The organism is Streptomyces sp. CRN 30, from assembly GCF_034105845.1.
The window spans coordinates 1-54,658 of sequence record NZ_JAVRHI010000033.1; the positions used below are offsets into that span (position 1 = coordinate 1).

52 protein-coding genes and 2 pseudogenes are annotated in these 54,658 nt (G+C 73.7%); 25 read left to right on the top strand and 29 right to left on the bottom strand.

The features are described 5' to 3' along the window. From UW392_RS03505 to UW392_RS03515, 3 genes are all read right to left on the bottom strand, one after another. Positions 1–826, bottom strand: an 826-nt coding sequence (locus tag UW392_RS03505; protein ID WP_320773356.1) for an aminotransferase class I/II-fold pyridoxal phosphate-dependent enzyme, incomplete at its 3' end; no start/stop codon positions are given. 162 nt (positions 827–988) lie between these two features. Beyond that, a complete protein-coding gene (locus UW392_RS03510) occupies positions 989–1,636 on the bottom strand; it encodes a hypothetical protein (RefSeq protein WP_320773357.1) in 648 nt (215 codons plus the stop codon). A 186-nt stretch (positions 1,637–1,822) separates the two neighbouring features. After that, the gene (locus tag UW392_RS03515; protein ID WP_320773358.1) at positions 1,823–2,539 is read right to left on the bottom strand and encodes a GAF and ANTAR domain-containing protein; all 717 of its coding nucleotides are present in this window, start codon (positions 2,537–2,539) and stop codon (positions 1,823–1,825) included. Between the two features lie 131 nt (positions 2,540–2,670). Between UW392_RS03515 and UW392_RS03520 the strand changes: the two genes are divergently transcribed. Then, positions 2,671–3,801: a PAS domain-containing protein gene (locus tag UW392_RS03520; protein ID WP_320773359.1), complete on the top strand. Its 1,131-nt coding sequence runs from the start codon at positions 2,671–2,673 to the stop codon at positions 3,799–3,801. 40 nt (positions 3,802–3,841) lie between these two features. Here the strand turns inward: UW392_RS03520 and UW392_RS03525 are convergent, their stop codons facing one another. Beyond that, positions 3,842–4,633, bottom strand: coding sequence for an RNA polymerase sigma factor SigF (locus UW392_RS03525; protein WP_320773360.1), 792 nt, complete (start codon positions 4,631–4,633; stop codon positions 3,842–3,844). Positions 4,634–4,821: 188 nt separating this feature from the next. On the opposite strand from UW392_RS03525, the pseudogene UW392_RS66905 reads away from it, so the two are divergent. The 4 genes and pseudogenes from UW392_RS66905 to UW392_RS03545 form a co-directional block, all read left to right on the top strand. After that, a pseudogene (locus tag UW392_RS66905) lies at positions 4,822–5,073 on the top strand (thiamine pyrophosphate-dependent enzyme); the annotation flags it as partial. Between the two features lie 235 nt (positions 5,074–5,308). After that, on the top strand, positions 5,309–5,704 hold the full coding sequence (locus tag UW392_RS03535) for a DUF2795 domain-containing protein (RefSeq protein WP_320773361.1): 396 nt from the start codon (positions 5,309–5,311) through the stop codon (positions 5,702–5,704). 177 nt (positions 5,705–5,881) lie between these two features. Continuing rightward, positions 5,882–6,322: a CBS domain-containing protein gene (locus tag UW392_RS03540; RefSeq protein WP_320773362.1), complete on the top strand. Its 441-nt coding sequence runs from the start codon at positions 5,882–5,884 to the stop codon at positions 6,320–6,322. A gap of 91 nt (positions 6,323–6,413) precedes the next feature. Beyond that, positions 6,414–6,968 carry a type 1 glutamine amidotransferase domain-containing protein gene (locus UW392_RS03545; protein WP_320773363.1) on the top strand — a complete coding sequence of 185 codons (555 nt, stop codon included), beginning with the start codon at positions 6,414–6,416 and terminating at the stop codon, positions 6,966–6,968. A gap of 76 nt (positions 6,969–7,044) precedes the next feature. Here UW392_RS03545 and UW392_RS03550 read toward each other — a convergent pair whose 3' ends face one another. Further along, positions 7,045–7,305 (bottom strand): DUF6158 family protein, encoded by a 261-nt coding sequence (locus UW392_RS03550; RefSeq protein ID WP_320773364.1) that lies wholly within the window; start codon positions 7,303–7,305, stop codon positions 7,045–7,047. A gap of 58 nt (positions 7,306–7,363) precedes the next feature. Between UW392_RS03550 and UW392_RS03555 the strand changes: the two genes are divergently transcribed. After that, the gene (locus UW392_RS03555; RefSeq protein ID WP_320773365.1) at positions 7,364–8,476 is read left to right on the top strand and encodes a Vms1/Ankzf1 family peptidyl-tRNA hydrolase; all 1,113 of its coding nucleotides are present in this window, start codon (positions 7,364–7,366) and stop codon (positions 8,474–8,476) included. A gap of 122 nt (positions 8,477–8,598) precedes the next feature. On the opposite strand, the gene UW392_RS03560 is transcribed toward UW392_RS03555, so the two are convergent. Further along, on the bottom strand, positions 8,599–10,218 hold the full coding sequence (locus UW392_RS03560; RefSeq protein WP_320773366.1) for an ABC-F family ATP-binding cassette domain-containing protein: 1,620 nt from the start codon (positions 10,216–10,218) through the stop codon (positions 8,599–8,601). A 124-nt stretch (positions 10,219–10,342) separates the two neighbouring features. On the opposite strand from UW392_RS03560, the gene UW392_RS03565 reads away from it, so the two are divergent. The 3 genes from UW392_RS03565 to UW392_RS03575 all read left to right on the top strand — a co-directional run bounded on the left by UW392_RS03565 (position 10,343) and on the right by UW392_RS03575 (position 12,901). Further along, on the top strand, positions 10,343–11,833 hold the full coding sequence (locus tag UW392_RS03565; protein ID WP_320773367.1) for a bifunctional phosphatase PAP2/diacylglycerol kinase family protein: 1,491 nt from the start codon (positions 10,343–10,345) through the stop codon (positions 11,831–11,833). A 20-nt stretch (positions 11,834–11,853) separates the two neighbouring features. Continuing rightward, the gene (locus UW392_RS03570; protein WP_320773368.1) at positions 11,854–12,669 is read left to right on the top strand and encodes a class I SAM-dependent methyltransferase; all 816 of its coding nucleotides are present in this window, start codon (positions 11,854–11,856) and stop codon (positions 12,667–12,669) included. Positions 12,670–12,730: 61 nt separating this feature from the next. Continuing rightward, a complete protein-coding gene (locus UW392_RS03575) occupies positions 12,731–12,901 on the top strand; it encodes a hydrophobic protein (RefSeq protein ID WP_320773369.1) in 171 nt (56 codons plus the stop codon). Between the two features lie 147 nt (positions 12,902–13,048). Here the strand turns inward: UW392_RS03575 and UW392_RS03580 are convergent, their stop codons facing one another. From UW392_RS03580 to UW392_RS03630, 11 genes and pseudogenes are all read right to left on the bottom strand, one after another. Further along, positions 13,049–13,822 carry a GvpL/GvpF family gas vesicle protein gene (locus tag UW392_RS03580; protein ID WP_320773370.1) on the bottom strand — a complete coding sequence of 258 codons (774 nt, stop codon included), beginning with the start codon at positions 13,820–13,822 and terminating at the stop codon, positions 13,049–13,051. Beyond that, positions 13,819–14,079, bottom strand: a pseudogene (locus UW392_RS03585) (hypothetical protein); the annotation flags it as partial. The gene UW392_RS03580 and the pseudogene UW392_RS03585, both read right to left, overlap by 4 nt. A 17-nt stretch (positions 14,080–14,096) precedes the next feature. After that, positions 14,097–15,320, bottom strand: coding sequence for an SRPBCC family protein (locus tag UW392_RS03590; protein ID WP_320773371.1), 1,224 nt, complete (start codon positions 15,318–15,320; stop codon positions 14,097–14,099). Continuing rightward, entirely contained in the window at positions 15,317–16,027 is a 711-nt protein-coding gene (locus tag UW392_RS03595) for a DNA primase (RefSeq protein WP_320773372.1), read from the bottom strand. The genes UW392_RS03590 and UW392_RS03595 overlap by 4 nt, the downstream gene beginning before the upstream one ends. Next, positions 16,024–16,287 carry a gas vesicle protein GvpG gene (locus tag UW392_RS03600; RefSeq protein WP_320773373.1) on the bottom strand — a complete coding sequence of 88 codons (264 nt, stop codon included), beginning with the start codon at positions 16,285–16,287 and terminating at the stop codon, positions 16,024–16,026. The genes UW392_RS03595 and UW392_RS03600 overlap by 4 nt, the downstream gene beginning before the upstream one ends. Positions 16,288–16,382: 95 nt before the next feature. After that, the gene (locus tag UW392_RS03605; protein ID WP_320773374.1) at positions 16,383–17,132 is read right to left on the bottom strand and encodes a GvpL/GvpF family gas vesicle protein; all 750 of its coding nucleotides are present in this window, start codon (positions 17,130–17,132) and stop codon (positions 16,383–16,385) included. Beyond that, positions 17,129–17,551, bottom strand: a complete 423-nt coding sequence (locus tag UW392_RS03610; RefSeq protein WP_320773375.1) for a gas vesicle structural protein GvpA — start codon at positions 17,549–17,551, stop codon at positions 17,129–17,131. Before UW392_RS03610 ends, UW392_RS03605 begins: the two co-directional genes overlap by 4 nt. 60 nt (positions 17,552–17,611) lie before the next feature. After that, positions 17,612–17,980 (bottom strand): gas vesicle protein, encoded by a 369-nt coding sequence (locus UW392_RS03615; protein ID WP_320773376.1) that lies wholly within the window; start codon positions 17,978–17,980, stop codon positions 17,612–17,614. A 125-nt stretch (positions 17,981–18,105) separates the two neighbouring features. After that, complete coding sequence (ligD, locus tag UW392_RS03620; RefSeq protein WP_320773377.1) at positions 18,106–19,035, bottom strand: non-homologous end-joining DNA ligase; 930 nt, start codon at positions 19,033–19,035, stop codon at positions 18,106–18,108. A 44-nt stretch (positions 19,036–19,079) separates the two neighbouring features. Then, positions 19,080–20,960, bottom strand: a complete 1,881-nt coding sequence (locus UW392_RS03625; protein ID WP_414495514.1) for a transketolase — start codon at positions 20,958–20,960, stop codon at positions 19,080–19,082. A 34-nt stretch (positions 20,961–20,994) separates the two neighbouring features. Beyond that, the gene (locus UW392_RS03630) at positions 20,995–22,401 is read right to left on the bottom strand and encodes an NAD(P)/FAD-dependent oxidoreductase (RefSeq protein ID WP_320773378.1); all 1,407 of its coding nucleotides are present in this window, start codon (positions 22,399–22,401) and stop codon (positions 20,995–20,997) included. Between the two features lie 255 nt (positions 22,402–22,656). Between UW392_RS03630 and UW392_RS03635 the strand changes: the two genes are divergently transcribed. Continuing rightward, the gene (locus UW392_RS03635; protein WP_320773379.1) at positions 22,657–23,619 is read left to right on the top strand and encodes a TIGR03557 family F420-dependent LLM class oxidoreductase; all 963 of its coding nucleotides are present in this window, start codon (positions 22,657–22,659) and stop codon (positions 23,617–23,619) included. Between the two features lie 38 nt (positions 23,620–23,657). On the opposite strand, the gene UW392_RS03640 is transcribed toward UW392_RS03635, so the two are convergent. Next, a complete protein-coding gene (locus tag UW392_RS03640; protein WP_320773380.1) occupies positions 23,658–24,266 on the bottom strand; it encodes a phage holin family protein in 609 nt (202 codons plus the stop codon). Positions 24,267–24,392: 126 nt separating this feature from the next. Here UW392_RS03640 and UW392_RS03645 point away from each other — a divergent pair, with 126 nt between their 5' ends. After that, on the top strand, positions 24,393–24,941 hold the full coding sequence (locus UW392_RS03645) for a hemerythrin domain-containing protein (protein WP_320773381.1): 549 nt from the start codon (positions 24,393–24,395) through the stop codon (positions 24,939–24,941). Between the two features lie 102 nt (positions 24,942–25,043). Then, positions 25,044–25,397, top strand: coding sequence for a VOC family protein (locus UW392_RS03650; RefSeq protein ID WP_320773382.1), 354 nt, complete (start codon positions 25,044–25,046; stop codon positions 25,395–25,397). Between the two features lie 29 nt (positions 25,398–25,426). Here the strand turns inward: UW392_RS03650 and UW392_RS03655 are convergent, their stop codons facing one another. The 10 genes from UW392_RS03655 to UW392_RS03700 form a co-directional block, all read right to left on the bottom strand. After that, entirely contained in the window at positions 25,427–25,849 is a 423-nt protein-coding gene (locus UW392_RS03655) for a DUF5709 domain-containing protein (protein WP_320773383.1), read from the bottom strand. A gap of 134 nt (positions 25,850–25,983) precedes the next feature. Then, positions 25,984–26,523: a GNAT family protein gene (locus UW392_RS03660; RefSeq protein ID WP_320773384.1), complete on the bottom strand. Its 540-nt coding sequence runs from the start codon at positions 26,521–26,523 to the stop codon at positions 25,984–25,986. A 62-nt stretch (positions 26,524–26,585) separates the two neighbouring features. Next, entirely contained in the window at positions 26,586–27,521 is a 936-nt protein-coding gene (locus tag UW392_RS03665; RefSeq protein WP_320773385.1) for an LD-carboxypeptidase, read from the bottom strand. Then, the gene (locus tag UW392_RS03670) at positions 27,518–29,497 is read right to left on the bottom strand and encodes an LpqB family beta-propeller domain-containing protein (RefSeq protein WP_320773386.1); all 1,980 of its coding nucleotides are present in this window, start codon (positions 29,495–29,497) and stop codon (positions 27,518–27,520) included. The genes UW392_RS03665 and UW392_RS03670 overlap by 4 nt, the downstream gene beginning before the upstream one ends. Positions 29,498–29,499: 2 nt before the next feature. Further along, on the bottom strand, positions 29,500–30,837 hold the full coding sequence (locus UW392_RS03675; RefSeq protein WP_320773387.1) for a M20/M25/M40 family metallo-hydrolase: 1,338 nt from the start codon (positions 30,835–30,837) through the stop codon (positions 29,500–29,502). Beyond that, a complete protein-coding gene (locus UW392_RS03680; protein WP_320773388.1) occupies positions 30,830–31,663 on the bottom strand; it encodes a M55 family metallopeptidase in 834 nt (277 codons plus the stop codon). The genes UW392_RS03675 and UW392_RS03680 overlap by 8 nt, the downstream gene beginning before the upstream one ends. A gap of 128 nt (positions 31,664–31,791) precedes the next feature. Continuing rightward, on the bottom strand, positions 31,792–32,517 hold the full coding sequence (locus UW392_RS03685) for a class I SAM-dependent methyltransferase (RefSeq protein ID WP_320773389.1): 726 nt from the start codon (positions 32,515–32,517) through the stop codon (positions 31,792–31,794). A gap of 155 nt (positions 32,518–32,672) precedes the next feature. After that, complete coding sequence (locus UW392_RS03690; protein WP_320773390.1) at positions 32,673–35,138, bottom strand: SpoIIE family protein phosphatase; 2,466 nt, start codon at positions 35,136–35,138, stop codon at positions 32,673–32,675. A gap of 169 nt (positions 35,139–35,307) precedes the next feature. Continuing rightward, positions 35,308–37,725 (bottom strand): MFS transporter, encoded by a 2,418-nt coding sequence (locus UW392_RS03695; RefSeq protein ID WP_320773391.1) that lies wholly within the window; start codon positions 37,723–37,725, stop codon positions 35,308–35,310. Positions 37,726–37,870: 145 nt separating this feature from the next. Continuing rightward, on the bottom strand, positions 37,871–38,314 hold the full coding sequence (locus UW392_RS03700; protein WP_320773392.1) for an SRPBCC family protein: 444 nt from the start codon (positions 38,312–38,314) through the stop codon (positions 37,871–37,873). A 210-nt stretch (positions 38,315–38,524) separates the two neighbouring features. On the opposite strand from UW392_RS03700, the gene UW392_RS03705 reads away from it, so the two are divergent. From UW392_RS03705 to UW392_RS03715, 3 genes are all read left to right on the top strand, one after another. Beyond that, complete coding sequence (locus UW392_RS03705; RefSeq protein WP_320773393.1) at positions 38,525–39,571, top strand: Rv2578c family radical SAM protein; 1,047 nt, start codon at positions 38,525–38,527, stop codon at positions 39,569–39,571. A gap of 186 nt (positions 39,572–39,757) precedes the next feature. After that, positions 39,758–41,395, top strand: coding sequence for an alpha/beta hydrolase (locus tag UW392_RS03710; RefSeq protein WP_320773394.1), 1,638 nt, complete (start codon positions 39,758–39,760; stop codon positions 41,393–41,395). Between the two features lie 162 nt (positions 41,396–41,557). Next, positions 41,558–41,944: a GNAT family N-acetyltransferase gene (locus UW392_RS03715; RefSeq protein ID WP_414495519.1), complete on the top strand. Its 387-nt coding sequence runs from the start codon at positions 41,558–41,560 to the stop codon at positions 41,942–41,944. Between the two features lie 30 nt (positions 41,945–41,974). Here the strand turns inward: UW392_RS03715 and UW392_RS03720 are convergent, their stop codons facing one another. After that, entirely contained in the window at positions 41,975–42,550 is a 576-nt protein-coding gene (locus UW392_RS03720; protein WP_320773395.1) for an adenylosuccinate lyase, read from the bottom strand. A 100-nt stretch (positions 42,551–42,650) separates the two neighbouring features. On the opposite strand from UW392_RS03720, the gene UW392_RS03725 reads away from it, so the two are divergent. The 10 genes from UW392_RS03725 (at position 42,651) to pssA (ending at position 54,606) form a co-directional block, all read left to right on the top strand. After that, on the top strand, positions 42,651–43,400 hold the full coding sequence (locus UW392_RS03725; RefSeq protein WP_320773396.1) for a nucleotidyltransferase domain-containing protein: 750 nt from the start codon (positions 42,651–42,653) through the stop codon (positions 43,398–43,400). Positions 43,401–43,764: 364 nt separating this feature from the next. Next, a complete protein-coding gene (locus UW392_RS03730; protein ID WP_320773397.1) occupies positions 43,765–45,570 on the top strand; it encodes a 3-hydroxyacyl-CoA dehydrogenase family protein in 1,806 nt (601 codons plus the stop codon). A 118-nt stretch (positions 45,571–45,688) separates the two neighbouring features. Then, on the top strand, positions 45,689–46,525 hold the full coding sequence (locus UW392_RS03735) for a TetR family transcriptional regulator (protein ID WP_320773398.1): 837 nt from the start codon (positions 45,689–45,691) through the stop codon (positions 46,523–46,525). 337 nt (positions 46,526–46,862) lie between these two features. Beyond that, positions 46,863–48,200, top strand: a complete 1,338-nt coding sequence (gene ccrA, locus UW392_RS03740) for a crotonyl-CoA carboxylase/reductase (protein ID WP_320773399.1) — start codon at positions 46,863–46,865, stop codon at positions 48,198–48,200. A gap of 8 nt (positions 48,201–48,208) precedes the next feature. After that, positions 48,209–50,230 carry a protein meaA gene (locus tag UW392_RS03745; protein WP_320773400.1) on the top strand — a complete coding sequence of 674 codons (2,022 nt, stop codon included), beginning with the start codon at positions 48,209–48,211 and terminating at the stop codon, positions 50,228–50,230. After that, positions 50,227–51,201 (top strand): CoA ester lyase, encoded by a 975-nt coding sequence (locus UW392_RS03750; protein ID WP_320773401.1) that lies wholly within the window; start codon positions 50,227–50,229, stop codon positions 51,199–51,201. The genes UW392_RS03745 and UW392_RS03750 overlap by 4 nt, the downstream gene beginning before the upstream one ends. 5 nt (positions 51,202–51,206) lie before the next feature. Further along, positions 51,207–51,719, top strand: a complete 513-nt coding sequence (locus UW392_RS03755) for a MaoC family dehydratase (RefSeq protein ID WP_320773402.1) — start codon at positions 51,207–51,209, stop codon at positions 51,717–51,719. Positions 51,720–51,721: 2 nt separating this feature from the next. Further along, positions 51,722–52,927: an acyl-CoA dehydrogenase family protein gene (locus UW392_RS03760; protein ID WP_320773403.1), complete on the top strand. Its 1,206-nt coding sequence runs from the start codon at positions 51,722–51,724 to the stop codon at positions 52,925–52,927. A 181-nt stretch (positions 52,928–53,108) separates the two neighbouring features. Then, positions 53,109–53,765: a phosphatidylserine decarboxylase gene (locus UW392_RS03765; RefSeq protein ID WP_320773404.1), complete on the top strand. Its 657-nt coding sequence runs from the start codon at positions 53,109–53,111 to the stop codon at positions 53,763–53,765. A gap of 58 nt (positions 53,766–53,823) precedes the next feature. Beyond that, a complete protein-coding gene (gene pssA / locus UW392_RS03770) occupies positions 53,824–54,606 on the top strand; it encodes a CDP-diacylglycerol--serine O-phosphatidyltransferase (RefSeq protein ID WP_320773406.1) in 783 nt (260 codons plus the stop codon). Positions 54,607–54,658 lie beyond the last annotated feature (52 nt).

The window sequence follows — 54,658 nt, forward strand, 5'->3', positions numbered from 1 at the left end:
CGGTCACCTCGGCCGGCTCGCCCAGCGCGTACGCGGCGGCCGCGGCGACCGGGGTGGCGACGTGTGCGCCGAGCGCGGTGAGCACGTCCAGGACACGCGCGCGCAGCGCGCCGCCCGTGTCGGTGTCCGGGAACCGGGCGACGGCGGCGGGCCAGCCGGGCGGCAGGTAGGAGCCGACCAGATCGGTGACCACGGTGACGTGGTCCGGCAGCATCTCGGCCGGCCCCGGCAGCACGGTGCCCCGCGGCTCGTGCACGGTGTCGCGCCAGGTCTCGTCGCTGACCACGTGCAACCCCTCGCCCACGGCGGCCTCGACGGCCTCGTGCACCAGTTCGGGCGGCGCGACGGTGGCGGTGGGGTCGTCCGCGACACAGAGCACCAGCAGCCGCGGATCACCGCCCTCCGCGCGCACCCGGCGCACGGTCTCCAGCAGGGCGTACGGGTCCGGGACGCCCCCGCACTCGGCCGGCGTCGGCACGGGGAACGGCGACCTGCCCGACGTCCGGGTCCCCGGCGCCCACCAGGCGGCGCACGGGCGCGGCACCAGGACGTCCCCGCCGACCGCCGTGGTCAGTGCGAGGAGCAGCGCGGGCGCCCCGGGAGCGGCGGCCACCAGGCCGGGCCCGCCGGGCAGGCCCCGGCGTTCGGAGTACCCGCCGGCGGCGTCGAGGAGGTCGGGCCCGCCGCCGACGGGTTCCGCGTCGGGGTGCTCGGCGGCGGCACAGAGCCGGGCGATGAGTCCGGGGAGGACGGGGAACCCCTGATCGGGGAGCGGCGGGCCGTAACGGACGGGGCCGTGCCCTTCCGGATGCGTCCGCCGCCGCATGAGTGCCTCCGCGCGAGTCCCGGTGCGGGTGACGCACCCGCAGCATGCCAACCCGTCCCGTATGGTGCCGGACGCTTCCTGGGCCACTGAGTACCCAGGGATGTGCGTCGTCATGGGCGGCGGCCGAGTTGCGCCCGTCACAGCGTCAGTGGCGGCACGGTGTCAGCGGTGCGCGGAGCGTCCCTTGCGGCGCGGGCGCAGGCGCTGGACGGCGGCACCGAGGGCGCCCGCGACGAGCAGGCCGCCGGCGGCCAGGGCCGGCACGGAGTCGGTGAAGGCACCGCCGCCGCCCGCCTCCACACCGTGGTCCGTCACCGGCGGGCGGGTACCGGACGGGCGCGGGTCGCCGACGCCGTCGCCGTCGCCGTCGCCGTCGCCGTCGCCGTCGTGCGGATGGTCGTCACGGCCGTGGGGTTCCCCTCTGCCATGGGAGTCCCCTCTGCCGGAGGAGTCCCCGGGGGGATCCTCCCTGCCGTCGGGCTGATCCTCTCCGGGGGCGTCCTCGTCGCGCACGTCCTCGCCGTGACCTCCGTCAGGGTCGTCGCCGGGTGGGTTCTCACCCTGCTCGCCCTGCTCGCCCTGCTCGCCCTGCTCGAACAATTCGTCGAGCCCCTCCTCGCCAGGCTCCTCGCCCGGCTCCTCCCCGTACGGATCCGGATCCACGACGGCGTGCGGGGCGGCCCCGGCGGCCGGGACACCCGCGGCGCGCCCGGGTCCCGGTCCGGGGAGGGCGCCGGCGGACAGGGCGGTGACGGACAGGGCGGTCGCCGACAGGACGGCGACGGACAGGACTCGGGCGCTGCGGCGCATGGGCGGAACTCCTTCGGCAGGCTCCGGCTGACTGGGCCCGGGCGCACGGCGGCCGCCGTGCCCCGCGCTCCATCAGAGCCCGCCCGTCGGCGCGCCGCGCGCGGCCGGGCACCATTCGCGCGACGTACGCCCGCCGAGCGGGTGACGGACCACCGCCGGCCCCGTCCTTCGGGACGGGCCTCCCCGTCACCCGGCCAGCAGGACCAGCTCCTCCTCCAGCCCCCGGCCCCGCTTGTCGACGACGGCCGAGGCGACGTCCGTCAGCTTGCGCTGGGTGTGCTGCGAGACGCGGCGCAGCACCGCGAAGGCGGCGTCCGCGTCGCAGCCCAGCACGTGCATGACGATGCCGCAGGCGCGGTCGACCACGGGCCGGGAGCGCAGCGCGGCGCCCAGCTGGTCCAGCTCGGTGAGGGCGGCCCGGTAGGAGCGGTCGCGCAGCAGACAGGCCGCGGCGAGGTCGCCGAGGGTGCGGACGGGCCCGTGCGGGGCGTCCCGCAGGGTGCCGGGCCGGAAGCTGTAGAGGCTGAGCGTGACCGTCAGGTCCGAGCGCCGGAACGGGATGGTGACGCTGGAGCGCAGCCCCGCGTCCAGGGCGAGAGCGCGGTAGTCGGGCCAGCGGTCCTCCCGCAGCAGGTCGGCCGAGCCGACGGGCTCGCCGCGGTCGAGCGCGGCCGGTACGGGTCCGTCGCCGGAGCGGAGCTGGACGGCGAGCAGGGGGGCCAGATCGGGGTGGGTGACCGCCGCGGGCCGGTCCGCTCCGCTTCCGCTCGCGGTGCTGCTCGCCCCGCAGCAGGCGCTGGTGCAGCGGGCGGCCTGTTCGGTGAGTTCGGAGAGCCTCCGTACCGGGAGGGCGGACTCCGGGGGTTCCGGACCCAGACGGCCGACGTACGCGCTTTCCGTCATGTGCACGCCTCCTCTTCGGGCGCGTGCCCGCTCCTTCGCGGCGGAAAACAACGGAGGACGAGCTGGGTCGGACAGGGCCGGATCCCGTCCCTGCCGCCCCGGGTGCGGGCCGTCCGGGTTACGTTCGGGACATGGCGCAGACGGACCGGACGGACGCGTTCGGCGAGGAACTCGCGGACTTCGTACACCGCGTGGCGGAGCTGAAGGCCGCCCGGTCGGTCCCGAGCAGGGAGCTGCCGACCGTGCTGGACGCGGCGATCTTCGAGCTCGACCATGTGGCCGACCGGCTGTGGCCCTGGTACGAACGGCTCTCCGCGTCCCGTACGCCCACCGGGAGCACCGGGGACCGCCAGGAGCTGCGGCTGCTGAAGGAGATCCTCCAACGGCTGCCGCTGCCCGTGGCGCTGGTGGACCGCGAGACGGTGGTGCGCCGGACGAACCCGGCGGCGGGTGCCCTGACCGGGGTGCGGGCGGGGTACGCCACGGGCCGGCCGCTGACCGGGTTCCTGGCGCGCGCCGACCGGGCGGCGTTCCGTACCCAGGCCGCGGCGGTGGCCCGCGGCGAGGGCGACCGCAGCCTCACCGTCCACCTCCAGCAGCGGCCCGCGGCACCGGTGCGGGCGACCCTGACCGCGCTGCGGCCCGCCGACGAACCGCGCCCCGTGGTCCTCGTGGTGCTGCAGCCCGCGGCGCCCCGGTTGCCCGCCGCGGACGTCGAGCGTCCCCCGTCCCCGGTGCCCGACCTCACCGGGGCGGCCCGGCACGCGGCGCTGCTGGACCTGGTGGACGCCATGACCACGGCCCTGCTCGGCGGGCCCGCGGACGGCGCCCTGGAGCGGGCCGCGCTCGTGCTGCACGGGCGGTTCGCGGACTGGGTGGTGGGCGACGTCGGGGAGGGCCAGCTGCGCCGCGCGGTCGTGCTCGGGCCGTCCCTGGAGGAGGCCGCGGCCGTCGCCGCGCAGGATCCGGCGGCGTGTCCGCTCGTCGTCGAGGTGGCCCGAGGCGGCTCCCCGGAGCTGCGGGTGCGGCCGGCCGACCCGGAGGCCTTCGGCCGTGACGCCGCGGGCGCGCCGGTCCTCGTCCGGGCCGACGTCACCTCGCTGCTGTGCGTGGCGCTGACCGCGCCGGACGGCCGGGGGCGGGGCGTGCTCAGCCTGTTCCGTGCGGGCGCCCGGCCGGCGTTCTCCCTGGCCGAGGCCCATGCCGTGGACATGATGTCCCGTCACGTCGCGCTGGCCGTGGGCGCCGTCCCGCGCGCGTGAGGTGCGTGAGGTGCGGGTGCCCCCGCGCGCGGGCACCCGTTCACACCGGGTCCCGCAGCACCTGCTCGCGCAGCCGGTCGCAGCAGCGGCTGATCAGCCGGGAGACGTGCATCTGGGAGATGCCCAGCTGCTCGGCGATCCGGCTCTGCGTCATGTCGTTGAAGAAGCGCATGTAGAGGATGGCGCGCTCGCGCTCCGGCAGGGCCGCGAGCCGGGGCCTGACCGCCTCCCGGTCGACGACGGTGTCGAGCGCCGGGTCGGGCGAGCCCAGGGCGTCGCCGAGCGAGTAGCCGTCCTCGCTGCCGGGCAGTTCGGCGTCGAGGGAGAGCGCGGTGAAGCTCTCCAGCGCTTCCAGGCCGGCCTGTACGTCGTCCTCGGTCAAACCCGCGTGCTCGGCGATCTCGGAGACGGTGGGCCGCCGGCCGGGGGTGGTCTGGGACAGGTCCTGGCAGGCGAAGCGCACCCGGTTGCGCAGGTCCTGGACGCGCCGCGGCACGTGCAGGGTCCACATGTGGTCACGGAAGTGGCGCTTTATCTCGCCGGTGACAGTGGGGACGGCGTAGCTCTCGAAGGCGTTGCCGCGGTCGGGGTCGTACCGGTCGACGGCCTTGACGAGGCCGAGGGCCGCGACCTGACGCAGGTCCTCGTAGCTCTCGCCCCGGCTGCGGAACCGTCCCGCGAGCCTCTCGGCCATGGGCAGCCACGCCTTCACGAGGCGCTCGCGGAGGTCGTCGCGCTCCCGGCCCGGGGGCAGCGTGGCGAGCCGGCGGAAGGCCGCCGCGGTGTCGGGTGCGTCGTCGTGGGGGTGCCTGGCGTGTGCGTGAGTACGCATGGTGCGTCGCAACTCCCTCGAGGGGTGCTCTGGGGTGGACGGTCACCGCGGAAGCGCGCCCGTGAGCGGCGGGGCACACCCGTGGCGGCGGTGTGCCGCTCCCACGGACGTGCCTCCGGTCCGAAGCACTGGGAGTGCGCCTGCCCCGGGGTGTGCCGGGCAAACGCCCCGGCGGGTTTTCCGGCGGGCGGGCCGGGCTGTCGGCCGACCCGATCCACCCGGAGTACGTCGCCCACGTCCTCGACCCGCTGCTGCCCGGCGACGCGATCGTGACCGCGGACTCCGGTTCGACGGCCGACTGGTACGCACGCCACGTGACCCTGCGGAACCGGATGCGGGGCTCCCTGTCGGGGACGCCGGCGTCGATGGGCTGCGCGGTGCCGTACGCGATCGGCGCGGAGTTCGCGCACCCGGACCGTCCGGTGGTCGCGCCGGCCGGGGGCTGGAGTTCACCGCCGCGTCCCTCCTGAAGGGCGACGCGGACCGGGGGCCGGTGGTGCGGTCGGGCTTCAAGGTGCAGGAGTCACTACCGGGGCGGGAGAAGGGCAGGAAGAGGAGCTGTGAGAACACCGCCTGAGGGCGCGTGCCGCATCCCCGGCCGGCGGATCCGGTGTCGGCACGGACCTCACGGGTACGCGGTCGCCACCTGAGATTGTCTGGAGCCTGGAGCGAGAGATGCAGCGAGGCAGTGACCGGCTGAACGTCCACCGCGACGACGAGATGAAGCACGAACTGCAGGGCCTGCTCCGGTCCGGCCACCCCACGCGCACCGAGGAGTGGCACGACCCGGAGCCGACCGCCGAGGACGACCCCCAGGTCTGGCAGAACCCGGTCGCCCCGGGCCGCAGCCCGTCCGCCCCGATGGAGGCGGTGCGCCTGGAACTGGCCCGCGCGCTGGGCCGTACCTCCTTCCCCGCGGACCCCCGTGAGCTGGTCGGCGTCCTGCGCGACAAGCGTGCCCCGGACGCCCTCGTCGAGGCCGTGGAGCGGCTCCCGGAGGACGAGCGGTACGCCACCGTGCACGCACTCGCGGAGGCCGTGGTGGGGATGACCGAAGGCGCCGGTTCCTAGGGTCCGGCCGGACGGCTCCCCGGGGTCCGAGCGGACGACGGGCGACCGTGAGGCATGACGGCCCCGCTCCCGGGTACTGCGGCGACGTCACTTACGACTGCCGAGCACGTGCGCGACGCCGATGCGTCGGGCGTGCGGACACCCAGCGCGGGCACGCGAGAAGGAGAGGCCACGACCATGGCTGACTACGTCAGGGAGGTCATGACGCCCGGGGTCGTCACGGTCCGCCCGGACGCCTCGCTCGTCGAAGCGGCGCAGCTGATGCGGGCCCAGGACATCGGTGACGTCCTCGTCACGGTCGACCACCGGCTCGTCGGGGTGCTGACCGACCGCGACATCACCCTGCGCGCCGTCGCCGACGGCGCCGACCCGCTGACGGTGAGCGCCCAGGCCGTGTGCACGCCGAACCCGGTGGTCGTGGGACCCGACGACGCGGTCTCCGCCGCGGTCGGGCTGATGCGTGACCACGCCGTACGGCGGCTGCCGGTCGTCGAGGACGGTCACCCGGTGGGCATGGTCAGCCTCGGCGACCTGGCCCTGGCGGGCGACCCGGACTCGGCCCTCGCGGACATCAGCCGGGCCGCACCGGACGGCTGGCCGGGCGGGGGCCCCGCGTGACCGTGGACCGGAACGAGAAGAAAAGCGCCGGGCGGGCCGGGGTCCCTGCGGACCCGCCCGCCCGCGCGCACCGAAAGGACAGTGAACAAGCATGCGTATCGCGTTTCTGACCGCCCCCGAAGGCGTCGAGCAGGTCGAGCTCACCGAGCCGTGGAAGGCCGTGACCGACGCGGGCCACGAGCCGGTGCTGGTGTCGACGGACTCCGGTGAGGTGCAGGGCTTCCACCACCTGGACAAGGCGGACACGTTCCCCGTGGACCAGGTGGTGGGCGAGGTCTCCGCGGCGGACTTCGACGGGCTCGTCCTGCCGGGTGGCGTGGCCAACCCGGACTACTTGCGGACGGACGAGAAGGCCGTCGCCTTCGTCGCCGCCTTCTTCGAGCAGGGCCGGCCGGTCGCGGCGATCTGCCACGCCCCCTGGACGCTGATCGAGGCGGACGTCGTGCGCGACCGGACGCTGACCTCCTGGCCGAGCCTGCGCACCGACCTGCGCAACGCGGGCGCCGAGTGGGTCGACGAGCAGGTGAAGGTCTGCGACGGCGGCGCCAACAAGCTGGTCACCAGCCGCAAGCCCGACGACCTCAAGGCGTTCTGCGACACCCTGCTGCAGGTCTTCACCGAGGAGTCGTCCCGCCGCGACGGCTGACGGCCCGGTTCACGGCCGCCGCGAGGGGTTTCCCCTCCGCGGCGGCCGTCGTCGTGCCGCCGCGGGGGCGGACGGCTCACTCCTCCGCGTCACGCTCCCGGGCACCCGCACGCGTACGGCCGGCCGCCACGAGGCGGTGCGGGTTGCGCCGGAGGTACTCGCCCTCCAGCTCCGCCGTGCGCTCGTCGTGCACCCGCAGCGCGTCGTCCGAGCCGTACAGGAACGTGTCGTGCCGGGTGCGGTGGATCGTCTCCAGCTCCTTCATCAGCTGCTGGTCGTCCAGCTGACGGGGGTCGACTCCGGTCATCGTGGTGTCCCGCTCGTCGTGTTCCTTCATGCGGTCCGGGTACCCGCCCCCCGGCAAGCGTTACCCGAGCGGCCTCCGGGAGGGAGCCATGGATCTCGCCTTTCTCGACCCCCTGTACGAAGACACGGGACCCTGGGCCTCCGTGTACGTCGACCTCTCCCGGCGCACGGAGAACATGGTCCACGAGCGGGAACTGACGGCCGAGGCCCTGTCCCGGCAACTCGCCGAACAGGGCGCGGACGAGCGCACGTGCCACGCCGTGCGCGACGCGGTGCACGACCTGCGCCACTCCTCCGACGCGCACGGACGCGCCCTGTTCGCCCGCGACGGCCGGGTGCTGCTCGATCCGCCGCTGGCCCGGCGCCCGGCGGGCGGCAGCACCGCCCACTGGGCACCGCTGCCGCACACCGCGCCGCTGCTGGAGCTGGCGGGCGAGGACCCGGTGTGCGTGGTGGCGTACGTCGACCGGCGGGGCGCCGACCTCGAGCTGCGCAGCGGCGCGCTGGGCAGCCAGGACGCGGGCACGGTCACCGGTGAGCAGTGGCCGCTGCACCGTACGCACACCAACGCCTGGTCGACGAAGCACTTCGAGCTCAAGGTGGAGAACACCTGGGAGCAGAACGCGGCGGAGATCGCGCAGGCGCTCGCCGCGTGTCAGGAGGAGACCCGGGCGGACCTGCTGATCCTGGTCGGGGACGTCCGGGAGCGGCGGGCGGTGCACGAGCGGCTGCCGAAGCACCTGCGGGGCCGCGTGATGGAGACGGACCACGGCGCGGGCAGCAGGCTGCTGGACGACGACGTGGAGCGCATCCGTGCCGAGCACGTGTGGCGGCGGGCCGGGGACGAGCTGGACCGCTTCCTGGCCGCGCGGGATCCCGGCGCCGACGGCCGCGCCGGAGCGGTGGAGGGCGTGCCCGCGGTGATCGAGGCCGCCCGTGAGCACCGCATCGAGGAACTGCTGATCCACCCGGACGGCCCGGACGCCCATCGCGAGGTGTGGGTCGGCGAGGACCCGGACCAGCTGGCCGTACGCCGCTCCGACCTGCGGGCCATCGGCGAGGAGCACGCCTGGCCGGCCCGCGCGGACGACGCGCTGCTGCGCGCCGCGGCGGTGACGGGCGCCCCGGCGCTCTCGGTGACGCCGGCCGGGGTGGACGACGCGCCGGTGGGCGGAGTGGGCGCGCTGCTGCGCTGGAAGTGAGCCGCGGGCCGGAACGGCCCGGCGCGCCCCGCCGCGAAGCCCCCGGGACTCCCGGGGGCTTCGGCCTGTTCGGGCTGCCCGCTTCGGCCTGTTCGGGCTGCTCGGAGGCGGCCCGGTGCGGTTTACCGCGCCCGCTCCACCCGCCGCTCGTCCCACACCGGCTCCGCCGTCTCCCGTACGCGGCCGTCGGAGCCGAAGACGAGGTAGCGGTCGAAGGCGCGGGCGAACCAGCGGTCGTGCGTGACGGCGAGGACCGTTCCGTCGAATGCCTCCAGGCCCTCCTGGAGGGCCTCCGCCGACTCCAGGTCGAGGTTGTCCGTCGGCTCGTCCAACAGCAGGGCGGTCACGCCCTGGAGCTCCAGGAGCAGGATCTGGAAGCGGGCCTGCTGGCCGCCGGAGAGCCGGTCGAAGGCCTGTTCGGCCTGGCCCGTCAGCTCGTAGCGCCGCAGCCGGGACATGGCGGCGCCGCGGTCCTGGGCGTGCTCGGTCCACAGGATGTCGAGCAGGGTGCGGCCCTCCAGCTCGGGGTGGGCGTGCGTCTGGGCGAAGTGCCCGGGGACGACCCGCGCGCCTAGCTTCCACTGTCCGGTGTGTGCCACCTCCTCCCCCGCGAGCAGGCGCAGGAAGTGGGACTTGCCGGAGCCGTTGGAGCCGAGCACGGCGACCCGTTCGCCGTAGAAGACCTCCAGGTCGAAGGGTTTCATCAGGCCGGTCAGTTCCAGCCCCGCGCAGGTCACGGCCCGTACACCGGTGCGGCCGCCCTTGAGCCGCATCGTGATGTCCTGCTCGCGGGGCGGCTCCGGCGGCGGCCCGGCCTCCTCGAACTTGCGCAGCCGGGTCTGCGCGGCCTGGTAGCGGGAGGCCAGCTCGTGGCTGATCGTCGCCGCCTGCCGCAGGCTCAGCACCAGCTTCTTCAGCTGGGCGTGCTTCTCGTCCCAGCGGCGCCGCAGCTCCTCGAAGCGGGCGAAACGTTCCCGCCGCGCCTCGTGGTAGGTGGCGAACCCGCCGCCGTGCACCCAGGCGTCCGCGCCCGCCGGGCCGGGCTCCACGCTGACGATCCGCTCGGCGGCGCGGGCCAGCAGCTCCCGGTCGTGCGAGACGAAGAGCACGGTCTTGCGGGTCTCCCCGAGCCGCTCCTCCAGCCAGCGCTTGCCGGGCACGTCGAGGTAGTTGTCGGGCTCGTCGAGGAGCAGCACCTCGTCGGTGCCGCGCAGCAACGCCTCCAGGACCAAGCGCTTCTGCTCGCCGCCGGAGAGCGTGCGCACCTGCCGCCACTGCGCCTTCTCGTACGGCACGCCGAGCGCGGCCGTGGTGCAGATGTCCCACAGTGTCTCGGCCTCGTAGCCGCGCGCCTCGGCCCAGTCGGCGAGGGCCTGCGCGTAACCCATCTGGGCCGCCTCGTCGTCCACGGTCAGGATCGCGTGCTCGGCGGTGTCGACGGCCCGCGCGGCCTCCCTGATCCGGGGCGGCGCCACGGACACGAGCAGGTCCCGTACGGTCGACTCGTCCCGTACGGACCCCACGAACTGCCGCATCACACCGAGCCCGCCGCTCACCGTGACGGTCCCGCCGTGCGGCTTCAGCTCACCGGAGAGCAGCCGCAGCAGGGTGGTCTTCCCCGCGCCGTTGGGTCCGACGAGGGCGACGACACTGCCCTCCCCCACCCGGAAGGACACGTCGCCGAGGAGCGTCCTCCCGTCGGGGAGGTGGTACTCGAGGTGCGCGGCTTCCAGATGTCCCATGGGCACGCATTGTCCGGGGGCCGGTACCGCCCCGCAAACCGTTTAGCGGTGGCGGGCGCCCCGTACCGGCGTCGCGCCGTCCGGGCCCTGGCAGAGAAGGCCCTGCCCGGGGTACCAGTGATCCATGACCGCAGACGTCGACCTCACCGTACGCCCGCCCGGCCCCCACGCCCTCCGCGAGCGTTTCCTCGCCCTCGACTGCCGCCTGTTCGAGGCGGTGGCGACCCGTCACTGGCCGGGCGGGGACCACGTCCTCCCCCGGCTGACCCGCGCCGCGAACCACGGCAAGCTCTGGTTCGCCGTGGCGGCCGGCCTGGCCGTGACCCGGAGCCCGCGGGCCCGCCGGGCCGCCGTCCGGGGCCTGGCCTCGCTCACGCTGGCCTCGGCCACCATCAACACCGTCGGCAAGCGCTCGATCCGCCGGCCCCGTCCGGTCCTGGACCAGGTGCCCCTGGTGCGGCAGCTGAAGCGGCAGCCGATCACCACCTCGTTCCCGTCCGGCCACTCAGCGTCGGCGGCGGCCTTCGCGGCGGGCGTCGCCCTGGAGTCCCGCACCCTGGGCGCCGCGGTGGCGCCGGTCGCCGCCGCGGTCGTGCTCTCGCGGGTGTACACGGGGGTGCACTACCCGAGCGACGTCCTCGCGGGCGCGGCGCTCGGCGTGGGCGCCGCCTACGCCGTGCGCGCCCTGGTGCCGGCCCGTGACCGACTGCCGACGCCCGGGCACCCGCCGGCCGAGGCGCCCGCGCTCACCGACGGGGAGGGCCTCGTCGTGGTCGCGAACCAGGGCGCGGGCAGCGCCGACCGGGTCCGTGCCCTGCGGGACGAGCTGCCGCGCGCCGAGATCGCGGAGTGCGAGCCGCAGGACGTGGCGGTCGCGCTGGAGAAGGCGGCCGCCCGCGCGCGGGTCCTCGGGGTGTGCGGCGGCGACGGCACGGTGAACACCGCGGCCGAGGCGGCCCTGCGCCACGGTCTGCCCCTGGCCGTCCTCCCGGGCGGCACCCTCAACCACTTCGCGGCGGACCTCGGCATCGAGGACGCGCGGGGCCTCGCCCGCGCCGTGCGGGCGGGCGAGGCCGTCAAGGTGGACGTCGGGCGGTTCTCCTCGGGCACGACGGAGGGGATCTTCCTCAACACCTTCAGCCTGGGCGTCTACCCGGAGCTGGTGCGCGAGCGGGAGCGCTGGGAGGAGCGGATCGGCAGCTGGCCGGCCGGGGTGATCGGCGCGCTGCGGGTGCTGCGCGCGGACCGCCATCCGCTGCGGACGCACTTCCAGGGGCGGCCGCATCCCCTGTGGCTGCTGTTCGCCGGCAACGGCGCGTACCACCGCGTGGGCCTCACCCCGGGCCGCCGTTCGGACCTCGCGGACGGACTGCTCGACGTCCGCGTGGTGCACGGTGGCCGCCGTCCGGCCCTGCGGCTGCTGGCGGCCGCCCTGGCCGGTCCGCTGACCCGCTCCCCCGCCCACGCGGCGGTGCGTGTGCCCAGGCTGCATGTGGGGGGCGTCGACCCGGGCACCCTGCTCGCGTACGGCGGTGAGGTCACCGACGTGGAGGCCGACGAGCTGACGCTGAGCAAGCTGCCGGAGGCGCTGACGGTGTACCGGCCGCAGACCTAGTCCACGGAAGGGGAACGGTCATGTCGCAGGCGCGGGAGACCGCCGTCTACACGCACGGGCACCACGAGTCGGTGCTGCGTTCGCACACCTGGCGGACGGCCGCCAACTCGGCGGCCCACCTCCTCGGCGCGCTCGAGCCCGGGATGCGGGTCCTGGACATCGGGTGCGGTCCCGGCACCATCACCGCCGACCTGGCCGAACTGGTCCCGGACGGCCACGTCACCGGTGTCGACCGCGCCCCGGACGTGCTGGAGCGCGCCCGGGCGACGGCCGCGGAGCGGGGCGTGGCCAACATCGGCTTCGCGGTGGCGGACGTGCACGCGCTGCCGTACCCGGACGACACGTTCTGCGTCGTCCACGCCCACCAGGTGCTCCAGCACGTGGGCGACCCGGTGGGCGCGCTGCGCGAGATGGCCCGGGTGACGCGGCCGGGCGGGTTCGTGGCGGCCCGGGACGCGGACTACGCGGCGATGACCTGGTTCCCGTCCGCGCCGGGCCTGGACGACTGGCTGGACCTGTACCGCCGGGTGGCCCGCGCGAACGGCGGCGAGCCGGACGCGGGACGCCGGCTGCGGTCCTGGGCGCTCGCGGCCGGGCTCACCGAGGTCACGGCCGGCTCCGGCACCTGGACCTTCGCCACCGCCGAGGAACGGGCCTGGTGGAGCGGGCTGTGGGCGGACCGGACGCTGGCACCCGCGTACGCCGGGCGCGCCACCGGAGGCGGCCACGCGACGCCGGAGGGGCTGCGGGCGGTGTCCGAGGCGTGGCGGGAGTGGGGGCGGCGGGAGGACGGCTGGTTCTCCGTGCTGCACGGGGAGATCCTGTGCCGGAAATGAAGGCGGCGGGTGATGCCTGATTCAAGGTTTTCGGGTCACACGGAAAGCTGGAGGTGTCATCATGGTTCCCCTTTTGCTCGTTCTGCTTCTTGCCGTGATCCTGTTCGGTCTGGGATTCGTGGTGAAGGCGTTCTTCTGGATCGCCCTGGCCGTCATCGTGATCTGGGCGCTCGGCTTCCTGATGCGGGGCACCAGCGCGGGCGGGTCGCGCGGGCGCTGGTACCGCTGGTAACCGGCTCCTGACCGGTCGACCGCGGGTCAACCGCATACGGAAGTCACGGAAAGGGCCCGACCCGAGATCATCGGGGCGGACCCTTTCCGTGTCGGCCGCGGCGTTCCGCTCTCTCCGGGAGGGAGACCTCACGGCGTTCCACGACCGTCACGCCGGCTCCTCCCCGGCGAAGGAGTAGGGCGCCCAGGGACCGGTGAGTTCGACCCGCAGTCCGGGGGTGTCGTCCTTGGTGCGGTCCACGAGTTCCACGAATTCCTCGGATTTCCCGCGTGGCACCAGATAGGCGGCGTTCATCACGTTCCGGCCGGCCGCACCGGAGAGCGCGGCGTTCTGCGGCGCGTGCACGCGGAATTCCTCGGCCCGGCCCGAGAGCGCCTCGTGCAGTCCGCGCGCGAAACGGTCCGCGTGCCGCCACAGCTCGTCGTGGGACCGCGGCCTCTGACGCCGCTGCCGCAGGTGGTCACGGCCCGGCGTGGCCTGCTCCGCGACGGCGACGGTGGGCCGCTCGGGCGCGGCGGACTCCGTGTCGAGGTACACCTTCACGCCCCACTCGACCCGCCCCTCCAGCCGGTCCAGCGTGCGCCGGAACTCGTCCTCCCGGGCCTCCATCATCGTCCGCAGACCGCTGTCGTCCCGGAACACGGTGCCGAGCCGCAGCGGCAGCGGAGTGGTGACGGTGGTGAGCGCGTCGATGACGCCCTGGTGGGCGCGGGCGGTCACGCCCAGCCAGTCCAGGTCCTCCAGGTGGGCCCGGAGCGGCTCCTCCGCGAAGTCGTCCTCCGGCACCTCGCTGAGCACGGCGACGAGCCCGTGGTGGGACAGGAGCTTCGGCGGCACGCCCGCGACCCCCGTCAGCTGGGCCTGGAGGGCGGCGTCGAAGGGGCGGCAGATGGCGTACACGTAGCGAAGGCCGGTCGTCATGACGGTTCGTTCCTCTCTGACGGCGCGGTCGCGCTCCGGGGAGGCGCCCTCCTGGCTCCGGCCACGGTCCAGGGGGCGCCCTCCCCGCTGCGGCCGCGCTCCAACTCGGCGCGGTGCGCGCGCAGCGCGACGTTCTCACGGGCGAGATCGTCGCGGTGCGCGCGCGAGGACAGCGCGGGATCGGTCTCCCACCAGTCGATCCCCATCTCCTCGGCCTTGTCCACCGAAGCGACGACGGGACGCGCTCTCCTGGTGAGCGGCTACCGGGGGAACGTCATCGCCGGCCGCCGGCCGCGGCCGTCCGGCCGTCGTCCTCGTACTCCTCGTCGTACTCCTCGTCCTCGTACTCCGCCTCCGGCTCCTCCTCGGGCGCCTCCTCACCCTCCTCCGCGTACTCCTCGTCGGCGTACTCGCCGTCCTCCTCGTACTCGCCCTCCTCGGCGGGCTCCTCCTCGTCCTCCTCGGACGCCTCCGGCTGCTCGGTCTCCTCCGCCTCCTCGGACGCCTCGGGCTCGTCGTCGTACTCGTCGGATGCCTCGGCCTCTTCTTCCTCGGCCTCCTCGTGCTCGCCCCGGGGCTCCTGCCCGTCCTCCTCCTGCTCGCCCTGCTCCTGCTGTTCCCGCTCCTCCTCGGCGACGGCGTCCTCGTGGGTGCGGACCACCTCGCCGTCGCGGATCTCGCCGCGCCAGCCGTCCTCGGCCTCGCCGCGCATCATGATGTAACGGGCGAAGTTCTTCAGGTCCAGCCGGGCCCGGCGGCCCTGGGCGCGCCAGATGTTGCCGGTCTTCTCGAACAGGCCCTTCGGGTAGTACTCGATGACCAGGATGACGCGCGTGAGGTTCTCACCGAGCTCGTGGAAGGTGACGACACCCTTCGTGGTGCCCTTGGCGCCCTCGGTCGTCCACACGATCCGGTCGTCCGGCGCCTGCTCCTTGGTGTGCGCCTTCCAGCTCCGGCTCGACCAGAAGATCTTCATCTGCCAGTCGGAGGTCGTGTCGTCGGCGCGGTTCGCGCTCTTCACGCCCTTCGCGAAGGTGCTGAAGGTCTGGTACTGGGTCCACTGGTCGTAGGCGGTGCGCAGCGACACGCCCACGTCGATGGTCTCGATGATGACGGTGGGCTTCTGGCCCGCGCTGCCCTTGTTCTTGCCCTTGCCCTTGCCGCCGCCCAGGTTCTTCAGCGCGCCCATGACGTTGTCCTTGGCGCGCGAGGCGCCGATCTCCACGGCGCTGCGCAGGGGGCCCTTGCCCTCGGCGAGCTTGCGGCCGCCGTCGAGCGCGAGCTTGGCGAAGCCCGGGCTGTTGCCGTCGGCGATGTCGTTCAGCTTGACGGTGGTCTCGCCGAGCTTGCGGCCGACCCCGGTGAGCAGGCGGGTCGCCTGGGCGGCGAGGTAGTCCTGCACCTCGCCCTTCAGGCGGTCGGCGGCCTCGCTCTTCGCCACCGAGGTCAGCGGGTTGTCCTTGACCTTGTCCGTCGCGCCGCGCAGGGTGTCGCTCATCGGTCACCGCCACCCTTCTGCGAACGGGCGCGGGTGCCGGGGACGGCCTTCTTGGCCGCGGCGGTCTTCTTGGCGGGGGCCTTCTTCGCGGTCTTCTTGGCCGCGGCCGTCTTCTGCGCCGGGACCTTGTCGGCCGTCTTCCCGGCCGCGCCCTGCCCACCGGCGGACTGCTTCCGGGGCGCCGTCCTCCTGGCCGGCGCCTTCTTCGCGCGCGGCCGCTCCGGCTGCTCCTCCGGTTCCTCGTCCCGCTGTTCCCGCGCCCCCCGCTCGTCGCGGTCGTCACGGTCGTCGCGGTCGTCACGGTCGTCACGGTCGTCGTAGGCGTCCGCCTCGTCGTCCTCGTACCGCTCGTCGTCCGGCTCGTCGGAGCGGCCGCGCACGTCCGGGGTCACCCCGGCGAGCTGGTCGCGCACCTGGGCGGTCCGGCCGTGCAGCCGGTCGGCCAGGCCCTCGATCTGCCGTTCGACCAGCGCCCCGGAGGCCGCCTTGCCGACCCCGCGCAGGTCGTTGCGGAGCTGGTCCCCGATCTCCTTGAACTGCGGGTTGTTCTGCAGTTGCTGGGAGACCAGGTCCGCGATGCCCCGCGGGCTCAGGTTCATCCGCTTGCCCGCCACCATGGTGCCGACGGCGAACGCCAGTTTCATCTTCTTCGTCCGCCCGAGCAGATATCCGGCCCCGACGGCGAGGCCCAGTCCAAGTCGATTCATCCTGTCGTCCCGTTGCCCGTTCCCGCGCCCCTGTGCGCGCTCTCCTCCAGCCGGTCCAGGAGCACGTCCTCCTGGCGGTCGAACTCCTCCTCGGTGATCTCACCCGCCTCCAGCATCCTCTCGAGGCGAGCTAGTTCGGCCCGGATCGTGCCCGGGTCGTAGTACTGGCGCTCGGCCTCGGCGAGTACCTGACGTACTGCCCAGAGGCCGCCGCGCACGGGTGCGAACGGCAGCAGCAGCACCTCACCGATCAGTCCCATGCCATCCGTCCTCACCCGCGCCCGGCGTCCTCCGGGCCCGTTCGGTCGTCGCCGTCACTCACGCGTTCCCGCGGCCGTTCACGTCCGCGCGCCGTTCACGTCCGCGCCTCGGCGGGCTCGGACGGAGCCGGCTCGACGAAGCTGTACGGCGGCAGCGGCCCGTTCAGCCGCACCTCCAGGTGCGGGTACTCCTTGCGGACCTGTTCGACGACGGCGAGGAACTCCTCGGTCTGCGCCCGGTCCACCAGGAACGACACGTTGACGAGCCAGCCGGTGGAGTCGGGGCCCACGCTCTCGGCCGCCGCGGTGCGCTCCAGCGCCTGCCGCACCAGTGCCGCGTCCTCGGACTCCCGGTGCTGCACCGCGGCCGCCACCATCTCGCCGAGCCGCAGCTTGTCCTCGTAACTCCCGCCGCCCGACTGCCGGTTGGACTGGGCGAGGGCGCGCAGCTCCGGGTTGTCGGACATCACCCGGTGCAGCACGGCCTCCTGGTCGTGGCTGGCCTTGACGTTGTACTCGACCTTGCCGTCCAGGGCGCCGAGCCGCTCCCGGTAGTGCTCGGCGCGCTCGGCGAGCACCCCGGTGACGGCCGCGTCGTCCGGGGCCACGCTGCCGAAACGCATGGGCAGCACGGCCCCGCCCGCGCCCGCCTCGCTCAGCACGTTCTGGTGGGCGAGCAGGTCCTTGCGCTTGGGGCGCAGGTTCTCGGGGGCGTCGCTGACGATGGCGACCAGGTCACCCTCCTCCAGGATGCGTACGGGCAGCGGCGGGGTGCCGACTCCGCCCAGCTCCTTGGGGAGGGAGGGGTGCGAGCGCGCCGCGATGCCGTAGACGTACGTGCTCACTCGTCGTCCCCCCTCTTGCGCGCCGTGGTCTTGCGGGCCCGCGGCCGCGATTCGGACTGGCCCTCGTCACGGGCCTGCGAGAAGGCCTCGGAGATGGTCTCGGCGGCACCGGAGAGAGCGCCCTTGGACTTGCCGCGGGCACCGGACTCCGTCATCTTGCCGACGAGGTCGGGCAGGCCGGGGTCCTTGCGCGGCCCCGACTCCAGGTCGAGGCGGTTGCACGCCTCGGCGAAACGCAGGTACGTGTCGACGCTGGCGACGACGACACGGACGTCGATCTTCAGAATCTCGATACCGACCAGGGAGACCCGCACGAAGGCGTCGATCACGAGCCCTCGGTCAAGAACGAGCTCCAGGACGTCGTACAGGCCGCTGCTGCCGCCTCCTCCGCCGGTCTGCTGTGCAGGCACTACGCTCATGCCGGCTGGTCCTCCTTCTCTGTGATGGGGTCTCTGTGACAGGGAGTGCGGGACGGCGGTCTAGCGCCCGCCGGAGCGGCTCGCGTCCGCCCGCCCGCGTTCGTAACGACGGACCCGCCGGTAGCCCGTGAGCTCGCCGTCCGCGTCGAGTTCGACCAGGTAACTGGCCATCAGGCTCATGGTGTCGGGGACCCGTTCGATCTCCGTCACCTCGACCTCCAACGCCCAGCCGTCAGCGGTCTGTTCGAAGGAGGACACGGCCTCGGGAACCAGCCCGGTCAGCTCCTCGAGCTGCGCACGCGCGCCGCGCAGCACCTCCATGGGGCGGGGCCGCTTGCTCGCCTTGGCCCGCGTGTCGTCCGATGTGGTGTTCTCTTCGGGGGACTCGGGTGAGTCCTGTGCTTTTGATGACTGTGATGTGTTCGACATGGCCACCTCGAACACCGGGTGCTCACAAGCGCGTTGACCAAACCTGCGGGCACGCGTGTACCGGCCACGAGGTGCGTCGCGCACCGCGTGGCCGGTCCCGGCCCGCCGCCCCGGCGGCTCCGTCGCTAACCGCGCAGCGCCCCGAGCCGCCGGCGCGCGGGCCCGAGCGACCGGCCCCGGCCGGTCAGCTCCGCCCAGGGCTTGGTGCGCGCCTGCTCGACGGCGTCGGCGACGGTCCACCGGCGGGCGTCGAGCGCGGGGTCGTCCAGCTGCTCCCGGGCGAACGGGGCGGCGACGGGCGCGCCCGGCCTGGCGCGCACGGTCCAGGGGGCGACGGCCGTCTGCGCGTAGGCGTTGCGCTGCACGTCGAGGTAGAGCCGCTCGCCCCGGTCCTTCTTCCGGGCGGCGGTGGTGAGCCGGTCGGGGTGCCGCTCGGCGAGCAGCTCCGCGACGTCCTTGGCGAAGGCGCGTACGTCGTCGAAGTCCTCGTCGCCCCTGATCGGGACCACGGCGTGCAGTCCGCGCGAGCCGGTGGTCATCAGGCCGAACGGCAGCCGTAGTTCGTCCAGCAGCTCGCCCAGGTCGTGGGCGGCCCGGCGGACCTGCGCGAAGTCGGCCCCGTCGGCCGGGTCGAGGTCGAAGACCAGACGGTCCGGCCGTTGCGGGGCGTCCGCCCGGGAGAGCCAGCGGTGCAGGGTGAGGCAGGCCTGGTCGGCGAGGTACACCAGGGTGGCGGTGTCCTCGCAGACCACGTGGCGGACGGTGCCGCCCTCCTTGTCCACCTCCACCCGCCGGATCCAGTCCGGGTAGTGCGCGGAGGCGTTCTTCTGCATGAACCGGGGTCCGTCGACACCGTCCGGGTGCCGCTCCAGCATCAGGGGCCGGCCCCGCAGCTGGGGCAGCAGGAACGGGGCGACGGCACGGTGGTACGCGACGAGGCCGGCCTTCGTGAGCGCCTCGCCGCCTCCGCCCTCCGGGGCCGGAACGAGCACCTTGTCCGGCCGGTGGACCTCCACGGTGCGGCGGCCGGCCCGTACGGTACGCGTGTCGGACATGCCTCAACTCCCGTAACCCGTACGGGTCCCGACCGCCACGGTGGTCACGGCGCCACCGCGTGCTCCACGAGCAGCCGGGCGGCCGCCGCGATCGACTCGGCGTCGATGCCCGCGGCGTGCAGCTGCTCCTCCGGAGTGGCCGAGCCCGGCATCGTGCGGACGGCCAGGCGCACCAGGCGCGGTACGGGGCGCCCGTCGGTGAAGGCGTCGAGGACCGCGTCGCCGAGGCCGCCCTCCTCGTGGTGGTCCTCCACCGTGACCAGGCAGCCGGTCCGCTCGGCGGCCTCCTGCAGGGTGGCGCGGTCGACGGGCTTGACCGAGTACAGGTCGATCACCCGGGCGCGGATACCCTGGCCCTCGAGCGCGTCGGCGGCGGCGAGGGCCTGGTGCACGGTGACGCCGGCCGCGACCAGCGTGATGCGGTCCTCGTCCGAGGAGCGCAGCACCTTGCTGCCGCCGACGGGGAACTCCTCGTCCGGGCCGTAGATCACCGGGTCCTTGCCGCGCGAGGTGCGCAGGTAGCGGATGCCGTCGAGGTCCGCCATCGTGGCGACGAGCTTCGCCGTCTGGTTGGCGTCGCACGGGTAGAGCACGGTGGAGCCGTGCACCGAGCGGAACATCGCAAGGTCCTCCAGGCCCATCTGCGAGGGCCCGTCCTGGCCGATGGCGACGCCCGCGTGCGAGCCGACGACGTTGAGCCCGGAACCGCTGATCGCGGCCATCCGCACGAAGTCGTGGGCGCGGGTGAGGAACGCGGCGAACGTGGACGCGTACGGCACCCAGCCGCGCGAGGCGAGCCCGACCGCGTCCGCGATCAGCTGCTGCTCGGCGATGTAGCACTCGAAGTACCGCTCGGGGTGTTCCTTGGCGAAGTACTCGGCGCGCGTGGAGTCGCCGACCTCGCCGTCCAGGGCGACGACGTCACCGCGCGCACCGCCGAGGGCGGCGAGGGCCTCGCCGAACGCGTCACGGGTGGCGGCCTCCTCGCCGATCTCGTGGCGCGGGAGCTGGAGGTGGCCCGCCGCGGCCCGGTGCGGCTCCGGCGCGTCCTCCGGCTGGTGCACCTCGATGCGCAGGTCACGGATGCCGCCGAGCTCCTCGATCGCCTCGTCGGCGTCCTTCACCGGCTTGCCGTGCAGGCCCTCCTTGTCCTCCGTGGCCGCGACGCCCTTGCCCTTGAGGGTGCGGGCGACGATCACGGTGGGCTGACCGGCGGTGGAGAGGGCCTCGGCGTAGGCGCGGTCGACGGCGTCCACGTCATGGCCGTCGTGGACCTCCACGACGTGCCAGCCGAAGGCCCGGAAGCGGCGGGCGTACGCGTCCAGGTCGTGCCCGTGGCGGGTCTCGCCGCGCTGCCCGAGCCGGTTCACGTCGACGATCGCGACGAGGTTGTCGAGGTTCTCGTAGCCCGCCTGCTCGGCCGCCTCCCAGACGGAGCCCTCCGCGAGTTCGCTGTCGCCGCACAGCACCCACACGCGGTAGCCGGTGCGGTCCAGCCGCTTGCCGGCCAGTGCGATGCCGACGCCTACGGGCAGGCCCTGGCCGAGCGAGCCGGTGGCGGTCTCCACCCACGGCAGCCGGCGGGGGGTGGGGTGCCCCTCCAGGCGGCTGCCGAGCTTGCGGAAGGTCAGCAACTCCTCGTCGTCGATCGCGCCGACCGCCTTGTACACGGAGTACATCAGGGGCGAGGCGTGGCCCTTGGACAGCACGAACCGGTCGTTGCCGGGGTGCTCGGGGCGTGCGAAGTCGTAGCGGAAGTGGCGGGCGAACAGCACGGCCGCCAACTCGGCGGCCGACATGGAGGACGTGGGGTGCCCGGATCCCGCCGCGGCGGCGGCCCGCACGCTGTCCACGCGGAGCTGCTGGGCCAGTTCGGACAGCTGGTGGTCATTCACGTTGTCGCCGTTCCTTCTCTCGTCGGTCATGCGTCTTCTCGACGGTCATGCGTCTTCTCGTCGGTCATGCGTCGCTCCCGGTTCCCGGCCGCTCGCTCGTGCCCGGTGCGTCGTCCGCGGCCTTCACCGGCCCGGGCCCGTCCCCGGCACCGGACCGCGGCTTCTCCGGGCCGCCCACCACCCGCGCCACCTCGGGCGAGGCGGTGTCCAGCGGCACCGACCCGGACCGTACGAGCCCCAACTGCACGCCCTGGCGCGGCAGTACGGCGTCGAGCAGCCAGTCGGCGGCGACCCGGACGCGGTTGCCGGGCATCGCGGCGAGGTGGTAGCCGCGGGTGACCGCGCCGGCCGCGAGCCCCGACAGGTGCACGCCGAGCGGGTTGGCGGCGGCCTTGACCCCGCCCAGGTCGACGACGAAGCCCATGTCCTTGTGGCGGTAGGGGCGGCGGGTGCCGACACCGAGCGAGGCGGCCACGTTGTGCGCGGCGACCTTGCCCTGCCGCCAGGCGTGCTGGGCGGTCATCGGGTGGTACGTGCCGGGTTTCTCCAGGTCGGGCACGGCGGCGGCGTCACCGGCGGCGAACACCTCGGGGTGGCCCGGCACCTGGAGCGAGGGCTCCACGAGCAGCCGGCCGCGTTCCATGGGCAGCCCGAGGGACTCCGCGAGCGGGTCGGGCCGTACGCCGACGCACCACACCACGGTGTGCGTGTCGACGAACTCGCCGTCGGTCAGCAGCACACCCGTGCGCGTCGCCTCCTTCACGGAGGTTCCCATCCGCACCTCGACGCCCCGCTGCCGCAGCACCTGGTCCGCGGTGCGCGAGAGCTTCTCGTCCAGTTCGGGCAGGACCCGGTCGGCGATGTCGAGCAGCAGCCAGCGGGGGTCCAGGCCCTCCCGCAGGGGGTGCTGGCGCACCAGTTCGTCGGTGAACATCTTCCCCTGGGCGGCCACCTCGGTGCCGGTGTAGCCGGCGCCCACCACGACGTAGGTGCAGCGCGCCGCGGCCTCCTTCGGGTCCTCGCCGGCGGCGGCGAGCTCCACCTGCCGGGTGATGTGGTCCCGCAGGTACAGCGCCTCGGGCAGGCCACGGAAGCCGTGCGCGTGCTCGGCGACGCCCGGGATGGGCAGCAGCTTGTTGACGCTGCCGGCGGCGAGCACCAGCCGGTCGTAGCGCAACGTGCCCGCCTCACCCTCGGGGCCGGTGTAGCGCACGGCCCGGTCCTCCAGGTCGATGCCGTCGGCCTCGCCCAGCACCAGGCGCACGTGGCGCAGCCCGGAGAGGGAGACGGTGACGCGGCGCGGCTCCAGGATGCCGACGGCGACCTGGGGCAGCAGCGGCAGGTAGAGGAAGTAGTCGGTCGGGTTGAGCAGGACGATGTCGGCCTTGCCCTTGCTCAGCCGGGAGAGGGTGCTCGCCGTCCGGTACCCGGCGAAGCCTCCGCCGACGATCACGATGCGGGGTCGACTCACTGTTACGCCTCCGGCGGTGTTCGCGTACGGACATGTCGGTCGGTCTCGGTCGTCGCTCACGCGTACGGGCGCCGGTCGGCGGCCGTACGCACTGCTGTCCCCCGTACGGCACATGGACGTACGGGCCTTCCGCGTCCCCCTGGCCAGGGCACCCAAACGCATGGTTTCCCGGCCTTTCGCGCGCGTTTCGCGCGCGTGGGGGCGGGTTACCCGTGCCGCCGACCGAGTGACCCGAGCGTCGCGGAGGTGCGTCCCATGCCCGAGTACGGCTACTTCCTGGCGACCGAGGAGTGGGGCCCGGCCGACCTGATCGAGCAGGCCCGCATGGCCGAGCAGGCCGGGTTCCAGTGTCTGTGGATCTCCGACCACTACCACCCGTGGAACCGGGAGCAGGGCCAGAGCCCGTTCGTGTGGTCGGTGATCGGCGCCCTCTCCGAGGCGGTGTCGCTGCCCGTGCAGACCGCGGTGACCTGCCCGACGGTGCGGATCCACCCGGCGGTGCTGGCCCAGGCCGTGGCGACGAGCGCGGTGATGACCGCCGGCCGCCTCCGGCTCGGCGTGGGTTCGGGCGAGGCGCTCAACGAGCACGTCCTCGGCGACCACTGGCCGCCGGCGCACGTCCGCCTGGAGATGCTGGAGGAGGCCGTGCAGGTGATGCGGCACCTGTTCACCGGCGAGACGGTCAACCACCGCGGCACCCACTACACCGTGGAGAACGCCCGTCTTTTCACGGTCCCGGACGAGCCCGTGCCCATCGACGTCTCGGGCTTCGGCCCGAAGGCGACGGCGCTCGCGGCACGCGTCGGGGACGGCTACATCACGATGGCGCCGGACGAGTCGCTGGTGACGCGGTACCGCAAGGGCGGCGGCGGGGCGGGGCTCGTGAGCGGCGGGGTGAAGGTCTGCTACGGCCCGGACCGCGAGGAGGCCGTCCGTACGGCGCGCCGGCTCTGGTACACCGAGCTGCTGCCCGGCGAGCTGGGCCAGATCCTGCCCACGCCCCGCCACTTCGAACAGGTGCAGTCGCTGGTCACCGAGGACATGGTGCGCGACGAGATGGTGTGCGGCGACGACGCCGACGAGCACGTCGCGGCGCTCGGCGCCTTCACGGAGGCCGGTTTCGACCGGGTGTACGTCAACCAGATCGGTCCCGACCAGCGCGGCTTCTTCGACTTCTACCGGACGAAGGTGCTGCCGCGGCTGCAGCGGGGTGAGTGAGGCACCGCCCGCGTCCCGCGTGCACCAGGTGTACGTGACTACGCCCGGTGCTGCGGAGCCTCGGGGTCCGCGGGGCCGGGCGGCGGCGTCGTACCGGTGCCGGGGGCACCGAAGGGGCGTCCGCCCGCGCCCGGCGCTCCGCCGGAGACGTCGGGGCCGGGGACGGGGCCGGGGACGTCCGGCTGGACGGGCGGCATCGGCGGGACGGCGGGGCGCTGACCACCGTGCCGCGCCCCGGGCACCGCGGCACCGTGCGTGCCCCGGTCCGTACCGCCGGGCGTTCCCTCCTCCGCGCCGTCCGGCGTCACCCGCGTCCCGCAGTCGGCGGTCCGGTTCCCGGCCGGGCGGCGGTACGCGGACGGCCGGGCCGCGTAGCGCAGCGCGTACGCCGCCGCGGCGAGCAGGACGGCCATGATCAGCGCGGCGGCCCAGTCGGGCAGTCCCCGCGCGAGGAGGAGGCCGAGGCCGAGCGCGAGCGCGGCGCCCGCGTACAGGGCCGCGGCGCCGGACGCCGCGTAGAGGGTGACCGTGCGGCGCTGTTTGCGGGTCTGCTCGCGCAGCTCCTCGCGCACGGTCTCACGGGCCACCTGCGTCAGTTCCTCGACCAGGTGCCTGTCCAGGTGCCGCAGGTGGTCCAGACGCTTCATGTGGCGCGGGTACCCCCGCTCGACGGCGCGTAACGCGACGGGGAGCGTAACGCCGCCCGCCCCGGGTACCCGCCCCGCCCGTACGACCTCTCACACCCAGCAGCAGCCGGAGAAGAGGAAGTCAGGATGACTCAACGCACCGACGTCGTGGAGCTGTTGAAGGCGCAGCACACGCGGATCCGCGACCTGCTCGACGAGGTGGCGGCGACCAGCGGCGAGGAGCGGAAGCAGCACTTCCAGGACCTCGTCCGTCTCCTCGCGGTGCACGAGACCGCCGAGGAAGAAGTCGTCCACCCCTTCGCCCGCAAGAACATCGAGGGCGGTGAACAGATCGTCAAGGACCGCATCCAGGAGGAGGAGAGCGCCAAGGGGCTGTTGTCCCGCCTCGACGACATGGACACCGACTCACCGGAGTTCATGACCCGGTTCGAGGAGCTGCGCACGAACGTGCTGGCCCACGCGGAGGCGGAGGAGAAGTACGAGTTCGCGCGCTTCCGTCAGGTGGCCGACCAGTCGAAGCTGGAGAACCTGGCCCGCGCGGTGAAGGCCGCCGAGACCGTCGCCCCGACCCGCCCGCACCCGGGCACCGACACCGCCGTGAAGAACCTGGCGGTGGGGCCGGTCGCGTCCGTCATCGACCGCACGCGTGACGCGATCCGCAAGGCGATGGGCTGACACACCCGGCCCGCGGCCGGCCGGAGTTCCGCAGGTCCGTGAAATCCGTGGATCCCGCGGAAACGATCTCTTCTCCGGCCGGCCGCAACTAGGCTCGGCCGTATGGAAATTCTGGGAGCCACGCTGCGCATCTGCGTCGACGACCTGGACACCACGGTCCCCTTCTACGAGCGGCTCGCGGGCGCCCCGGCGCTGCGCTTCGAACGCGGCGGCGTGCGGGTGGCCGCCGTCGGCTGCTTCCTCCTGATGAGCGGTCCCGAGGCCGAGCTCGAGGTGCTCCGCAAGGTCGCCGCGACCATCGCCGTCGACGACGTGGACGCGGCCCACCGGGTGCTCACCGACTCCGGCGCCCAGGTCCTCGCGGGTCCGGTGGCGACACCCGCGGGCCGCAACCTGATCGCCCTGCACCCGGACGGGTCGGTGTACGAGTACGCGGACCGCCGGGCCGAAGCCTGACCCGGGCGGCCCGCGACCGGATCACCGGATCAGGGGATGTCCTCCCGGTACTCCAGCTGGTCCTCCGCGAAGTCGTCCTCGTCGCGGATCCGCACCGCCGCCTCCTCCGCCGAGAGCCCGTGCGTCGACCCCTCCTGGGAGTAGACGTCCTGCTCACGCGGCCGGTCGGGGTCCGGCTCGTCGTACAGCAGCCCGGCCGCCCGGTCGGGCGGGCCCGGCGGCACGGTGGGGTCGGGTTCCGGCTCCTCCTCCGCCAGCCGTTCGTCCAGCGACTCGCCCTCCCGGGCCTCGTTCGCCGTGGTGCCGTGTGCCATCGCTGCCGTGGGCTCGTCCCCGGGCACGGACTCCTGCTGCGGGTCCGAGGACCACTGCTGCTCCGGTGTGCCGTCCTGCAGGTCCGGAATGCCCTCGTCCTCGGGGTCGGCCCCGGGATCGTGCGGCCTGCGGCTCATGGTGCCCCGCCTCCTTCCGTCGCTACGTTGCGGCCATGCTCTACGACGGGCCGGGTTCCCCGTCGCGGGCCGCTTAAGTCCAGGTCGGCCGGAGAAGATCGCCAGGACGGTGCCGACGGGCAGGGCACCGTCGGTCAGCGGTACATGTCCTCGGTGAGCGCCCAGCGCTGGTGGTCCCGCCAGGCGCCGTCGATGAAGAGGAAGTCGGGCGAGAACCCCTCCAGCCGGAACCCGCAAGCCCGGGCCAGCGCGATGGACGCGGCGTTGCCGGGCTGCACGTTGATCTCCAGTCGGTGCAGGCCCAGCCTCCGGAAGGCGTGGCCGACGACGAGCCGGAGCCCTTCGGTCATCAGCCCGCGCCCCGCGGCGTGGACAAAGGCCCCGTAGCCGAGGGTCCCGTTGAGGAAGGCGCCCTCGACGATGTTGTTGACGTTGACGAATCCGGCGATGTCCCCGCCGTCCTTCTCGCAGACGAGGAAACCGGCCCTGGCCGGGTCCTCGGCCAGCCGTCGCAGGTAGGCGCTGTACGCGGTGAGGTGGTCCGGCGGGAACAGCCACGGATGGTGCAGGCCCTTGCTCTCCCGCACCCGGGCGGTGAACTCGGCCCCGTCCCCGGGGGCGGGGTGCCGGATGCCGACGCGGGGCCCTTCGGCGAGGTAGGCGTGGACAGGCATCTCGTCACAGTACGCCGCCGGGACACGGCCCCCGCTTCCGGGCTCGGGCGTCACGGCGGGCATCAGACCAGCGCCGGCTCGTCCAGCGTCAGCGTGCCCCGCTCCGCGTCGAGTTCGGCCCGTGCACCGAACGGGATCGTCAGCGCCCCCTCCCCGTGCCCGAACCCGAACTCCTCGACCACCGGCACCCCGAGCCCGCCCAGCCGGTCGGCGAGCAGGGCACGCACCTCGCCGTACGGGGCGCACCTCTCCCAGGAGCCGAGGACGACGCCGGCGATGCCGTCGAGCCGGCCCGCGCGCAGCAACTGGGTGAGGCAGCGGTCCAGGCGGTACGTCTCCTCGCCGACGTCCTCCAGGCAGAGCAGTCCGCCGCGCAGGGAGGGTCGGGCGTGCGGGGTACCGAGCTCGGCCGCGAGCAGGCTGAGGCAGCCGCCGAGGAGGACGCCCCGGGCCCGCCCGGGCACCAGTGCCGTCGCCCGGCCGGCGGTGAGGGTGCGGACCGTCTCCGGGGCGAGGAGGGTGGCCCGCAGGTGCTCCTGGGCCCGCGCGTTCTTGAGGAAGTCGACCGCCGCGGTCATCGGTCCGTGCAGGGTGGCGAAACCGGCCCGGACGGCGAACGCCTCGTGCAGCGCGGTGATGTCGCTGAACCCGACGAACGCCTTGGGCCCCGCGGCCCGTATCGCGCCCCAGTCGAGGAGGTCCACCATCCGCTGGGCTCCGTAGCCGCCGCGGGCGCACAGCACCGCGTCGACGTCCGGGTCGCACCAGGCGGCCTGGAGGTCGGCGGCCCGGTCGGCGTCGGTCCCCGCGAGGTAGGGGAACCCGGGGTGGCGGTCGAGCACGTGGGGCGCCACCACCGGGTCGAGGTCCCAGCCGCGGAGGATGTCGAGCCCGGTGCTCAGCCGCTCCTCGGGGACCGGTCCGCTGGGCGCGACGACGGCGACGCGGGCGCCGGGGGCGAGACGGGCGGGCCGGATCAGTGGGGCGAGCGGTGTCACTTGGTGAGCTCCAGGGTGGGGATGCCGGGCGGGTTCAGGCCGAAGACGAGGGCGTACAGGGACAGTTCGGCCTCCAGGGACCGCACCATCGAGTCGGCCCGCCGGAAGCCGTGCCCCTCGCCCTCGAACGTCAGGTAGGCGTGCGGCACCCGCCTGCCCTCCATCCTGGCCAGGAACCGCTCGCACTGGGCCGGCGGGCAGATCACGTCGTCGAGCCCCTGGAGCAGCAGGAAGGGCACGGTGATCCGGTCCGCGTGCTCGGCTGGCGAGCGTTCCGTGTACCGGCCGGGCACCTCGGCGAGCGGCCCGACCAGGGTCTCCAGGTACTGCGACTCGAAGTCGTGGGTCTCCCCCGAGCCCCAGCCCGCGAGGTCGAGGATCGGGTAGAGGATCGTGCCGCAGGCGTAGACGTCGGTCATGGCGAGGGAGGCCGCGGCGGTCCAGCCGCCGGCGCTGCCGCCGCGGATCGCGAGCCGGCCGGGGTCGGCGGTGCCCTCGTCGGCGAGGGCGAGCGCGACGGCCGCGCAGTCCTCGACGTCCACGACGCCCCACTGCTCGCGCAGCCGCTCGCGGTACTCCCGACCGTGGCCGGTCGAGCCGCCGTAGTCGACCTCGGCGACGCCGATGCCGCGGGAGGTGAAGTAGGCGATGGCCAGGTCCAGGACGAGGGGCGAGCGGCTGGTGGGGCCGCCGTGCGCCCAGAGGACGTACGGCGGCAGTTCGTCGTCCGGTGCGACATGGCCGGGGTGGTGCGGCGGGTAGATGTGCGCGTGGATCTCCCGTCCGGCGGGGCCGGTGAAGGTGCGGATCTGCGGTTCGGGGTAGTGGGCGGGGTCCACCGGGTCGTCGTGGGCGGCGCCGATCACGCGCGCGTGGCCGGTGCGGGCGTCCAGTTCGACCACCTCGTACGCGCTGCGGGGGCTCGCCCCGATGCCGAGGATGCGGCTGCCGTGCACGGCGAGGGACGGGGCGAACTCGGTCCACGGTCCGGCCACGTCGACGACCTCGCAGGTCACGGGGTCGAGGATGCCGAGCACGGTGGAGCCGCGTCCGTGCACCACCGCGATCAGCCCGCTGTCCAGCGGTGCGAACCAGCGCCACCCGATCTTCCACAGCGGCCCGGCGAACTCCTCCTCGCGCGGGCACAGGGCGCGCTCGTGGCCCTCCCGGTCCCGCTCGTACAGGTTCCACCAGCCACTGCGGTCACTGGCGTACAGGAGGGTGCCGTCGGCGGCCCAGTCGACCTGCGCGACGGACTCCTCCGGCCCGCCGGCCACGGTGCGCGGCTCGTGGAACGTGCCGTCGTCGGTGACCTCGGCGACGAGCAGTTCGGTGCCGTCCCAGGGCATCCGGGGGTGGTCCCAGGCCAGCCAGGCCGCGTGCCGGCCGTCGGGCGAGAGCCGGGGACCGGTCACGAAGCGGTGGCGGGCGCCGGTCAGCTCCCGTACGGCGTCCCGGTCACCGGCCGCCGACCCGTCCAGCGGCACCGCGGCGAGGACGCGCCGTACGTCGGTCGGCCCGTCCCCGGTGAACTCCTCCAGGACGCACCACACCTCGTCGCGGTCGGGCCGCAGCCGCGGTTCGGCCCAGCGCAGTCCGCCGCCCACCGGGGAGACCGGGGTGAGCGGCCGGGGTTCGGTGCCGGGCTCGTACCGGTAGAGCCGCTGGTCGGCGAAGTTCACGAACACCACGAGCGGTCCGTCGTCGAGCATGGTGCCCGCCCACGGGTGCCCGCCGTACTCGATGACGCGGCTGCGCACGTTCCACGGCGCGGGCAGCGCCGTCTCCTCGGTGCCGTCGGCCCGGCGCCGGACCAGGGTGCGCCGGCCGCCCTCGGCGGGCCGTGGCTCGGTCCACCAGGCCTCCTCGCCGACGAAGCCCGCGAACTCGGCGTGTCCGTCGTGCGCGGCGGCGAGCGACGCGTCGATCGGAGAGGGCCACGAACCGTACTCCAGGGTCTGCACCTCGTCCCCCATTCCTAGGCCGTCCGCAGGAAGCGGTCGAGCACGCGGACCCCGAAGTGGAGCGCCTCGACCGGCACCCGCTCGTCGACGCCGTGGAAGAGCGCGTTGTAGTCGAAGCCCGGCGGCAGTCGCAGCGGCGTGAAGCCGTAGCCGGTGATGCCGAGCCGCGAGAACTGCTTGGCGTCCGTGCCGCCGGACATGCTGAACGGCACGACGTGCCCCTCGGGCGCGAACTCCTCGACGGCCGCCCGCATCCGCGCGAACGTCACCGAGTCCACCGGCGCCTGCAGGGCCACCTCGCGGTGGTGGAACTCCCATTCCACCCCGGGCCCGGTGAGCCGGTCGAGGGTCGCGGCGAACTCGTCCTCGCCACCGGGCAGGAACCGGCCGTCCACGTGGGCCACGGCCTCCCCCGGGACCACGTTGACCTTGTACCCGGCCTCCAGCATGGTCGGGTTGGCGCTGTTGCGGACGGTCGCCTCGACGAGGGCGGCGGCGGGCCCGAGCTCGTCCAGCAGCGCGTCCACGTCGTCGAGGTCCGGGTCGTCGACGCCGTACAGCGCGGACAGCTCCAGCAGGGCGGCCCGCACGGTGGGGGTGAGCCGCACCGGCCACTCGTGGGCGCCGATGCGCGCGACGGCGGCGGCCAGCCGGGTCACCGCGTTCTCCCGGTTCACCTTGGAGCCGTGCCCGGCCCGGCCGCGCGCGGTGAGCCTCAGCCAGCCGGTGCCGCGCTCGCCCGCCGCGATCGGGTAGATCTGCCGGCCGGCCCCGTCGTGGAAGGTGTACGCGCCCGACTCGCTGACGCCCTCGGTGCACCCCTCGAACAGCTCGCCGTGCTTGTCGGCGAGGAAGCCGGAGCCGTCCTCGGCGCTCGCCTCCTCGTCGGCCGTGAACGCGATCACGATGTCGCGCCGGGGCCGCACCCCGAGCCGCGCCCAGGCCCGGACGACGGCGAGGATCATCGCGTCCATGTTCTTCATGTCGACGGCGCCGCGTCCCCAGACCACGCCGTCCCGGACCTCCCCGGAGAACGGGTGGACGCTCCAGTCCGCCGCCTGGGCGGGCACCACGTCGAGGTGGCCGTGGAGGAGCAGCGCGTCGGCCGAGGGGTCGGTGCCCTCGATCCGCGCGACCACGTTGGTGCGGCCCCTGGCGCGCTCCAGCAGGGTGGGCGTGAGGCCCGCTCCGGCCAGCTGCTCGGCCGCGTACTCGGCGGCCGGCCGCTCGAAGCAGTCCCCGCCGCCGCGGTTGGTGGTGTCGACGCGGATGAGGTCGGAGGCGAACCGGACGACCTCCTCCAGGGACTGTTCGTCGACCTCCGGGGAGTGCCCGTCGATCCGCTCAGCCATACTGCTCCTCCACTGCGGCCGAGACGATCGTGGTCACGGCTTTGAACGTGCGGATTCCCTCGTACATCGTCGGGCTGGTGTAGGCGACCTTGCGCTCGCCGACGCGGCCGACGCCCGGCACCACGGTGGCCGCCATCGCCAGGTGCTCGGCGTCGAACTCCAGCGCCACCGTGTACGGCCCCGCCTCGACGGGGGCGGTGCGCACCGCGAGCGCCGCCGCGTCCCTGGCGGCCGCGCGGATGTCGGCGGCCGTCCGGGCGGGCGTCCGGCACACCGCCGCGTAGCGGGAGACGTGGTCCTTGACGGCGACCTTGAGCGCCTCGGGCGCGTAGCCGAGGGCGTCCTCGCAGGCCACGTCGTCGCCGGTGACGAGGACGACCGGGACGCCGTACTCGGCGACGACGTGGGCGTTGAGCAGGCCCTCGCTGGCCCGTACGTCGTTCACCCAGACGCCGGTGACGGAGTTGGCGAGGTAGGTGTGGGCGAGGACGCCCTCCATGCCGGCGCCCGCGTGGTAGCCGACGAACGCGACGCCGTCCACGTCCCCGTGCTGCACGCCCTCCACCATGGACAGGGCCTTGTGGCGGCCGGTGAGCATCTGGGCGCGCTCGTCGAGGCGCTCCAGGAGCAGGTTGCGCATGGTCCAGTGCGCCTCGTTGATCAGTACCTCGTCGGCTCCGCCGTCGAAGAAGCCGAGCACCGCGGCGTTGACGTCCGAGGTGAACATGGACCGGCACCGCTCCCACTGCGGTGTGCCCGGAAGCACGTCGGCGGGCCATGTCACACCCGTGGCGCCTTCCATGTCGGCGCTGATGAGGATCTTCATGGCAGCACCGTACGTCGCCGCGGCGAGCTGCGACCAGGCCTGTGGATAACTGGCACTTTCCCAGATCAGCGACGTACGCCCGTTCGAGCCACCCCCTCACGCGGCGTCCGGCGGCACGCCGCCGCACCTCACTCCGGGCGCCCCGCCACCAGCCACTTCGCCGGCAGTTCGATCCGGGCGCCGTCGGGTCCGTGTTCCGTGGTGGCGAGGGCCAGCCCGCCGCTCGCGAGGACCGTGAGGCCGGCCGCGCCCAGCAGCCCCGGCACGGCGTCGTCGGACACCTCGCCCGGTGCGATGCCGTGCCGCAGGACCGGGGCCAGCTTGGCCGGCGGCCCGCTCACGCCCCCGGCGAGGTCCAGCAGCAGCGGGCGGGCGGCCTGGGAGAGCTCGACGAGGAAGGCCCGGCCCCGCTCCCCCACCAGGGTGGCCAGGGCGTCGGCGAGCGGCTGCCGGTCCCCGGGGTCGCACTGGTGCAGTACGCCCCGCATGTAGACGTTGGCGTCGCCGAGTTCCGTGTGCAACGCCGCCACCTGGGCCGGTTCCACCGCGTCGAGCAGCCGGTACGCGGCCCGGCCCGCCGGGTCGGCGCGCCGGGCGCGGTCGAGCGCGGCGGCCGACAGGTCGGCACCGAGGACGCGCCGGTAGCGGTCGGCCAGGAACCGGGTCTGGGTGCCGTTGCCGCAGCCGAGGTCCACGACCGGCAGGCCGGGGTCGGTCAGGTGCGGCTCGAAGAGGGCCAGGTGGACGCCCACGGTGGCCGCGGGCTCGGTGTCCCAGAAGACGGCCCCCTGTTCCTCGGGGGCCTCGCTCCAGAAGCCCTCCCAGGCCTGCCTGTACCGACTCGTCACGCTCATGCCGACTCCCCGGGGTGCGACCGCGGCCCACCGGGAACGGCGGACCAGACCACGGGTGTATCGCGGCGGGAGTGGGCCGACAAGCCTTGGGCCGTACTCCGGGAGATCGGTGGGCCGGCGGGGAGGGGCGGGCCGGCGGGGGAACGGCCGGCCCGTCAGCGCCGGCGCGGCGTCGTCTGCTCGAACCACACCGTCTTGCCGCCGCCCGTCCGGCTTGTCCCCCACTCGCGGGCCAGGGTGCTGACCACCCTGAGGCCCCGCCCGAACTCGTCGGCGGGGTCCGCGTCGAGCAGCGTCGGCAGCGTGGGATCGTCGTCGTCGACCTCGCACAGCAGCGTGTCGCCCCGCACCAGCCGCAGCTCGATCCGCCGCCCGCGCGCGTGCCGCACGGCGTTGGTGACCAGCTCGCCGGCCATCAGCGCGGTGGCGTCCGCGAGCGCCGCCAGGCCCCAGACGCGGAGCTGCTCCCGGACCGCGGCCCGGGCCCGGTGGGCCTCCGCCGGGGCGTGCGCGAACGACCACTCGGCGACGTCCCCGGCCTCGACGCCGTTGAGCCGGGCCAGCAGCAGGGCTACGTCGTCCTTGCGTCCGCCCCGGGTGCCCAGGGCGCGGATGACGGTGTCGCAGGCGTCGTCCATGGACGCGGCCGGGTGGGCGGCGGACTCGCAGAGCGTGGCGAGACCGACACCGATGTCCTCGCCGCGCACCTCGACCAGCCCGTCGGTGCACATCACCAGGCGGTCGCCGGGCCGCACGCGCACGCGTACCGCCTCGAAGGCGACACCGCCGACGCCGATGGGCGCGCCCGTGGGCAGGTCGAGCAGCTCGCTGCGGCCGTCCGCCGCCCGCACCAGCACGGGCGGGATGTGACCGGCGTTGGCGAGGCGCAGTTCGCCGGCGATCGGGTCGTACACGGCGTACAGGCAGGTCGCGAGGTAGTGCTCGCCGAGGCGCTGGGCGAGGTCGTCGAGGTTGCGCAGGAGCTGTGCGGGCGGCAGGTCCAGCGCGGCCATGGTCTGCACGGCCGTGCGCAGCTGCCCCATCATCGCGGCCGAGTTGAGCCCGTGTCCCATGACGTCGCCGACGACGAGGGCCGTGCGGGCACCGGGCAGCTTGACCGAGTCGAACCAGTCGCCGCCGACCCGCCCCAGCAGGGTGCCGGGCAGGTAGCGGGTGGCGATGTCGCAGCCCGCCCGGCGCGGCGGGATGTGCGGCAGCATGCTGTCCTGCAGCGTCTCCGCGACGCTCTCCTGGTACGTGTACATGCGGGCGTTGTCGAGGACGAGGCCCGCGCGGGCGGCCAGTTCGGCGCCGGTGACCCGGTCCATGTCGTTGAAGAGGGCGCGCTCGGGGTGGCGCAGCAGGATCATGAAACCGAGGACCACGTTCCGCGCCTTCAGGGGCACGACCAGCATGGAGCGGTGGGTGATCAACGGCCGGATGTCCCGCTTCTCGAACTGGGCGGCGATCGCGTGCCCCAGCTCCTCGCTGATGCGCGGCACGAGCACGGGCTGCCCACTCGTCATGCACTGGAAGAACGGCGTGTGCGCGGGGAACGGCATGGCCTCCCCGACGGGCACGACGTCGTCCCAGCGGCCCGGTTCGTCCGTGTGCTCGACGGCGACCCGGTGCCACAGGGTGGTGGTGTCGGGCACGCCCTCGGGGAAGCCCTCGCCCGCGACGACCTGCTCGCGCAGGTAGGTGCCCGCGACGTCCGTGAAGCGCGGCACGACCGCCTTGCTGACCTCGACGATGGTCCGGGAGAGGTCGAGGGAGCTGCCGATGCGGGAGCTGACCTCGTTGAGGAACTCCAGGTGTTCCCGGACGGCGGCGTACTCGAGGTCCTCGCCGTCGTCCTCGTCCCGCAGGGCCGCCGGGACGGGCCGGCCCTCGGCGGCGGCACGGGCGGCCCGCTCACGGCGTGCCCGGCGTTCGGCGCGGCGCGGGACGCCCCAGTCGGGGGTGACCGGCACCCGGTCGTGGCGGCTGAACTCCAGGACCGGGTAGCCGAGTTCCAGGACCTGCGCGACGATGCGGGCGCCGTCGCCGACGCTCATGCTCGGCAGGATCTCGGGGAGCCGGCGGGCGAGGTCCTCGGCGCCGGGGAAGTCGGTGTGCAGGGCGAAGCCGGGCGCGATCCGCTCCAGGCCGGCGCCCTCCTCCCCGGGCCGCAGCGCCCCCGCGTCGGCGGCGAGGACCAGCAGCCGCCCCCGCCCGGGTCCGACCAGGGGGTACGCCCACCACAGCACGTCGACACGGTGACCGTCCCGGTCGTCCCCCGGCACCGTGAGCCGGGCCCGTCCGGCGGCCGGGTAGGACAGCCCGTCCTCCAGCGAGGCGTCCAGGCCGGGGCCGAGGCCCTCCACGGCGTACGTCCCGTAGGGCGCCTCGTCGTCCTCGGGCAGGGCGCCGGAGACCGGCAGCAGGTCCACGGCGGCGCGACCCACCGCGTCCTCCCTGGCGGCGCCGAACAGCCGTCGTGCGCCACTGCTCCAGTGCGAGACGCGTCCGTCGCGGTCCACCACGACCACGGCCAGGGGGATACGGCCGACGGCGTGCTCCGCCGCCTCCCGCCCGGTCACCCGGCCGGGGGGTACGCCGCTTCCTGCGCCACGGTCCATGGCCCGGCCCTCTCTCCCCCCACGGTCCAGCGAGATGTGTGCCGCCGTCACCACCGTACGGCCGCCCGCCGCCGCGATGTGCGGCAACAGGTGAATTCGCCGAGGGGCGCCTCCGGCGCTCTCCCACCGGCGCACGCCTGCACCGGTCACACCCCCTGCGCCGTTCCTGCTAGCCCGCGCGGTCCTCGGGCTCCTCGGGACCCTCGAGGTCCTCGTGCCCCAGGTGCACGTCCCGTTCGGTCCCGTTGCCGCCCTCGACCTGGAGGACCGTCGCGGCGGGCGGGTAGCCGCAGGCGACGACGGTGTATTCGCCGGCCGAGAGGTCGGCGAAGCAGTACGCGCCGTCGGCTCCGGTCACCAGGGTGCCGACAACGTTGCCCATGAGGTCGAGGAGGGTGACGCGGGCCGCCTCGACGGGCCGTCCGCCGCCGGCGCGCACGATGCCCCGCAGCACCTCGCCGCCCGCGAGTTCGAGGTCCTGACGGGTCTCGCGCGCGGGGCGGACGGTGACGGGGCAGGCGGCCGGGCGGAACGTGTGGGCCCCGGCGGCCAGGGTGTACTCGCCCGCGCCCACGTCGGTGATGGCGTAGTCGCCCCCGGGGCCGCTGCGGGTGGTGGCGACGATCTGTCCGTGGACGTCGGTGAGCGTGACGGCCGCGTCCGGCAGGGGGCTCCCGTCGGGCATCACCACGCGCCCGGCCACCTGTCCGGGGCCGCCCAGCACCATGTCGACCCCCATGGGACCCTCGCCCACGGTGACGGTCACCGCCTGGGGCTGGTGGCCGTCGGCCGCGGCGATGAGCACGTACGCCCCCGGGCCGGGCGGCACCAGCTCGTACCGGCCGTCCTCGCCCCCCGCGCCCCGTCCGATCTGCTGTCCCGTCACGTCGATGAGGGTCAGCGCGGCCCGTGCGACGGCCGTGCCGTCGTGCTGCCGCACGGTGCCGCGCACGACCGCCCCGCCGGTGTGCGCGGGCCGCGGCGGCGGGATCGGGACGGACTCGGCGGGGAGGTCGTGGGACACCGGGGGGCCGCCCTTGAGGAGGTGGAAGAGGAGGAGGGCGAGGAGCAGACCGAGCACGGGCACCGGCGTGAGCAGGAGGAAGGCGTGCGGCACGGCCTCGGCGTACGCCGCGGTGTAGGCGTCGTAGTCGTCGCGCAGCGCGGCGGGCAGGGCGTGCACGACGTCCGGTGTCAGGGACGCGGGGTCCGGCAGTACGGCGTCCGCGCGCGTGGGCAGGGGGTCGGCCGGCCGGGCGGCGAGGAGCGCGCCGAAGGCGGCCACGCCGATGGCGCCGCCGAGCTGCCGCGCGAAGTCGGCGGCACCGGTCACGGTGCCGGTGTCGGCGGGGCGCACCGCGGCCTGCGCGGCGAGGACCAGGACGGGCGTCACCATGCCGATGCCGATGCCGAGGACGGCCGTCCAGATGCCGAGGAACAGCCGGGGCGTGTCCGCCTCCAGGCCCGTCAGGAGCCACAGGCCGACGGCGGCGAGGGCGGTGCCCAGGACCGGGTACGTCCGGTAGTGCCCGGTGCGGCCGACGAGCTCCCCGACGAGGACCGACGCGCCGACGAGGCCGGCCGTCAGCGGCAGCATGAGCAGCCCGGCCGCGGTCGCCGACGCCCCGCCGCCCAGCTGCAGGAAGGCCGGCAGCTGGCTGCACGCCGCGTGCAGCGCGACGCCGGCCGTGAGGCCCACGAGGCCGGTCACGGCGACGACGGGGTCCTTGAGCAGCCGGAGCGGCAGGAGGGGCGTGGCCGCGCGGTGCTCGGCGACGAGGAACAGGGCGGTGGCCGCGACGGCCGCGGCGGCGAGTCCGATGACGACGTGCGAGTTCCACGCGTACGCGGTGCCGCCCCAGCCGCTCAGCAGCACCAGGCAGACCGACGCGGCGGTGAGGAGCAGCGGCCCGAGGACGTCGGGGCGGACCCGTGCGCGGGGTTTCACCGCCCGCCCGGGCACGAGGGTGACCAGGGCCAGGGCGATCAGTCCGAGGGGGACGTTGAGGTGGAAGCACCACCGCCAGGAGAGGTGGTCCGTGAGCACGCCGCCCAGCAGGGGCCCGGCGAGGGAGCCGAGGCCGAAGACGGCGCCGATCAGCCCCATGACGCGGCCGCGCAGCCGGGCGGGCGTGATGTCCGCGGCGATCGCCTGCACGCCGGTCAGGAGTCCGCCCGCGCCGACGCCCTGGAGCGCGCGGAAGGCGATGAGCTGGTCCATGCCGCGCGACCAGCCGGCGAGCGCGGCGCCGACGACGAAGATCCCGAGGGCGACCCGCAGGACGGCGCCGTGCCCGTGGCGGTCGCCCAGCCGGCCGGCGACCGGCAGTCCCACGGCGGCGGTGAGCAGGTAGGCGGTGACCGCCCAGGACATCCGGTCCATCCCGTGCAGCTCGCCGGCGATCCGCGGGAGCGCGGTGGCCACGGCCATCTGTTCCAGCGCGGCGAGCAGCAGCGCGAGCAGGAGGCCGGTGAGGGCCGCCCACAGTCGTCTGCGGCCGAGCGGCACGGGCTCGGCCGGGGGCGGGGCGGGATCGGGTGGGGGCGCGGTGACCGGTCCGCCCTGCGCCAGCGTGATCCCGCTCATGTGCCGCTCCCCTCGTCGCACCTGCCGTGCGGTTCCCGCGTGACGCGACAACCTCCGGCAGTTGCGACGAGTTACGGCGTGACGTCGCAGGCCGCGCCAGGTCCACCCGATCCGGTGAGGGGGCGGCGGGCCCCGGCGGGAGGGCCTACTTCTCGACCTCGGCGGCGAGGTTGGCGAGGACGGTGTCGTAGATGCGGGAGAGGCCCTTGGGGGCGAAGGTCTTCTCGAAGAAGCCGCCGATGCCGCCCGCTCCGTTCCAGACGGTGTGCACGGTGACGCGGGACCTGCCCTCCCCGGCCGGCGTGACGCGCCAGGTGGTGACCATCGAGGAGTTGCGGTCCTTCTCGACGAGTTCGCCGTCGGTCGGCTCGCTCACCTCCAGGAGGCAGTCGCGGACGCGCTTGCTGGTGGCCTGGAGCTTCCAGTGGACGAGCGTGCCCTCGCCGTCGCCGCCCTCGCGGACCTCGTACTCGCTGAAGTGCTCGGGCAGCAGCTTCGCGCGGGTGCCGCTGTAGTCGGCCAGGGTGTCGAACACCGTGTCCGCGTCCCCGGCGACGATGCGCTCGGTGGTGGCCTCGACCTGTGCCATGTGCACTTCCTCCAGCACTTGTTGGCTCGTGTTGGGGCCAAAGCCAACCATCAGGCTGCCGAGCGGCCCAAATCAGGGTCCCCGACAAGTCCTGAAACCACCGCGCCGAGCAGGTCTCCGCAGCACCTCCACACGATGCTCGAACTCGAGTTCGCACGATCAAGGGAACGTATGTTCTATTCTGTGGCCAGTGCTACCGAGGAGGTGCCCATGCGCTGGGACCATCTGGCCGACGCGAACCCGACGACGGCCCCGGACGCCGCGTTGTTCGGCGCGGACGCGGTGACCACCCGCACCTTCGACACCCCGGAGTTCCGCGGCGTCACCTTCCACGAGGTGCGGGCGAGATCGATCGTGAACCGGGTGCCGGGGGCCTCGCGCATGCCCTTCGAGTGGACGGTGAACCCGTACCGCGGCTGCACGCACGCGTGCGTCTACTGTTTCGCGCGCAGGACGCACGGCTACCTGGACCTCGACACGGGCCTCGGCTTCGACTCCCAGATCGTGGTCAAGGTCAACGCGCCGGAGCTGCTGCGCCACCACCTCGCCTCGCCGCGCTGGCAGGGGGAGCACATCGCGATGGGCACCAACGTCGACTGCTACCAGCGCGGGGAGGGCCGCTACCGGCTGATGCCCGGCATCGTCGCCGCCCTGCGCGACCACGCCAATCCCTTCTCGATCCTGACCAAGGGCACGCTGATCCTGCGCGACCTCGACCTGCTCGTCCAGGCCTCCCGGGTGACCGAGGTGGGGATCTCCGTCTCGGTGGGCTTCACCGACCGGGAGCTGTGGCGCACGGTGGAGCCGGGCACGCCCGCACCGGAACGCCGCCTGGACGTCGTACGGACCCTCACCGACCACGGCATCGGCTGCGGTGTCCTGATGGCCCCCGTGCTGCCCTTCCTGAGCGACGGACCGGGCCGGCTGCGCGAGACGGTGCGGGCCGTCGCGGCCTCCGGCGCCACCTCGGTGACGCCCTTGGTGCTGCACCTGCGGCCGGGCGCCCGCGAGTGGTTCATGGCCTGGCTGGAGCGTCACCACCCACACCTGGTGCGGCGTTACGAGCGGCTGTACGCGGAGGGCGCGTACGCCCCGAAGTGGTACCAGCGCCGGATCACCGGCCAGGTCCACGACCTGGCCCAGGAGTACGGCATCGGGCCCTCCCGCCCGGGACTGCCGCGCAGGATCCCGGCACCGGAACACCGGGCGCCGGACCGGGACGCGCCTGCGCAGCCCACGCAGCTGACGCTCCTCTGAGCTGGGCGGTTCCCCGCTCCCCCGCGCCGCTGTCTTCACCGTCCGCATCCGAGCGCTTCTCCCCGGCCGATCGGGTCATGTCGCCGCCCGACACGTTGCCCCGCCGCTCCCCGCCGGGACTGATGCGACGGGAGCCGTGATCCGCACGGCCCGGCATCCTCCGTCCCCGCCCCCGGGAGGCACCCGATGAGGATAGGCGCAGCCGTTCTGTGCGCCGTCGTGACGGCCGGCACGCTCATGGCGTCCCCGTCCCTGGCGGGCACCGGAGCCGCCCCGGCGCGCGCCGGGGACCCGGCCGTCACCGCGGGCCCCGCCTGGAAGGGGTGCGGCACCGACGACCACCCGACGCTCCAGTGCGCCTCCCTGGAGGTCCCCCTCGACCACGAGCGCCCCCGCGGGCGACGGATCACGCTCGCCCTGACCCGTGTTCCGCACACCGCGCGGACGTACCAGGGCCCGCTGCTGGTCAACCCGGGCGGGCCGGGCGGCAGCGGCCGGGCGCTGGCCGGGTTCGTCGCCTCCGCGCTGCCGGAGCGGGTGGCGGCCGAGTACGACGTCGTCGGCTTCGACCCGCGGGGTGTCGGCGCGAGCAGACCGGCCCTGAACTGCCGTCCCGGCCACTTCGCACCGGTGCGGCCCGCCCCGTGGCCGGCCACGCCGGCCGCCGAGGCGGCGAACCGGGAGCGTGCCGCGGCCTTCGCTTCAGGGTGCGCGCGCAGGCACGGGGACGTGCTGCCCCACATGGGCACGGTGAGCGCGGCACGGGACATGGACGTGATCCGCCGCGCCCTCGGCGCACGCCGGATCAATTACTTCGGGTACTCCTACGGCACCTACCTGGGCGCCGTGTACGCGAAGCTGCACCCGCACCGCGTGCGGCGGATGGCGCTGGACTCCGTCGTCGACCCCACGCGCGTGTGGTACGACAGCAACCTCCTCCAGGACCGCGCCCTCGGCAGCCGCCACCGGGCGTTCCTGGCCTGGGTCGCGCGGCACGACGAGGTCTACCGGCTCGGCGGCGACCCCGCCGAGGTGGAGGCCGCGTGGTACGGGATGCGCGAGGCGCTCACCGAGCGGCCCGCGGGCGGCACGGTCGGCGCCGGGGAACTGGAGGACGCCTTCCTCCCGGGCGGCTACCACCACGGCCACTGGCCCCGCCTCGCCGAGGTGTTCGCGGCGTACGTGAACGACGGGGACGGCGGACCGCTGGTCGCGGCGTACCGGGACCTCGGTGCCGTCGACGCGGCGGGCGAGAACACCTACAGCGTCTACACCGCGGTGCAGTGCCACGACGCGGCCTGGCCGCGTGACTGGCGCCGCTGGCGCCGCGACAACCGGGCCGTGCACGAGGCGGCCCCGTTCATCACCTGGAACAACGCCTGGTACAACGCGCCGTGCGCGTTCTGGCCGACCGCACCGCTCGAACCCCTGGACGTCTCCAACGACGCGCTGCCCCCGGTGCTGCTCCTGCAGTCGACGCACGACGGGGCCACCCCGTTCCGCGGCGCGGCCACCCTGCACCGGCTGCTGCGCGGCTCCCGCCTGGTGGTGGAGGACGGCGGCGGCAACCACGGCGTCACGCTGCGCGGCAACGCCTGCCTGGACCGGCACCTGGCGGCGTACCTGGCCGACGGCACGGTGCCGCGCGGCACCGGCGGGGCCGACGCGCGGTGCGCACGCCTGCCCGACCCCGAACCGTCGGCTTCGGGGGCGGGCACGAGGGCGGGGACGGGGTCCGGCCCGGGGCCGGAAACCGGAGGCCGCCCCGGCACCCGCCCGCCTGGGGTGCCGCCATGGACGATCACCCGCGCATCCGTGAGATGAACCCGGCCGACTGCCGGCCCGTGGCCGCGATCAGGGTCGCCGGCCGGTGGACCGCGTACGCGGGGCTGATGCCGCAGTCGTACCTCGACGCGCTCGACGTGGAGGCGGACGCCGAGCGGCGCCGGCACCATCTCGCGCACTCACGCGCACGCCGGGGAGGAGGTGGTCGACCTGGTCGCCGAGCGGGACGGCGAGGTCGTCGGCTGGGTGTGCCACGGGCCCTACCGCGCCGACGGCACCGGGAACGAGGACGGAGGGGCAGGGGCCGGCGCCGGTGACGCCGAGGTGTACGCGATCCACGTGGACCCCGGGCACTTCTCCCGGGGTGTGGGGCGCGCTCCTCACCGAGTCGCTGCGCCGGTGCGGCGACGCCGGGTACGGACGGACGCTGCCGTGGGTGCTGAAGGAGAACCTCCCCGCCCGGGGCTTCTACGAGCGCTCGGCTTCTCCCCCGACGGCGCCGAGGAGTCCTTCGAGGTGGCCGGGGTGCCGGTGCCCGAGGCGTTACGCGCGGGCCCTGTGACCTCGTGCTGTGACCTGGCGCTGTGACGTCGCGCCGCACAGCGCCCTACGAGCCGCTCACCGTGCCGCCGGCAGCCGCTTGAGCGCGCCGGCCGCCGCCACGGCCAGCGCCGGGTGCGCCAGCGCCTCGGCGAGGACGCGCCGCGCCCGCGCGTCCCCCAGGTCGCCGAGGCCCTCCACGCAGGCGAGGGCGACCTTGCGGTACGGGTCGTGCGGCCGCAGCCGCCGCTCCAGGGTGGTGATCAGCGCGGGTACGGACTCGGGGGCGCGCAGCGCCACCAGGAGCCGTACGGGGTGCAGGGCGTAGGCGACCCGGAGCTCGTTGGTGGCGAGCGCGGCGGCGGCCCGGGCCGTGCGCGGGTCGCCGAGCCGCGCCAGGGCGTGGGCGGCGGAGGCACAGCGCTGCGGGTCGCGGTGGTTGAGGAGCAGCACGAGCGCCTCGAACGCTCTCGCGTCCCCGGCGACACCGAGCCGGAAGGCGGCCAGCTCCCGCGCCCACAGCGGCTGTCCGGGAGCGGTGAGCACACCGGCCAGCTCGTCGGGGTCCTCGGTCGCCGAGAGCCGGTCGTACGCCGGGGACGCCCCCGCCTCCCGCCGTATGCGCTCCGTGAGTGCTCGCGCCTCATCGCCCATGGCACCGAGCCTAGGGGCGCGCCGCGTCCTCGGGGGCGTACATGACCAAGCCGGCGGTGGTGCGCGGACACGTGCGGCCCCGGCTCACTATCGTGCCCGCATGAACGACGAGATGTTCCTCGGCCACGTCGCCGACCGGCTCGCCGCCCTCCCCGCCGTGCACACCGTCACCCTCGGCGGCTCGCGCGCGCAGGGGACGCACACCCCGGACAGCGACTGGGACCTGGCCGTCTACTACCGGGGCGGTTTCGACCCGGCGGACCTGCGCGCCGTGGGCTGGGACGGCGAGGTCTCCGAGATCGGCGGCTGGGGCGGGGGCGTCTTCAACGGGGGCGCCTGGCTCACGGTCGAGGGCCGGCGCGTCGACGTCCACTACCGCGACCTCGACGTCGTCGAACACGAACTCGCCGAGGCGCGGCGGGGCCGCTTCCACTGGGAGCCGCTGATGTTCCACCTCGCGGGCATCCCCAGCTACCTGGTGGTCGCCGAGCTCGCCGTCAACCGGGTGCTCCGCGGCGACCTGCCCCGCCCCGGGTTCCCGGAGGCGCTGCGCGAGACGGCACCCCCGCAGTGGCGGGGGCGGGCGGTCGCGACGCTCGGGTACGCCGAGGCGGCCCACGTCCGGCGCGGTCAGGTCACCGAGGTCGCGGGCGCGCTGGCCACCGCCGCCGCGCAGACGGCGCACGCGGTGCTGGCGGCGCGCGGTGAATGGGTCACCAACGAGAAAAGGCTCCTGGAGCGGGCGGGCCTGCGGGGCGTCGACGCCCTCGTGGCCGGGCTGCGGCCGGATCCCGAGGTCCTCGCGCGGGTGCTCGCCGAGGCGGGGGAGCTGTTCGCGGCCGCCGTCTGAGCGGAGGTCGGCGCCACCCCTCCGGGGCGACGACCCCACCCCGGAGGGGTGGCGCGCTCGTTACCCGCCGGTTAAGCTCATTCGAGCGAGCCATCCGCTCGCACCTCCTCGCGGCGGCCTGGTGACGCAGCCGCCGCCGGGAACACCTCCCGCTCCACGGGACCGTGGACAGTGGGAGCGCAGTCGGTTCGGTACCCGAGGTACCGCAGTACGACTCGGCTCCGGGACAGGGCCGGTCGGTGACCGCCGCGGCCCGGGCGTGTGCACGCCCGCACCGCGGTCGCAGCCCGCCGCGCCGGGCGCGCCGCCGAGCGGCGCACCCGCTCGCGCTCCCCGTCGTCACCCTCATCCCTGGAGTCCCGCGATGGCCCCTGTCCGCTCCGGCACTTCCCTGTCCCCGTTCCCGACCGTCGCCGTGGTCGGCCTCGGCACCATGGGCACCGGCATCGCCGAGGTCCTGGCCCGGTCCGGCCGCGAGGTCGTCGGCATCGACGTCAGCGCGGCCGCGGCCGCGCGGGCCGTCGCCGCCCTGGAGAGCTCGACCGCCCGCGCCGTGGACCGCGGGCGCATCAGCGCGCAGGAACGCGGCGACGTCCTCGCCCGCTTCCGCACGTTCACCGACCTGCGGGCCGCCGCCGGCGCCGACCTGGTCATCGAGGTCGTCCCCGAGTCGTACGAGGTCAAGCAGCAGGTCTTCCGCGAGCTGGACGCGGTCGTCGGCCCGCAGACCGTGCTCGCGACCGGCACCAACGCCCTCTCCGTGACCCGGCTGGCCGCCGATTCGGCCCGGCCGGAGCGGGTGCTCGGCATGCACTTCTTCAACCCGGCCCCGGCGATGCGGCTCGTCGAGGTCGTCTCGTCCGTGCTGACCGCGCCGGAGGCCGTCGCCGCGGTCACCGACCTCGCCCTGGAACTGGGCAAGGAACCCGTCGCCGTGGGCGACCGGCCCGGCTTCGTCGCGGACGGGCTGCTGTTCGGCTACCTCAACCAGGCCGCCGCGATGTACGAGGCCCGGTACGCCTCCCGGGAGGACATCGACGCGGCGATGCGGCTCGGCTGCGGACTCCCGATGGGCCCCCTCGCCCTGCTGGACCTGATCGGCATCGACACGGCGCGCACGGTGCTGGAGGCCATGTACGCCGCCTCGCACGACCGTCTGCACGCCCCCGCCCCGATCCTCGGGCAGCTCGGCGAGGCGGGTCTGACCGGCCGCAAGGCGGGGCGCGGCTTCTACACGTACGAGGCTCCGGGCAGCGCCGCCGTCGTGCCGGACGCGGACACCCCGCAGGACGGCGCCGTGTCCGCCCTCGGCCGTCCCGTCCGCTCCGTCGGTGTCGCGGGCTCGGGGACGATGGCCTCGGGCATCGCCGAGGTCTTCGCCAAGGCCGGGTACGGTGTCGTGCTCGTCGCGCGCAGCGAGGAGAAGGCGCGGGGCGCCAAGGCCCGGATCGGCAAGTCGCTCTCCCGCTCCGTCGGCAAGGGCAGGACGACCGCGGAGGCGGCGGCCGAGACGCTGGACCGGATCAGCTGCGCCGGCGCGTACGACGCCCTCGCGGAGGTCGACCTCGTCCTGGAGGCCGTCGCCGAGGACCTGGAGGTCAAGCGGCAGCTGTTCGCCGCCCTCGACAAGGTCTGCAGGCCGGGCGCGATCCTCGCCACCACCACCTCCTCGCTGCCCGTCGTGGCCCTCGCCCGGGCCACCACGCGCCCGCAGGACGTGATCGGCATGCACTTCTTCAACCCGGCCCCGGCGATGAAGCTGGTCGAGGTGGTCCGTACGGTCCTGACCGCGGACGAGGTGCACGCCACGGCCCGCGGGCTGTGCTCGGCCGTCCGCAAGCACCCGGTGGACTGCGGGGACCGGGCCGGCTTCATCGTCAACGCACTGCTGTTCCCGTACCTGAACAACGCGGTGAAGATGGTGCAGGAGCACTACGCGTCGCTGGACGACATCGACGTGGCGATGAAGCTGGGCGGCGGCTACCCGATGGGCCCGTTCGAACTGCTGGACGTGGTCGGGCTCGACGTCTCGCTCGCCATCGAGCGGGTGCTGCACCGCGAGTTCCGCGATCCGGGCCTCGCCCCGGCGCCGCTCCTCGAACACCTGGTGGCCGCGGGCTGCCTCGGCCGCAAGACCGGCCGCGGCTTCCGCGAGCATGGCAAGCGCTGAGCGGCCCGTCGACCGGTCCGCAGGCGGCGCCGACTGGGGCGGGCTGCTGGACCCGGCCGGACAGCCCCCGCCCACGGCGGGCGGGGGAACCGGCCGACCTGCACGCTCCTTCGCACACATGCAGTACGTTCGGGGCATGTCCCAGGCCGCGAAGTCCTCACGTACATCAGCCCCGTCCGACGCTCCGGAGAGCGCCGCGGGCGGCCGCGCCGCCGCGCAGCGGCTCAGGATGCGCCGGGAACTGGCGGCCGCGGCCATGGAGCTCTTCGCGACCAAGGGGTACGAGGCGACCACGGTCGACGAGATCGCCGCGGCGGCCGGGGTGGCCCGCCGCACCTTCTTCCGCCACTTCCGCTCCAAGGAGGAGGCGATCTTCCCCGACCACGACGACACCCTGATCCGGGCCGAGGCGGTGCTCAACGCCGCCCCGGCGCACGAGCACCCGCTCGACACCGTGTGCCGCGGCATCAAGGAGGTCATGCGGATGTACGCGGCGCAGCCGGAGATCTCGGTGCAGCGCTACAAGCTCACCCGCGAGGTCCCCACCCTGCGCGAGGCGGAGATCGCCTCGGTGGCCCGCTACGAGCGGCTCTTCACGCGCTACCTGCTGGGCCACTTCGACGAGCACGCGCACGACGACGACGCCAACGACGACCCGCTGCTGGCGGAGGTCGCCGCGTCGGCGGTCGTCACCGCGCACAACCACGTGCTGCGGCGCTGGCTGCGGGCCGGCGGGCAGGGGGACGTGGAGACCCAGCTGGACCACGCCTTCGCGATCGTCCGCAGGACCTTCGGCACCGGCATCGGCGCGGGCCGCACGGCCGCGCCGCAGGCCGCCGCCCCGTCCCCGGCGTCCGTTTCCTCCCAGGGCGAGGTGCTGGTGACGGTGGCCCGGACGGACGCCCCGCTCGACGACATCATGAGGACGATCGAACAGGCGCTGCGGGACCGCTGAGGAAGCACGGGGACGGCCACCTCCGGGTGGCCGTTTTTCATGCCGTGTCGCTCCCGGCACGATCGATCATCGCTCATCTGTCGGGTAAAGAATTCACCTGAGCCCATTATTTGGCACGCAGTGCCTTGTCACCTGACACGGCGTGCCATACGTTGATGTTGTCCGGGCGGCCGGCGTGCACCCCACCACGCCGCACGCCGGCTGTCCCCGTGAGCCGCTCCAGGCGCACGCGCCCGGACGCCTGCGTCACAGGCACCCCTCGCGCCACGAAGCGCCGCCGCTCCACCCTCCGCCGAACCGACGGCATCCCTCACACACCTCGCCGAAGGGCACCACCGTGAAGGACATCCTGGACGCGATCCAGTCGCCGGACGCGACGCCCGCCGACCTCGCCGCCCTGCCGCTCCCCGACTCGTACCGCGCGGTCACCGTGCACAAGGACGAGACGGACATGTTCGCGGGCCTGCCCACCCGCGAGAAGGACCCGCGCAAGTCGCTGCACCTGGACCGGGTCCCCGTCCCCGCACTCGGCCCGGGCGAGGCCCTGGTCGCCGTCATGGCCTCCTCGGTCAACTACAACTCGGTGTGGACCTCGATCTTCGAACCGCTGTCGACCTTCGGCTTCCTGGAGCGCTACGGCCGGCTCAGCGAGCTCACCCGGCGCCACGACCTGCCGTACCACGTCATCGGCTCCGACCTCGCGGGCGTCGTACTGCGCACCGGCCCGGGGGTCAACGCCTGGCACCCCGGTGACGAGGTCGTCGCCCACTGCCTGTCGGTCGAGCTGGAGTCGAGCGACGGCCACAACGACACGATGCTCGACCCGGAGCAGCGCATCTGGGGGTTCGAGACCAACTTCGGCGGCCTGGCGGAGCTCGCACTCGTCAAGTCCAACCAGCTGATGCCCAAGCCGGACCACCTGAGCTGGGAGGAGGCCGCCGCCCCGGGCCTGGTCAACTCCACCGCGTACCGGCAGCTCGTCTCCCGCAACGGCGCCGGGATGAAACAGGGCGACAACGTGCTCATCTGGGGCGCCAGCGGCGGACTGGGCAGTTATGCCACGCAGTTCGCGCTCGCCGGCGGCGCCACCCCGATCTGTGTGGTGAGCAGCGAGCGGAAGGCGGAGATCTGCCGGGCGATGGGCGCCCAGGCGGTCATCGACCGCACCGCCGAGGGCTACCGGTTCTGGACGGACGAGGAGCAGCAGGACCCGCGCGAGTGGAAGCGGTTCGGCAAGCACATCCGCGAGCTGACCGGCGGCGAGGACGTCGACATCGTCTTCGAGCACCCCGGCCGGGAGACCTTCGGGGCCTCCGTGTACGTCACGCGCAAGGGCGGCACGATCGTCACCTGCGCCTCGACCTCCGGCTACCGGCACGAGTACGACAACCGCTACCTGTGGATGTCCCTGAAGCGCATCATCGGCTCGCACTTCGCCAACTACCGTGAGGCGTGGGAGGCCAACCGGCTCGTGGCCAAGGGGAAGATCCACCCGACGCTGTCGAAGGTGTACCCGCTCCACGAGACCGGCCAGGCCGCGCACGACGTGCACCGCAACGCCCACCAGGGCAAGGTCGGCGTCCTGTGCCTCGCCCCCGAGGAGGGCCTCGGGGTCCGCGACGCGGAGAAGCGCGCACGGCACATCGACGGCATCAACCGCTTCCGGAACGTCTGAGGGCATCCATGAGTGAGCAGCGTCAGCGTCAGAAGGACCGGCCGTGGCTCATGCGGACCTATGCCGGGCACTCCACCGCCGAGGCCTCCAACGAGCTGTACCGGCGCAACCTCGCCAAGGGCCAGACCGGCCTGTCGGTGGCGTTCGACCTGCCGACGCAGACCGGTTACGACCCCGACCACGTCCTCGCGCGCGGTGAGGTCGGCCGGGTCGGGGTCCCCGTCTCGCACCTCGGTGACATGCGCCGGCTGTTCCAGGACATCCCGCTGGAGCGGACGAACACCTCGATGACCATCAACGCCACCGCCATGTGGCTGCTGGCGCTCTACCAGGTGGTCGCCGAGGAGCAGGGCGCGGACCTCACCCGGCTCCAGGGCACCACCCAGAACGACATCGTGAAGGAGTACCTGTCGCGGGGCACGCACGTGTTCCCGCCGGGCCCGTCACTCCGGCTGACCACCGACCTGATCGCGTACACGGTCTCCCGCCTCCCGAAGTGGAACCCGATCAACATCTGCAGCTACCACCTGCAGGAGGCGGGCGCCACGCCGGTGCAGGAGATCGCGTACGCGATGTCGACGGCCGTCGCGGTCCTCGACGCCGTCCGCGACTCGGGCCAGGTGCCCGCGGAGCGCATGGGCGAGGTGGTCGGCCGGATCTCCTTCTTCGTGAACGCGGGCGTCCGGTTCATCGAGGAGATGTGCAAGATGCGGGCGTTCGGCCGGATCTGGGACCGCGTCACGCGCGAGCGGTACGGCATCGAGGACCCCCGGCAGCGGCGGTTCCGGTACGGCGTCCAGGTCAACTCGCTCGGGCTGACCGAGGCGCAGCCGGAGAACAACGTCCAGCGGATCGTGCTGGAGATGCTCGCGGTGACCCTCTCCAAGGACGCACGCGCGCGTGCCGTGCAGTTGCCCGCCTGGAACGAGGCGCTGGGCCTGCCCCGCCCCTGGGACCAGCAGTGGTCCTTGCGCATCCAGCAGGTCCTCGCCCACGAGAGCGATCTGCTGGAGTACGAGGACGTGTTCGACGGCTCGCACGTGGTCGAGGCGAAGGTCGCCGGACTGGTCGGGGCCGCGTGGGAGGAGATCGACCGCATCCAGCGGATGGGCGGTGCGCTGGCCGCCGTGGAGTCGGGCTACCTGAAGTCGCGGCTGGTCGCCTCGCACGCCGAGCGCCGGGCCCGGATCGAGTCCGGCGCGGAGAAGATCGTCGGCGTCAACATCCACGAGTCGACCGAGCCGAACCCGCTCACCGCCGACCTGGACGCCGCGATCCAGACGGTCGACCCGGCGGTCGAGGCCCGGGTGGTGGAGGCGCTGCGCGACTGGCGGGACACCCGCGACGAGTCGCGCCCGCGCCACGCGCTGGAGCGGCTGAAGGAGGTGGCACGCGGCACCGGCGACCTCATGGGGCCCACCCTGGAGTGCGCCCGCGCCGGGGTGACGACCGGCGAGTGGGCCGGCGCCCTGCGCGAGGTGTTCGGCGAGTACCGGGCGCCGACGGGGGTGTCGTCCGCGCCGGTCGCGGTGACCGCCGCCGAGGGCACCGCGCTGGCCGGGGTGCGCCTCCGGGTGGGCCTGACCGCCCGCGACCTGGGCGTGGGCAAGCTGCGCTTCCTGGTCGGCAAGCCGGGCCTGGACGGGCACTCCAACGGCGCCGAGCAGATCGCCGTGCGGGCCCGCGACGCCGGGTTCGAGGTGGTCTACCAGGGCATCCGGCTGACGCCCGAGCAGATCGTGGACGCGGCCCTCGCCGAGGACGTGCACGCGGTGGGCCTGTCGATCCTGTCCGGTTCGCACGCACGGCTGGTGCCGGACGTGCTGGAGCGGCTGCGCACGGCCGGCGCCGCCGACATCCCGGTGATCGCCGGCGGCATCATCCCGAACGGCGACGCCGAGCGGCTGAGGGCCGCCGGGGTGGCCGCCGTCTTCACCCCGAAGGACTTCGACATCACCGGAATCATCGGCCGTATCGTCGACGAGATCCGGAAGGCGAACAAGCTCGACCCCCTGGAGGTCACCGCATGACCAGTCCCGCACCGCAGGTCAACCGGCTCCGCCCGCGCCGCTCGTGCCTGGCCGTCCCGGGCTCGAACCCCCGCTTCCTGGAGAAGGCGCAGGGCCTCCCCGCCGACCAGGTCTTCCTGGACCTGGAGGACGCCTGCGCCCCGCTCGCCAAGCCGGAGGCGCGGCACACGATCGTGAAGTTCCTCAACGAGGGCGACTGGACGGGCAAGACCCGGGTGGTGCGCGTCAACGACTGGACGACCCAGTGGACGTACCGCGACGTCGTCACGGTCGTCGAGGGCGCCGGGCAGAACCTGGACTGCATCATGCTGCCGAAGGTCCAGGACGCGCAGCAGATCGTCGCGCTGGACCTGCTGCTCACGCAGATCGAGAGGACGATGGGGTTCGAGGTCGGCCGGATCGGCATCGAGGCGCAGATCGAGAACGCGCGGGGCCTGAACAACGTCAACGAGATCGCCGAGGCCTCCCCGCGCGTGGAGACCATCGTCTTCGGCCCGGCCGACTTCATGGCCTCCATCAACATGAAGACCCTGGTCGTGGGCGAGCAGCCGCCCGGCTACCCGGCGGACGCCTACCACTACATCCTGATGAAGATCCTGATGGCGGCCCGCGCCAACGACCTCCAGGCGATCGACGGCCCCTACCTGCAGATCAAGAACGTGGACGGGTTCCGCGAGGTCGCGCAGCGCGCCGCGGCCCTCGGCTTCGACGGGAAGTGGGTGCTGCACCCGGGCCAGGTCGAGGCGGCCAACGAGGTGTTCTCGCCCTCCCAGGAGGACTACGACCACGCCGAGCTGATCCTGGACGCGTACGAGTACCACACGTCCGAGGCGGGCGGGAAGAAGGGCTCCGCGATGCTCGGCGACGAGATGATCGACGAGGCCAGCCGGAAGATGGCGCTGGTCGTCGCGGGCAAGGGCCGCGCCGCCGGCATGGAGCGCACCTCGACGTTCGACGTCCCGGAGGCCTGAGGCGCATGCAGTTCGGACGCACCTACGAGGAGTTCGAGGTCGGGGCCGTCTACAAGCACTGGCCGGGCAAGACGGTCACGGAGTACGACGACCACCTCTTCTGCCTCCTCACCATGAACCACCACCCGCTGCACCTGGACGCCAACTACGCCGAGCGCACCACCGACTTCGGGAAGAACGTGGTGGTCGGCAACTACGTCTACTCGCTGCTGCTCGGCATGTCCGTCCCGGACGTCTCCGGCAAGGCGATCGCCAACCTGGAGGTCGAGTCGCTGAAGCACGTGGCGCCCACCTTCCACGGTGACACGGTCTACGGCGAGACGACCGTACTCGACAAGTGGCCGTCGAAGTCGAAGGGCGACCGCGGGATCGTGCACGTGGAGACGAGGGGCTACACACAGGACGGCACGCTGGTCTGCGTGTTCCGCCGCAAGGTGATGGTGCCGACCGGGACGTACATCGAGGAGCGTGGCGGCGAGCAGCCGGGCCGCCCGGAACTGAAGCGGCAGGAGAGGTAGTCATGGCCCGACTCGCCCAGACCCACGGGCTCACGGACGTGCAGCAGGAGATCGTGTCCACCGTCCGGGACTTCGTGGACAAGGAGATCCTCCCCGTCGCGACCGCGCTGGAGCACCGCGACGAGTATCCGCAGGAGATCGTCGACGGGCTCAAGGAACTGGGCCTGTTCGGGCTGATGGTTCCCGAGGAGTACGGCGGCCTGGGCGAGTCCCTGCTCACGTACGCGCTGTGCGTGGAGGAGATCGCCCGCGGCTGGATGTCCGTGTCCGGCATCGTCAACACCCACTTCATCGTGGCGTACATGCTCAAGCAGCACGGCACGCGGGAGCAGAAGGAGCACTTCCTGCCGCGGATGGCGACCGGTGAGGTGCGGGGCGCCTTCTCGATGTCGGAGCCGGCGCTGGGCTCGGACGTGTCCGCGATCACGTCGAAGGCGGTGCGGGACGGCGACGCGTACGTGCTGGACGGGCAGAAGATGTGGCTGACCAACGGGGGAACGTCCACCCTCGTCGCCGTCCTGGTCCGCAGTGACGAAGGACACCCGCAGGGCACGCCCGCCCACCGGTCGATGACGACGTTCCTGGTCGAGAAGGAGCCCGGCTTCGGGGAGGTCCGGCCCGGGCTCACCGTCCCCGGGAAGATCGACAAGATGGGTTACAAGGGCGTCGACACCACCGAGCTCATCATGCACGCCCTTCGCATACCGGCCGATCGGGTGCTCGGCGGGACCACCGGCCGAGGGTTTTACCAAATGATGGACGGTGTGGAGGTCGGCCGGGTCAACGTGGCCGCGCGCGGCTGCGGAGTGGCCCAGCGCGCGTTCGAGCTCGGCGTCCGCTACGCCCAGCAGCGGCACACCTTCGGCAAGCCGATCGCCCAGCACCAGGCCATCCAGTTCAAGCTGGCGGAGATGGCCACCAAGGTGGAGGCCGCCCACGCGATGATGGTGAACGCGGCCCGCAAAAAGGACTCCGGGGAGCGAAACGACCTGGAAGCCGGGATGGCGAAGTACCTCGCCGCCGAGTACTGCAAGGAGGTCGTGGAGGACTCCTTCCGGATCCACGGCGGCTACGGCTTCTCCAAGGAGTACGAGATCGAGCGCCTCTACCGGGAGGCGCCGATGCTGCTGATCGGTGAGGGTACCGCCGAGATCCAGAAAATGATCATCGGGCGGCGACTGCTCGAGGAGTACCACTTCGAGGGATAGATGTCGCTTTCGTGCCGGTATAGGGGTGTTTTCTTCGAGAAGAAGATCACACCCCGTCAACCCCCTCGGGACGCCGACTCGGCTTCCTGGCTTGCCCAGTTGTGGCCCGCGCCCGGTACGATCCGATAGAAAGCCGCCGTCCCCCGTTCATGCGCGGCATCATCCGCTACGAAGGTCATCCATGCCCCACAGCCAAACCTCTGCACCTCGCGACAGCCAGGCCGGCGTACGCCTTGCGCGCGGAGCATCGCCGTGGCTTCTCCCGACCGTCGCCACCGCAGCCCTCAGCCTCGCCCGTGCGCGCCGCTCCGGCGTCGCCAAGGCCGTGGCCGTGCCCGCCACCGCGCTCGCGGCGGGCATGCTGTGGTTCTTCCGCGACCCCGAGCGCGAGATCGCCCAGGGCCGGGTCATCTCCCCCGCCGACGGTGTGGTGCAGAGCATCATGCCGTGGAAGGACGGCCGCACCCGCGTCGCCATCTTCATGAGCCCGCTCAACGTCCACGTGAACCGTGCGCCGCTCTCCGGCACGGTCACCTCGGTCGAGCACATCCCCGGTGGGTTCGTTCCGGCTTTCAACAAGGAGAGCGAGAACAACGAGCGCGTCGTCTGGCACTTCGACACCGAGCTCGGTGACATCGAGATGGTCCAGATCGCCGGCGCCGTCGCTCGTCGTATCGTTCCTTATGTGCCGCAGGGCACGAAGGTGGAGCAGGGAGACCGGATCGGCCTGATCCGCTTCGGCAGCCGCGTCGACATCTACCTTCCGGAGGGTGTCGAGGTGGCCGTGGAGGTCGGTCAGAAGACCGTGGCTGGGGTGACTCGCATTGACCGTGATTGATCCTGATACCAAGCCGGGCTGGGCGCCCGATGCGGTCGAGGACGACGAAGAGGAGGAGATGCCGCTCTCCCTCCGTCTGTCGATAGCGGACACCCTCACGCTCGGCAACGCCACGTGCGGCTTCATGGCGGTGTACTTCACCACCACCGGCATCCTGATCCCGCACCTGACCGGAAGCCAGGAGACCGGCATGGCCCGCCACAGCGCGGCCACGGCGGTCATCCTGATGCTCTGCGCGGCGGTCTTCGACCTCTTCGACGGCCTGGTGGCGCGCAAGCTGCGCTCCTCGCCGATGGGCGCCGAGCTCGACAACCTCTCCGACCTGATCAGCTTCGGCCTGGCCCCGGCGTACTTCGTGCTGGTGTACGGCATGGTCGCGGACGACGCGCACCAGCGGGTCGCGGCGGTCGGGGCGATCGTGGTGCTGCTGGCGGTGGTGCTGCGGCTCGCGCGGTTCAGTTGCGTGACGGTGAAGGACGGCACCTTCCAGGGCATGCCGTCACCGTTCGGCGCGCTCACGGTCGTCTCGATCGTGCTCCTGGAGCTGCCCTTCGTGGCGACGCTGCTGGCGATCATCGGCACGGCGTGGCTGATGGTGAGCCGGGTCGAGTACCCGAAGCCGCGGGGTCCGCTCGCCGTGGCGATGCTCTCCTGGATCGTCATGTCCATGGGGCTCCTGGCGGCCTGGGCCTTCGACGCCCCCGGCGGCCAGCTGCTGCTCCAGACCGGTTGTGCCCTCCAGCTCGTCCTGGGCGCGGTGATTCCGCTCTTCGCCACGGCCCGACGGGTGAACAACTTCCGCGACAACCGGCGTGAGGCGCGCGCGGCGCAGACGCCGTAACGGGGACGGGAACGCAGGACGACGGGTGTGGGCCCGAGCCGGACGGCTCGGG

Bases quoted from the DNA above. Each gene is read 5' to 3' on its own strand.
- UW392_RS03640 (WP_320773380.1), bottom strand. From the start codon at position 24,266: ATGAAGCGTCTGGACCACCTGCGGCACCTGGACAGGCACCTGGTCGAG.
- UW392_RS03695 (WP_320773391.1), bottom strand. From the start codon at position 37,725: ATGAGCGGGATCACGCTGGCGCAGGGCGGACCGGTCACCGCGCCCCCA.
- pssA (WP_320773406.1), top strand. From the start codon at position 53,824: ATGCCGCTCTCCCTCCGTCTGTCGATAGCGGACACCCTCACGCTCGGC.
- UW392_RS03725 (WP_320773396.1), top strand. From the start codon at position 42,651: ATGAACGACGAGATGTTCCTCGGCCACGTCGCCGACCGGCTCGCCGCC.
- UW392_RS03680 (WP_320773388.1), bottom strand. From the start codon at position 31,663: ATGAAGATCCTCATCAGCGCCGACATGGAAGGCGCCACGGGTGTGACA.
- UW392_RS03545 (WP_320773363.1), top strand. From the start codon at position 6,414: ATGCGTATCGCGTTTCTGACCGCCCCCGAAGGCGTCGAGCAGGTCGAG.
- ligD (WP_320773377.1), bottom strand. From the start codon at position 19,035: ATGTCCGACACGCGTACCGTACGGGCCGGCCGCCGCACCGTGGAGGTC.
- UW392_RS03525 (WP_320773360.1), bottom strand. From the start codon at position 4,633: ATGCGTACTCACGCACACGCCAGGCACCCCCACGACGACGCACCCGAC.
- UW392_RS03635 (WP_320773379.1), top strand. From the start codon at position 22,657: ATGCCCGAGTACGGCTACTTCCTGGCGACCGAGGAGTGGGGCCCGGCC.
- UW392_RS03745 (WP_320773400.1), top strand. From the start codon at position 48,209: ATGAGTGAGCAGCGTCAGCGTCAGAAGGACCGGCCGTGGCTCATGCGG.
- UW392_RS03540 (WP_320773362.1), top strand. From the start codon at position 5,882: ATGGCTGACTACGTCAGGGAGGTCATGACGCCCGGGGTCGTCACGGTC.
- UW392_RS03655 (WP_320773383.1), bottom strand. From the start codon at position 25,849: ATGAGCCGCAGGCCGCACGATCCCGGGGCCGACCCCGAGGACGAGGGC.
- UW392_RS03760 (WP_320773403.1), top strand. From the start codon at position 51,722: ATGGCCCGACTCGCCCAGACCCACGGGCTCACGGACGTGCAGCAGGAG.
- UW392_RS03520 (WP_320773359.1), top strand. From the start codon at position 2,671: ATGGCGCAGACGGACCGGACGGACGCGTTCGGCGAGGAACTCGCGGAC.
- UW392_RS03555 (WP_320773365.1), top strand. From the start codon at position 7,364: ATGGATCTCGCCTTTCTCGACCCCCTGTACGAAGACACGGGACCCTGG.
- UW392_RS03660 (WP_320773384.1), bottom strand. From the start codon at position 26,523: ATGCCTGTCCACGCCTACCTCGCCGAAGGGCCCCGCGTCGGCATCCGG.
- UW392_RS03730 (WP_320773397.1), top strand. From the start codon at position 43,765: ATGGCCCCTGTCCGCTCCGGCACTTCCCTGTCCCCGTTCCCGACCGTC.
- UW392_RS03610 (WP_320773375.1), bottom strand. From the start codon at position 17,551: ATGAGCGTAGTGCCTGCACAGCAGACCGGCGGAGGAGGCGGCAGCAGC.
- UW392_RS03650 (WP_320773382.1), top strand. From the start codon at position 25,044: ATGGAAATTCTGGGAGCCACGCTGCGCATCTGCGTCGACGACCTGGAC.
- UW392_RS03565 (WP_320773367.1), top strand. From the start codon at position 10,343: ATGACCGCAGACGTCGACCTCACCGTACGCCCGCCCGGCCCCCACGCC.
- UW392_RS03575 (WP_320773369.1), top strand. From the start codon at position 12,731: ATGGTTCCCCTTTTGCTCGTTCTGCTTCTTGCCGTGATCCTGTTCGGT.
- UW392_RS03670 (WP_320773386.1), bottom strand. From the start codon at position 29,497: ATGGGGGACGAGGTGCAGACCCTGGAGTACGGTTCGTGGCCCTCTCCG.
- UW392_RS03580 (WP_320773370.1), bottom strand. From the start codon at position 13,822: ATGACGACCGGCCTTCGCTACGTGTACGCCATCTGCCGCCCCTTCGAC.
- UW392_RS03510 (WP_320773357.1), bottom strand. From the start codon at position 1,636: ATGCGCCGCAGCGCCCGAGTCCTGTCCGTCGCCGTCCTGTCGGCGACC.
- UW392_RS03685 (WP_320773389.1), bottom strand. From the start codon at position 32,517: ATGAGCGTGACGAGTCGGTACAGGCAGGCCTGGGAGGGCTTCTGGAGC.
- UW392_RS03600 (WP_320773373.1), bottom strand. From the start codon at position 16,287: ATGGGACTGATCGGTGAGGTGCTGCTGCTGCCGTTCGCACCCGTGCGC.
- UW392_RS03720 (WP_320773395.1), bottom strand. From the start codon at position 42,550: ATGGGCGATGAGGCGCGAGCACTCACGGAGCGCATACGGCGGGAGGCG.
- UW392_RS03690 (WP_320773390.1), bottom strand. From the start codon at position 35,138: ATGGACCGTGGCGCAGGAAGCGGCGTACCCCCCGGCCGGGTGACCGGG.
- UW392_RS03700 (WP_320773392.1), bottom strand. From the start codon at position 38,314: ATGGCACAGGTCGAGGCCACCACCGAGCGCATCGTCGCCGGGGACGCG.
- UW392_RS03625 (WP_414495514.1), bottom strand. From the start codon at position 20,960: ATGACCGACGAGAGAAGGAACGGCGACAACGTGAATGACCACCAGCTG.
- UW392_RS03675 (WP_320773387.1), bottom strand. From the start codon at position 30,837: ATGGCTGAGCGGATCGACGGGCACTCCCCGGAGGTCGACGAACAGTCC.
- UW392_RS03645 (WP_320773381.1), top strand. From the start codon at position 24,393: ATGACTCAACGCACCGACGTCGTGGAGCTGTTGAAGGCGCAGCACACG.
- UW392_RS03550 (WP_320773364.1), bottom strand. From the start codon at position 7,305: ATGAAGGAACACGACGAGCGGGACACCACGATGACCGGAGTCGACCCC.
- UW392_RS03735 (WP_320773398.1), top strand. From the start codon at position 45,689: ATGCAGTACGTTCGGGGCATGTCCCAGGCCGCGAAGTCCTCACGTACA.
- UW392_RS03615 (WP_320773376.1), bottom strand. From the start codon at position 17,980: ATGTCGAACACATCACAGTCATCAAAAGCACAGGACTCACCCGAGTCC.
- UW392_RS03560 (WP_320773366.1), bottom strand. From the start codon at position 10,218: ATGGGACATCTGGAAGCCGCGCACCTCGAGTACCACCTCCCCGACGGG.
- UW392_RS03570 (WP_320773368.1), top strand. From the start codon at position 11,854: ATGTCGCAGGCGCGGGAGACCGCCGTCTACACGCACGGGCACCACGAG.
- UW392_RS03705 (WP_320773393.1), top strand. From the start codon at position 38,525: ATGCGCTGGGACCATCTGGCCGACGCGAACCCGACGACGGCCCCGGAC.
- UW392_RS03750 (WP_320773401.1), top strand. From the start codon at position 50,227: ATGACCAGTCCCGCACCGCAGGTCAACCGGCTCCGCCCGCGCCGCTCG.
- UW392_RS03710 (WP_320773394.1), top strand. From the start codon at position 39,758: ATGAGGATAGGCGCAGCCGTTCTGTGCGCCGTCGTGACGGCCGGCACG.
- UW392_RS03765 (WP_320773404.1), top strand. From the start codon at position 53,109: ATGCCCCACAGCCAAACCTCTGCACCTCGCGACAGCCAGGCCGGCGTA.
- UW392_RS03535 (WP_320773361.1), top strand. From the start codon at position 5,309: ATGCAGCGAGGCAGTGACCGGCTGAACGTCCACCGCGACGACGAGATG.
- UW392_RS03515 (WP_320773358.1), bottom strand. From the start codon at position 2,539: ATGACGGAAAGCGCGTACGTCGGCCGTCTGGGTCCGGAACCCCCGGAG.
- UW392_RS03595 (WP_320773372.1), bottom strand. From the start codon at position 16,027: ATGAATCGACTTGGACTGGGCCTCGCCGTCGGGGCCGGATATCTGCTC.
- UW392_RS03755 (WP_320773402.1), top strand. From the start codon at position 51,207: ATGCAGTTCGGACGCACCTACGAGGAGTTCGAGGTCGGGGCCGTCTAC.
- UW392_RS03590 (WP_320773371.1), bottom strand. From the start codon at position 15,320: ATGAGCGACACCCTGCGCGGCGCGACGGACAAGGTCAAGGACAACCCG.